Genomic DNA, 57,671 nt, shown 5'->3' on the forward strand with positions numbered 1-57,671 from the left:
ATCACCGAAGGCTTCAGCCATTTCGTTGCCTCCATAGCTGCTCCGGTTGCTTCCGGCTGGAGCGGTTGCCGGGCGGGACTTACACCCGCTGGAAAGCGCCACCTTTTCACGGCGCACACCCAACTCAGCCACTGGACGAGGCGTCACATCAATGGCGGCTTCCAATATACAACGGTGATCTGCACGTTCCCAACGGCCGGCATGTCCGAGGCCTTATCCGCCTTTCGGTGCATCGACCTCCACGGCCCAACCCGGTCTCCGGCCCCCGGGGTAAATTGTCACGGCTGCCTGTTATGGCTCGAGCCATTCACTCCAGCGTTGTCGCCGCTCCCATGGCGCGAGCAGGGTTCCGCCTGTCGTTGCCTCCTCCCCTGCGAGACAACGCTGCCTCTTGCACTCAGTCTTCTAGTTGAACATTTCCGGCCGCAAGTCACTCACCTCGATGATCACATCAGCCGGCAGTTTCGCCCGGCGTGCGGCAGTGCGGATGGCTTCAGCATTGGGCGCCTCGTACAGGCAGTAAGTCTTCTTCTTATCCGCGCTGAGAAATGAAAAGAGCCATTCGACGCCCTCCTCGTCGTTGATCCGCTTCACAGCGTCCGCACTTTCTCTGGTGACCTCTAGCTGTTCTGCAAAGCTTCGTTCAATCATAAAACGTGGCATGAGATTCTCCTGAGAGTGATGGCCGCATCGCCGCAGTTCGAACTGTGCGATAGGCGTGCACTAGTTTCCGAGCGCTGTGTTCGCACACACGCCAGCGATGCGCTCGACGAGAGCAAACATCTTCAGTTCCTTCGCAGCGGCGGCCGCATCGGCGAGCAAGGCCTTTGCCTGTGCCCTATCTCCTACACCATTGCGCGCTGCCAGCATTCGCGCGAATTCGTACCGGCCATGCGCGAGCCAGGGCCACGCTCGCAAGCGCTCGTCCATGCGTAGCCCGTATTCGAAATGCTCTTCGGCGGCAGACCAATCGCCCAGTGCATGGGCGAGCATGCCGAGATACCGTGCCGCGGATCCGCAGCACAGCGTAAAGACAGGAACGGTGACGACCTGATCCCGGAACGGCAGGAGAAAGGTATAAACCTGTTCGGCGCGCTCGACCTCTCGGAGCCGCGCAGCAACTTCCGCCAGATACGTCAAGGTCACGAGCCGCTTGCTGTCGAGAGGGATGCTGGAATCCGATTCTGTGAGCCGGTCGAGATTGTCGCGGGCCTGCGCTTCCAGGCCGAGATCGCTGCAGATCAACATGAGCCCGGGCCGCCACGCTGCGTTTTCGGAATGCTCGTCGACGAACCGCTCGAAGAGCGGCGCTACCTCGGCGAGCCGTCCTTGTTCGCGGCGTATCGTGAACATCTGCATGCCGTACACGCCCGTTGCGAGTGTCGCGCCGACGGTCTGCGCCATCTGGAACGACTCTCGCGCCTTGTTTTCCGCCACGGCGAAGTCCCCGACGAGTACGGCGCGCATCGCCTGCGCACCCTTGACGCACCACTTGTCGACGAAGTGCTGTCCACTGGTGGCAATTTCCCGATACCTTTCCAGGGCACTCTCGAAGCGTTCTACGTCGCCGATCTCCAGGTAGCCGGCAAGACATCGAGCGCATGCGTGACCTATGGTGTCCGCATCACCGAGATCTTCCGCGATCTGGCGCAGCTCCTGCAACACGCATTGGCGCTCCGCAAACTTGTCCGCAGGCAAAGGACGGGCCCCGACATGCATCATCTCGCACACCAATGCGTCGAATAAGCTCGGCAGGTCGTTCAGGCGTCTGGCGAGGGTGACAGCCTCCAATGCCAATTCGCCAGTTTGCTCACGCGCACCGGTCATGTGAACGGTGCGGACCAGTCGACTCAACAGGCGACAACGCTCGATCGACTCCTCGGTTCCGATCAAGGCGAGCGCCTCTTTGAGCAAGGAAAGCGATGCTTTGCCGGAGCCTTCGAGGAACGTTTCCGCGGTGTCGAATCCCAAGGCCGCCTGCACAAGAAACGACGGAAGCTTCTGTTCGCGGGCAATCTGCGCCGCCTGGTGGAAGGTCGCTTTCGCTTCGAGACGGCCCAATCGGAGCTCCGCTCCGCCTCTTGTCAGCAGCAAAGGCAGCAGGTGCGCGGCCCTATCCTGATCACCGTAGGAGCATCGATCGAGCAATTCAAGCCCGCGCTGTGCATGTTGGATAGCCTCCTCGTAGGCCGCGCCCGAAAGTGCCCGTTCTCCGGCACGCTGCCAGTAGCTGACTGCGCGAACCGGCAGGTCTGCCGCAGTGAAGTTCTGAGCGATCAGTTCAGGTTGCCGCTCGGCTATTTCCGGATAATGGTCCTCCAGCGCAACCGCGATCAGCGCATGGTATTGGCGACGGCGCGCAAGCAACAGGGATTGGTACGCGATCTCCTGGACCAACGCGTGCCGAAACAGATACGTGTCTCCCTCCGCTGGCGTACCGGAAGCGGGCACGATGATTTCCGCCGCGACAAGGCAGTCAAGCGTGTCCCGCAGTTCATTCTCTGGCTTCGATGCAATCAGGCCAAGCAGCTTCCTGCCGAACTCCCGCCCCACTGTGGCCGCCATCTGGGCGGTTTCCTTGACGGTCGGCTCCAGCCGGTCGAGCCGCGATAGCAGGGAGCCCTGCAGCGTGTCCGGAATCGCAATGGTCTGCGGCGTTCTTTTCAACTCATAGCTGATGCCAGCATCCTGCAACCAGTCGCCCTGCAGGACGGTCTTCGTCAGCTCCTCGACGAAAAGCGGCACGCCGTCCGTTTTTGAGACGATCTGATCGAGTACGGGACCCGGAAGCCGCTTTCCATCCGTCAGCCGTTCGATCATCGCGATGCAATCGCGGCGCGAGAGCCGATCGAGATTGATTTGTACGAGATGAGGGTAAGCCCATCCTGGTTCGAACTCGGGCCGCGCCGTGAGCAGTACAAGCAGCGGGGCGGCCACCAGGCGCTCGAGCACTAGCCGGACGAGCTCCTGTGAAGACGGATCGATCCAGTGCGCGTCCTCGACAACGACGAGCACCGGTTGGACTCGGGTCGACTTTTCGACGATAGCGACGAGCACGTCCAGCGTCCGTCGTTTGAAGGAAGGAGATGAGACGTCGGTCGCCTGATGGCGCGCGGCCGCCGGAATTCCCAGCAAGGTTGTGAGTACGAGAACCGTTTCGTCGACATCGACGCCTAGTCTTGCGATTCCAGCCTCCAGCAGTTCAAGATCCGAAGCGCGGGGCAGGTCGAGTCCGAGCTCAAAGACGCGCCGTAGCCAGCGCAACACCGGCCAAAAAGGGCTGTTGCGATAGTACGGGGAACCGTGGAGCGAAATGACCGCATGGGTGTCTCCACTGATGCTGTCGCCGAATGCTCGCAGCAAGCGGGATTTTCCGATTCCCGGCTCGCCGATCAGCATCACGCAGCGCATCTCGCCATCGACGCTCTGCTTCCAGCGCTGCCGGATCATGTCGAGTTCCGCGGCCCGTCCGATGAGCGGCGTCATGCCGTGGCCCGCCGTGACTTCGAAGCGGTCGATCGCATCCAGTTGCGCGAGCACGCGCTGGACCTGAACCGGACCGGAAACCCCTTTCAGTTCTTGCCTACCGAGGTTTTCGAGCAGGAACGATCCTTCGATCAGGCGTTGCGTGGCCGGGCCCACGACTACCGCGTCGGGCGGTGCGAGTGCCTGCAGCCTTGCCGCGATGATTGGCGCCTCTCCGACAATCGCCTGGCGATCCAGTGAAGATCCAGCGCCAATCGCGCCGGCGACGACCAGTCCCGTCTCGATCCCGATACGTACCTGTAGTCGTACGCCGTGCTCAACCTCGATGCGATTGTTGGCCTCGCGAAGCGCCGAAACGACGGCGAGCGCGGAAAGTACCGCGCGCACGGCATCGTCTTCGTGTGCATTCGGGTAGCCGAAATAAACGAGCAGTCCGTCACCGAGGTAAAGCGCGATGTGACCTTCATGAGCTTCGATCGCCCTTGCGCAGACTTGATGGTAGAGCCCCAGCAGGCGTCGCATGTCCTCGGGATCGAATCGTTCCGCGAGCCCCGTCGAATCAACAAGGTCGACAAACATCACAGTGAGCTGCCGCCTCTCGGCCTCGACGGCTACGGACGCAGATGACGAGGGTCGTTCTCTTCGTTCCCCCGCGCGTTCGAGCGATCGCGCGTGAGCTTCGGCCAGTGCCGCAAGTCCTTTCGCGAGCCGCTTGCGGTCACCGAGCGTCAGGCCGAGCTCCTTCAGCTCATGATCGGAAAGATCGCCGAGGACATCCCAGTCGATCCCTTCCGCGGCGAACTTCGCAGCGTGCTCACCGAGGCCGATCTGCACCAGCCATGTCGTCAGATCGTCGGTCATCGCTGGATCTCTGGCATGCCATTTAGCCTATGATCGGCGCGGGAACCCAACTTGTCCATGCGCCTTCGCACGCGTTCCAACGATTGCTTGATAAAGCGCCGTACATGGCAGGCGCGTGCGTCGGTATCGCTTAAGTAAGAGCACCGAACATTGCACTGTGTGGTGCGCGTCTCACACAAATCACGCGCATTCACACTCGCATGCGCTGGTGAGCGCGAAGCCTCACCACAGCCAGCACATTGCCATCAGGCATTCGACTTGATGAAACACAGAGGGCGCCCGCGGGCGCCCTCGTTGGTCCATCTTCCTTCTCGTCAGCAATTCCCCTTTTTCGCCTGTCCCGGCGGACAGAAGCCGTTGCCCGGACCACCTTGTGGCCCGCCTTGCGGCACGACAACCACGCCCGGCGAATCAGGCACATACAGCGCACAGCCACTCAACAGGGCGGCACCTTTCATCAGAAGACAGAAAATTTTTTTCACGGGGTTCTCCGAGGAAGGGCTTGCGCCCTTCCTTCATCGCGTGATGATCGTTAGAAACTGAAGTTGACGTTGGCCTGATCGCTTGCCGACACGTTGACTGCGGACGACTGGGTCGCCCCGCTCACGCTATCGGCCTCTGCGGTGTACTGTCCGGCGGCACTTGCGGCCGGGGCCAGCGCGACCGGCAGGCTTCCCGTGTAGGTGCCGGTCAGTGGCGCAGCCGCAGGCAGGTTCAGCGCGTAGTTGCCGGTATCCAGATTGGCGTTCGCGCTGGTGATTTCATAGTTAAGGCCGCTAATCGATTGTAGCGCCCGGACGATGGCCTGCGCGCTGACCGGCAGAACTGTCCCGCTTGCGACGTGCATGACGGATGCCGGCAGCACGATCGGTGCCGACGACGTGGCCACGACCGTCGATGTATTCACAACGACCGGCACGGAGCGCACGACACCCGTTGCAACGTTATTCTGCACGATGACGACATCATAGTTGCCATTGGTTGAACTCTGCTCGAGCGGCGTTAGCACGAACTGTCCGTTGCTGTCGGCGACGGTGCCCTTGATAATGTGGCCGTTCTGCTCAGCATAGACAGCGGCCCCCGCTTCGGCCGGGGCAACGTAGCCGGAGATCGTGCCGCTCACGACCGTCGGTGTCGCGGTCACAACCGGCTTCAGACTGTACGAGCCGTTACCTTTCTGGACGATCGATTTGCACGCATTGAAGTCGAGTACGAGATCGACCAGCGTGTTGGGTTGAACCGTGAACGGCCGGATGATCTTGTAACCGCTTTGCGTGGCGCTTGGCGCGTCGAGCGACTGCTCGCTGCCGCCGGTCGGAACAATCGAATTTGCCAGCGTGTTGCCTTGATTCTGCGCGAGCACCAGTCGAACCTGCTGATACTGGCCGGCGGGCAATGCGGTTTGTCCAAGGTCGGCCAGCACGCCGTTGGTCAGCGACAGCAGGTCGATTTTCTGCGGGCTCGCCAATGCCACGTCAGTCCAACCGCCGTCAGTGTCACCGGCCTGCGCATTCGCGTTGACGCGAACCTTGCTGACCGTCACATATACATGATCGAAACCGCATGACGGGGAGTCTGTCATCTGGACATGAAGCGTGCCCGTGGCGGTGCTGCCGCCATCGCCACCTCCGCCTCCACATCCGGCAAACGCGAATGGGAACGCCAGCACGCACGTCAGTGTTTTGAGTGTCGCCTTCATCGGGAATCCTCCTCCATTGTTGTGCGCTGAAGGATACGGAAATGCCCTGTAAGTAGATCGAGCAAATTGCAACGATCAGTAACCAAAATATTTAACATTTTCTCGCATGCTGGGAGAAACTTTGGTCGCCAGTTTGCATGTGATGCAGTGTGCATTTCTGGGACAAAGGGCGCACGGCTTTAGCGAGGCGACTGATAACCGGCCTAATTGTTAATCTGCGGCATTTGCACTATGGTGGTAGTTGCTCTTCGTTACATAACAAGAACGAACATTGGGGGAAAGCATGGTCACGTTATTCGACCTCGAAATCGCTCATCTTGTACGGGTGATGGGCGCATCAATGATCGGGGACCTCGCGGGACCGATTCTGCCGGGCGCCTATTGGCGCGAGCGGATTTATCAGTTGCTCGATTCGCAGCACCTGACCAATGCGCAATTGCGCTCGCTGGACAGCCTGCTGCTGCAACTGGATGAACTCGAAGCCCAGGTCTCGAATAATTTTGCCCCTCGGGCGGCAGTCAGCACGGGCTAACGGCTCTGATCCGAATGGAGAGGTGCAGCGATTCCCGGTTGTTCGTTTCAGTGCTTCCCTAAACCCGTATGCTGCGAATCTGACAGGAGATAAGTCATGAAGAAATCCGGCGTACTTCTCGCGTCGCTGACGGTCACGGGTATGCTGGCATCGTCACTCGCTATCGCGCAACCGCCGCACGACAACCCGGGTAAAGGCAATCACGGTCAAGGATCAAAGGAGCACGGTCCGAAACAGGTTCCGCCGGGACACGACCCCGAGGGACCAGGCAACTCGGCGAACGCGCCCGGCCACTGGCGCAAAGGTGATCGCCTGCCTCCCGAATACCGCGATCGACAGTATGTGATCGATGACTGGCGCGCCTACCGGCTTGCTCCGCCTCCGCGCGGCTATTCCTGGGTCGGCGTCGGCGGCGACTATTTGATGGTGCAGATCTCTTCTGGGCTGATCCTGCGAGTTGGGCCGTAATCCAGAATATTTGACAGTTGCATCTGTGCCGGTCATGGCGCACTGCGAGCACGGCGATGAACGTCAGAAGGTGGCCCGCGCTCTGCCGAACGGAGATGTCGCTACTCGACCAACTCAGTCACTCACACCCGTGCGTCGAAGGTCAGCTTCTCAGCCGGCTCCCGTCATTCATGCGTAAGCGCTCAAGCTACCTCATAGCATTGCCGTCGCTTCGATCTCAATCTTGAAGCCGAAGTGGAGCGGACCGGTCGGCACGATCGCGCGTGCCGGCCGCGCATCGCCTGCCCAGCCCGCGTAGATCTCGTTGAAACTTCGCCAATGCTCGATATCGGCGAGATAGACGCGAACCTGCACTAGTTGCGCGATGCTGCTGCCCGCACCTTCCAGCGCCACCTCGAGATTCGCCAGCACCTGCCCGGCTTGCACCTCGAACGACGCGTCCGTCAGCTTTCGGCCCTGCGCGTCGATCGGCAACTGGCCTGACACGAACACCAGCCCGTTTGCGATCGCCACGTGACTATAGTGGCCTCCCGGCGTCGCGAGGCTCGCCGGGTTGTCCATGCGCGGCAACCGCGCGCTCGATTCGTCACCAGCCATGAAAGCGGCTCCATACGGTAGTTTCGCCATCTGCGGATAGCGCGTGATACTCCGGGAACTGCGCACCCGTCGCACAGGCATGATTGGGCAGGATGCGCAGCTTCGTTCCGATCGGAAAGCGCGCCGCCAAGCTCTTTCCCTGCTGCGTCCCATGCGCCGGCGACAGGATGCCGTGCTCCTGGTTCGCGCTGCTCAATACCCAGTCGGTCAAAGGCGTGCCATCGAGCGTACATGGCAGGCCATATCCGAAATCTCGCGTCTGTTTCGACGTTCCGCGATCGCGGCTCATCGCCATCCAGCCCGCATCCAGAATCAACCAGTCTTTCTCCGGCTGATGACCGATGACTGTCGTGAGCACGCTCAAAGCGATGTCATCGGTCGAGCATATGCCGATGTTATGCATCACGAGATCGAAAAAGACATAGACGCCTGCGCGCACCTCGGACACGCCATCGAGTTTCTCGGCGGACAACGCCGTGGGCGTCGAACCGACGCTCACGGCGTCACAAGGAAAACCCGCTTCACGCAGGCGTTGTGCGGCGCGAACGCAACCCGAGCGCTCTTGCTCGGCGAGCGCGGATAGCGCGTCAGGCGTATGAAGGTCGTAGCTGGACCCCGCATGCGTCATCACGCCGCCGAGCTTGACGCCACCGTCGTGCAGAATGCGCCCGACTTCCAGCAACGCATCCTGCTCCGGTGCGATCCCTGAACGATGCCCGTCCGTGTCGACCTCGATCCAGACTTCGAGCGTTTCCCTCTGCGCGGCGCAAAATTTCGCGACTTCTGCTGCTGCGGATGCGTTATCGACCACCAGCTTCAGGTCGCAGCCCTGTTGTCTCAACGCCATCGCTCTTGGCAGCTTCGACGGCGCGACACTGACCGCATAAAGAATATCGGTCACGCCAGCCGCAAAGAACGCTTCCGCTTCTTTCAGCGTCGATACCGTGATGCCGTTCGCGCCCGCCGCCAATTGCGCGCGCACCACCTCCAGGCATTTGGTCGTTTTCACGTGCGGGCGGAACCTCACGCCGAGTGCGTTCATGCGTGACTGCATGCGCGCAACATTCCTGTTCATCCGTGGGACATCGACCAAGGCTGCAGGGGTATCGAGTTCGTCGAGTTTCATGATTTCAGGCCGACAGGTTGTTGTGCGCCGATGCGCTAAAACGGCTGCACCAAGGGACAAGAGCGTCGAGTGTGGGCACTTCGATTTCAGGAGGCGGCGCGCCACGCCCTGCCCGCCTGCTCCGAGCCGGCGGCACGATTCCAGAGCGTCCATGAATCGAGAAGCGCGGTCAAGAGATCGAAGAGGACCGCCTTCGGGTAGGCGGCCGGTGCGAATGAATTGCTCATGAGCGAGGCAACTCCCGTGATTGCCGTTCGTTCATGGCACCAAGTATAGAGTTCGATCGCGCGCTGTCGATTCGGTCAAGCAAAATCAATCATTCAAAAAAACTGAATATCTGTCGAGGCACGGCTTAGCTTCGCCACGGCGGCTGCGGCCTGAACCGCGCCTGTAGATATCGCATGAATTGGCGCGTGCGGGCGGGCAATCCGGCGCGATTGCTGGTAAGAGCGATGACATCGGCGTCGGGCGCCTTCCATGCGGGGAGCAGCCGCACGAGATTGCCCTTCGCGACATCGTCCGCGACGTCCCATTCCGAGCGGAGAATGACGCCCCGGCCCTCGCACGCCCATCGGCGAATCACTTCGCCATCGTTGCAACTCAACTTCGACGACACCCTGACGCTGCGCGCCGTACGGCCCTTGTGGAACTGCCAAAGCGATACATCTTCGTTGTTCTCGCGCAGCACGATACACGGCAGATGTGCCAGATCGTCGGGTGTTTCCGGGTTCGGAAAGCGCTTCAGAAACGCCGGGGACGCACAGACGAGGCGTGCATTCGGTGCGATCGCATAGCCGATCAAATTCGACGCAGGCAGCTCGCCGATATGAACCACGATGTCGTAGCGCTCGGCCGTTTCGGTCAAGGGTTGATCGGTGAGCGTCAGCTCGATGTCGACGTTGGGATTGTCTTGCTGGAAGCCGGAAACGACGGAAGCCAGGTAGCGCCGCCCGAACCCTAGTGGCGCGCGGATCCTCACGGTGCCGACGAGCCCTGCTCGGCGCGCACGCAAATCCTCGAACAGCGTGTCCAACTCTTGCACGAGCTCTGCGCCGCGTTGGCATAGCTGCGTCCCTTCCTCCGTGAATCGCAACCGGCGAGCGGTGCGGTCGACGAGGCGCGTATCGAGTTTCCTTTCGATCTGTTGCAGTCGCTGCGTGACCGTAGACGGCGAAATCCCAAGCTTTCTCGCTGTCGCAACGAGGCTGCCCGCGTCTCGTATCGTCAGCAGGAAACGAATGTCGCTTGAATCGTTCATGTCGGTATCGTCGGTGGCTGAAGCGAAGCACTCTATTATCGCCACATAACGAGCCGCGATCTAACTGCGTAATGCCCCGAATGGCGGGTTGCCGATCTTCACCGCGCGCGCCTCGCCAACCTTTTGGTCGATTCTCCTGTTTTCTGCCACGACCTTTCGTTCGTCGCGGCCATGAATCTTTCACGAAATTCACGTGGTGTGATACCGAATTTCACACGAAAGGCACGCGAGAAATGAGAGGAATTGTTGAATCCGTTACTAAAAGCAATTTCGCCGATTGTAAGGTGCACCTTCGCGTAATTTTCCAGTTCTGCCTTACATGCCAACAAACGGCACGACCACAGCCACGCGCTGAATGTTTGCGACTCTCCTTCGAATAGACGGTGAATATGCGCAGGCGAAATACCCAATGCCTGCGACACCGTACTCATCGACAGTGCAGGATCGCGAAAATGATCGGTGACATATTGCCTGATTCTGGTCAGGTGGAATAAGGCAAGATTTGATATCTGCGTTTCGGCGGTAGGCGAAAATGCTGCCACCGTTGCCGCAAACAATTGCGTAAGCGCATCACCTGCGTAAGCAACAGCCGATGGCGGGAGAGCGTCGAATTCGGTCTGAAAATAATTGTCTGCCATTCGTGCAAACAATTGCACCGCTGGATTCTGACTGTTGAGGACGGTTGCGGTCAACGCGTCGATGCCCGGAATTTTCAGCCGCAAGGCATCGGCGGGGAAAATCAGTACAGTCTGTGAGAAGTCTTCCTTGAATGAAAGATCGTATCTCCTGGCGCTGGTATAGAGGGCCATGTCCCCCGGTTTGAGCGTAGCCAGACGACCGTCTTGCTGGAGGCCACTGTTTCCGTTGCGCTGAATATTCACCAGAAAATATTCACTATCCGCCTTCGCCATCAGTTGCGGCGTGCGCGCAACTTGTTGCCCCCCGGCGGCGATCCGGGACAGATTAATCTTGTCGATTTTGCGCAGGCTGATTGCCGCGTGGAACTGTTCCGGCTCGGCAACTGAATTGCAATCGACCTGCACCAAATGCTGGCAAACCAGATCCGCCCAGAATGCTACTTTATCGCGGGCGCGGACGGCATCCGTCGACACGTGCACCAAAGCCGTGCTCGCTTGCAAAGCAGCCGTCATAGTCTTTTCCGCAAAGAGACAACCAGCAAAATGTCCCGAGAGCCCGGGAACAACTTATTCGACGATGTTTCGCTAGTCTAGCATCGGAAATAATTTGTAATTAATCGGTCATTGGTTGCGTGGCGTAGCTGCCCCGCGACGCGGTTGACCGTTTCCAGGCATCTAGACCGCTTCAAACTATAACTCGGGGGAAGTCCACAATGAAATTCACAACGATTGCTTTGAGCACATGCGTACTTGCTTTGTCGGCATGTGGCGGGGGCGGTAATTCCACATCGACAGCCGGGGGGGCGGCTGGGCAGACCATCAGTGGCGTTGCCGCCACCGGTTTGCCGTTGCCTGCCGCAACGGTCAATGCGACTTGCGCATCCGGTTCCGGAACGGCAACGACGGCTGCGGACGGCAGCTATTCGGTCACGATCAAGGGCGCAAGCCTGCCCTGCGTGTTGACCGCCACCAGCAGCGACAGCAAGGTCATCCTGCATTCAGTGGTTCCTGGCGCCGGGTCGAGCAGCAGCAAAGCAACTGCACATATCACGCCGCTCACCGAACTGTTGGTCGCCCAGTTGAGCGGGCAGGATCCAGCCCAGTTTGCGTCGGCCTTCGGTCCAACCACGGCAGTGAGCGCTGCTGCGCTCACCAGCGCTCAATCAGCCCTGATTTCTGTGCTCAAGAGCGCGGGCGTCGATCCTTCGAGCATCGGCGACTTTATCGGCGGCACGATCAGCGCCGGCAGCCATCAGGGCTATGACGCCATTCTGGACACGCTGCAATCCACGATCACCAGCGCCGGCACGAGCTTGAGCGAATTGAGCACCGCGGTTGCCAACAGCACCAGCAGCACCACCGCTGCTGCCTCGACCCTCAGCACCATTCTGGCGCCTGCCAACCCCGACTGCACGGCGCTGAAGAGCGGCGATCACCGCCTGATCAAGCTATCCGACGGGTCCACGAAACAGGTGACCGTAGATTCGGTGAAACTGACCGTCGCCATGAACGGCAGCAGCTATCAGCTCACCAGGAACGCGACCTGCGATTTCTCGTTAAACGACCCCGGCTCGACGCGCGTGCTGGTGGCCAAATCCGGCCTTGCGTCCTGGACCAACGGCAGCGGCGCGACGGGAACCTCCTCGCTCTCGATGCCGGCGCAGACCATCGACCCGAGCGTCATCAACGGGGGCTACAACTTTGCGTTCTTCAGTGGCTCACAGCAAAACCTGTTTGGCACCCACAACTATTTAAAGGGCGTCACCACGGCGGCGACCAACTGCCCGAATGGCTACGGCAGCTGCGCAGTCGATAACGTTACGCCCTATGGGCATCTGGTCGCCACGCCCGACGGCGGTGCGGATTGGATTGATGACGGCAGTCAGGCGGGTACCGCGCAGTTTCACGCGGTGGGATTCAGAAACGCGCAAGGCAACATCCTCTGGTTTGCGACGGTGCTGGCCTCAGGCGGCGGCGCAGGCGTCTTCGTTCCGCAAACGACGTTGTCCCTGCCTGCAGTCGGCACGACAAGCGCCTTCTGGCAAAGCACTGTCAGCAGCACCGGCCTGAGCGCGGTCACGGAAGACAGCCATACCATCACCGCGCAGAGTGGCACGGCCGTCACGCGCACCTTTGCTGATAGCCATACGGACGTGGTGAGCTACAACGATCCGTTCGGTGGGATGCGTCACCGCGCCGCGAATACCTGCACGACTACAGCCGGTGCGGCAACGACCTGCAAGTCAGTGCTGCAACTGCCACTGGGCGGCATGACGCTGGCGTGGTTTGGTTCCGCAAGCACGTATGGCGTTTCGATTTCGGTGAACAAGTCGGGCAGCAACTAGACACCCTGTACCCGATGTCTGGGATGTTTAGCACTGGCCTGTAATGGGCCAGTGCAAACTCATGTCGATGCTATGTAGATGATCGCGACAACCAAGCTGATCGGCGCTTGACAACTCACTGCTCATAGAAGTCGACCCTTATGCACTTCGGCTCCGACAGCAGTGGCGAACGCGGTGCTGCAATCTACACTCTGGTCGGCACCGCCCTATGCCGCATCCGGCATAGGGCAGATCATGCCGAATCCCGTGCTATGCCGAACGGCTGGTGCTGATGGCGATTTGGGCACCGCAAAAGCGACCTCGCTGCCGATCATACATCGTGCGCGTTCGGCATAGTCGGACTCTTCACAACGCGGTTAGGAACTCAAGTAGTTTATCGCCTGCACGGTATCGACCCAATGGTTTGCCGTTCGAGGACTTGACTTTAGCCAGCGCGGCTTCCTTGAGGGCTAAATGAGCGTGCAAATAGACCTGAGTGGTTTCGACCGATTCGTGTCCTAACCACAACGCAATGACGGAGCAGTCGACGCCGGCATGAAGTAGTTCCATTGCAGCGCTGTGCCTGAGGACGTGTGGCGTGATTCGCTTACGTGTCAAGGACGAGCAGCAGGCACTCGCGGTGGATACATACTTGCCCAGAAGATGTTGCACAGAGTCAGAGCTGAGCCGACCGCCGCTTATATTAGGGAACAACGCGTGCGCGCCGTTGCGCGGGGGCTCTTGCAGCCAGGCTTTGAGCGTGGCGATGGTATGCGTTGTCAATGGCGTGCATCGTTCTTTGCGCCCCTTGCCGAGGCAGCGAACGTGTGCGCCGCGACCCACTTGCACCGAATCACGATCGAGCCCTGTCAATTCGGAGAGTCTCAACCCCGTCTGAATCGCGAGCAATAGCAGAGCATAGTCCCGACGTCCAAGCCACGTTGTTCTATCAGGAGTAGCAAGAAGCGCTTCGATCTCAGTGCGTGTCAGAAACTGAACGAGTCGCTTATCGTATCGCTTGGTCGGTATCGCGAGTACACGCTGGATGTGCGCGGCGTATGCAGGCTCCTCGAATGCGGTGAAGCGGAAAAAGGACCGGATCGCGGTTAGACGGAGGTTGCGTGTCCGTACGCTGACTGATCGCTGCGTCTCCAGATCCTCGAGAAACGCGGCAATCAGCGGCGCGTCAAGATCGCACAGGTCGAGGCTGGATGGGGGCTTCCGCAGGCAGGCTTGTGCGAACTTGAACAACAGACGAAACGTGTCTCGATACGATGCGATAGTGTGTGGGCTGACGTGGCGTTGCCGCATCAATCGCTCTGTGAAGAAGCGTTCGATCAACGCAGGCAGGATGTGGGTTGGTCTCATGATGGGGCTCCCCAGCGCACGTCGAGCCTTCGCGCGGCGAGCCCCATCAATTCAGGACACGCCGACAGATACCAGTACGTGTCGCGCACACAGGTGTGCCCCAGATACGTGGACAGCACGGGTAACCATGATTCGACGCTTTGGCCCGATCGATACCAGGCGAGCAGCGTCTGAACTGCGAAGCGATGCCGGAAGTCATGCAGACGAGGACCGGAATGGGCATCGGGGCTTCGAAGCCCGGTTCGCCGTGAAAGCTTCAAAAATACCGGATGAACGTATTGGTGCAACAGTTTGCCACCTTGCTCAGCGATGAAAAAGTATGAACTGTGCGGTGGCCAGATGTGCGCGTCTCGTCGCTGCGCATAGTGCGCCAATACGGCTCTGGTTGTGTGGTGGACCGGGACAAGGCGTGACTTACCGAACTTGGTGTCGCGGATCGTGATAACGCCGTCTTCCAGATCAACGTCTTCTCGTCGCAGGTTAAGTACTTCACCGATCCTCAGTCCAGTCACGGCCAGCAGTCCGAACAGACAGTGATACGTCCACCGACGCAAGCCATCTGCTGGAGGAAGTTCTAACGCAGCCGTCAACAACTTCTGTATCTCTACGTCGGTGTAGAGATAGGGCCTCGGGCGTGATGGACCAACAAAAATGCCCAACGGTGGCACTTCCGTCCTGATTTCCGCAATGCGCCGATAGCGTGCAAATCCGCGCACATCTGTTAAACGTAACGCCCATGACGCGCGCCCGTCTATAGGCAGCATTGCCCACTCAAGAGCGAGCTTGTGCGTGATAATGGTAGCGGCGCGGCCATCCATAAAACGGACAAAGCTCGTTAGCCGCCTCTCCTGGTTCTCAAACTTGAACCCAAAACCACGACGCATGAGCACGTACTGCCGAAGCGCTTGCGAGAGAGTGTTCATTGCACACCTCCCGGCCACGGCAGGCCAAGCGTGCGCAGCGAGGCGATATCGACCTTCGCATAGATTCGGGTCGTGTCATGATCCTGATGACGGAGAACTTGACCGATCTGTGTCAATGACGCACCGGCTCGGAGCAACTGAGTCGCGAGGCTATGCCGGAAGAGATGTGCGCCCTTGTGCGAAACATTATCGATTCCCGCGCGTGTGAGTGCCATCGTGGCGATCATGGAAACCGCCGCCGACGATGCAAACCCTACGTGCGGAGCCAGGTGCCGGAGAAACACGCGTCGACTCCCGGATTGCGGCCGCCCGTGCTTTAGGTAGTCCACCATTGCGGCGCCAACCTCCGCCGGCAACGGTAGCTCAGCGCGTCGCCTTCCCTTGCCGTGAACGGCAAGTTGGCCAATACGCCAGTCAATATCATCGAGCGTCAGCAACGTAATCTCATTTGCTCGCAGTCCAAGGCGAGCAAGCAGCAACAAGATCGCGTAGTCTCTGCGTCCGACGGAAGTATGCCGGTCACAGCCGTTGAGCACGGTTTGAACCTGGTCGGGCAGCAGATAGGTGGGAAGCGATGTGAACTGCCACGCTCTCACACCTGGTACGCAGCTCGCAAGATCGGCGGCAATGTAACCTCGGTATTGCAGAAAGCGCATGAACGCGCGAATGGCCGAGCACATATGTTTCGCGGATTGCGGACTATGGTCTCTTGCATGACGTTCGACGAAGGTCATGACGTCCGAACCAGTCAGGCTGGTGACTTGCGGATACCCAGACAGGCAATGCTCCCGCAAAAACTGCCGAGCGAAAGGGACATGGCGAACGGCAGACACGTGCGCCAATCCGCGCTCCTGGATCAGATATCGGTCAAAATCCCGCACAATCTGTTCGAGCTCGTCCAGTGCGAGAGGTGGCTTGGCAGGAATTGCATCGATCTCTCGAAGCAGACCGAGCAGTCTGATCAATGCAGGACGATCACTGAGAAATGGACATCGATATCGGCGACGGAACTCCTGATACTCGTCTATCGATTGCTCGTTGATGTCGTTAAGCTCAAGCCGTTTGCGTGCGAGCCAATGACTGAAGTCGCAAGCCACGCGAAGATTGCGCCATGCTCCTTGCCGACAATGTCCCTCTCGCAGCAGCCGCGCTGCGAACAGATCGATATGAACTCCCAACGGCCCTTCGTGAAGCCGTTTCAGCATCTTGGGACTGTCGTAATACGCTTCGATGGTCATGTCTACTCCTTCCCGCCAAAATGACAGGAGAGAGCCTCAGACTATGCCGAATGCGCAAACCGCATCGCATGACCAGGAGTGAATGATACGAAACGCTTCGGCATAGCACGGGATTCGGCATGAACCGCCAAACTGAATGGCCTTGATCCCGAGGCCTACCTGCGCCACGTCATCGCTCGCATCGCCGACTATCCCGTCAATCCGTGTCGACGAACTGCTGCCATGGATTGTTGCTGATCGACTGTGCATCCCTGACTCATAAGGGTTGCGTCAAAGGCCTCATATACCTCCCAAAATAAGTCGGGCCATTTACCGTCTTCCTTGGCGAGAAAATCTGCGTAAAGCAATCCGGCCATCTTGTTCACGACGGCGTCGCAAAACCGAAAAGTAAAGTGGCTGCGGTAAAAACCCACAGCGAGCTGCATCGCAATATCGTCAAATCCCGCACATAGGGAGACGCCGGCAGCTTCGCTCCAACATTCGATATCGCCTCGCGATATCTCAAACTCCATGTCGCTACGGTCGAAACTCGACTGCAGATCGTTCACGAGGTTGTTCATTGGGCAAACAAATCGCTTGGTTGCGTCGTTATCGATGGCGTATGGCCATCCCAGTCCTCGAGGTATGTTTCCCCTGCACGTCAACGTAACGCGTGACACGCTCGTTAAGACGGCCAGTAGCGGACGGTTACCGGTGTTTGGCTATGCTGAGGACAATTATCGATTTTCTCGGCGACAGTTTCAGCGGTGGCTTTTCAATCGCATCCGACTGATGCAATCTGCAGTTGAATAAGCGTGCGCGCATCGGTCATTCTGTCCGCGAAATCGGTCCTCGATGCTATTCTGAGCGGGCGAAATTTCTCTATTCTGCATATCAAAGTTTCACAACGTGAATTGCAAATGCGCCCCCTTAAGCGCGTGCCTCGCCCAAATGTAAGAAGACGTTACTCGTCGAGCGGCGACGAAATCGAAGGCGCTACATCGCTTCGCACTCCGGATTTGCGGAACCGCGCCCATGTCTGACAATTTTGCCAAACCCGATTTCTCGCTCGCCGCGGTCATTGCATTTCGTAACAAGTGGCGTTGATCGTGGCGGCTACATGCTCTAAATTTTGGGCGTCGACCAGCGACATCCGGCAACTGGGCGATGTTTCATTCTGCAAATCACGACATGCCGGATACCTGGATGGTCAGCCATCCGACACTGCAAGTCTGCACGCCGTGCGGACTTGACCAAGCGGTCGAACTCGCAATGGGTATCAATTCGACCATAAGCAGCCCGATGAGACCCGACGCGCCGTAGTGGGCTCGCCGAGTTATTCGTGTCATGCCGGCCCGGAGCCAGCTTGACAGTGGCATCTATGGTCGAATACCGACATTCGAGTGGTACTCCTTAAGCATTGCAGTTGGGAAGTGATGGTCAATATGCTGCAAACATCCAATCCGAGCGGTCCGCGCGCGGCGGCGCCGCCGCGGCTGTCCCGCTTCTTCGGAGGTCAGATGTTACGACCGCTTATTCCCCTTTGCAGGCATGCTGTTGCGGAAGCACATCCTGATTTGCGACGGCACAACCTAATTATGCGCGACGCGCGAACAAGGAAAGGTAATGGAATTCGTAAGAATGGGAATCGTCTATATTCATCTCATAGCCTGCTGTGTCGCAATTGGTCTCGTGCTGACCAGTGACATTGCCATGGTCAGGCGGCTTTTGAATACTGACCCGCCCGCCGATCTTCACCAGGTCCACCTGCCCGGTCTGCAGCGCACCGTCACGGTGGCGCTGACAGCGCTATGGGTCACCGGCATTGTGATCGTTTCGCTCGATGTGCGGACTCAGGGTCTGGCGTATCTCCAGAATCCCAAACTGCACGCCAAGGTAGCCATCGTCACCTTGTTGACCTTCAACGGCATCGCTTTGCACTACACGGTCCTCCCGGCATTGCAGAAAGCGGGATCCCTGCTGAAGCTGTCCTTCGAACGGCGTTTGGTTGCCATTTTTGCGGGAGTAGTTTCCGGAGTCTCGTGGTTCTATGCAGCGCTACTAGGCGTTGGACGTCCATTGAGCTGGAAGTATTCGTTGTTCGAGATCCTGGCAGCTTACCCAGCGCTGATTGCGGGCGGAATCGTCACAATGTTGCTTATAACGGCACTAGCGAAATCCAGGAAGCGCGGCGAACGGCGGAATGCCGACGAGGCGGCGGCCTATTGATCGCGGACACCGGGGGGATGCTCGCTGCTTGGCGCTCGTTCGCGGTCCTGAGTCGGGTCCGGGCGCAAGACGAAACGCACGATCAGGGCGTCCAACGATAAACGGTGATGCTGGAGCCCTTGACGTTGTTCTTTGTGACCACGTACTCGCCCGTCGATCGAAGGTATGCCCTGATGCCGTACATCGAATCGAGGGCGCTGCTGGCGTCCACGGTACTGTTGCTGGTGTTGACCAGCGTGGCGTCGAGGTTGCCTGTGGCGAGGTTGAAGGCGTCGATGTTCGGCCTGGCTGTCCCGCTGCCGCTGAACCAGTAGCCGACGAAGAGATAGCTGCCGGCCGCGGCAATCGACTTGGCGCCGGCGTTGGTGAGGTTGATCACCGGATTGGGTGTGGTGGTGTTGCCCGCGCTCCAGCCGTGATACACCTCGATCCGCGTGCCTATCGACGTCCAGTCCGTACTCCCGACGATGCCCCGTCCGAGAATCATGGTGTCGCTGTCCGCGAGGTAGACGATGCGCGTGAGCGGCTGGATGCTCGCGGGAATGCGGATGGGGATACCGGGTCCCCATGTTGGCTTGCCGCCGGCGTCGAAGCCGGTCAGCGGGTAGTGGTAGATGTAACCGGTCCTGGCCAGACCGGCCCACACGCCCCCCTTGCTGTCGATGCAGAATCCGTTCCTGACCGGTGCGGTCGCATTGAACGCAGGACCGGGAAGCGTGGCGTCCGGTATCGCGATGTAGCCATTCGCAGCATTGAAGTGGAAGAAGTAGAACGTATCGGGATCCTGGCTGGACACCACGAGGATCCGGTTGCCGCCGACGGTGGCAAGTTGACCGAAGTGCTCATCCCGTGCGCGATCGTTGATGTTGATGCGCGGGTCCGACGGGTAGGCGAACGGATCGACGGTGTTCGCGACAAAGGTGCCTCCCGCGCTGCCGGTGTAGATGTTGGTGCCGCCATAGAACAAGGCACCATCCGTGGCCGGGTCCGGGGCGGCGACACCCTCGAAGTTGAGGGACTGAAGCGTCCACCGCAGGTTGCCCGCACTGTTATACGCATGAATGTCGGTGCCGCCGTCGCGGCCGAGGTCCCAGCTGCCGCCCCACGGGTTGTTGAGCACGTACAGGTTGCCGGCGGTGTCCTTGCCGATGCCGGCGACGCGGGTGAAGCGCTTCGCGCCGACCTGGCCTTTGATTCCCGTCGTGGTGTCGAGATACCCGCCCTGAACGCCGAATGTACCGGCCAGCGTCGGTGTGGCCGAGAGCTTGTAGCGCTTGATGTTCATGTCGGGGCCCTCGTCTCCGACCACGAGCTGCCCCGACGACGCATCGAAATAGAGCGCCGACGGCTGCGACCCGCTGGGCATCCGGATGGTGTTCAGCAGGCCGCCGGTTGCACTGAACCCGACGATCGAGCCCTCGCTCCTCTGTGCGACCCAGACGTTGCCTGCGCCATCCAGTGCGAGCGCGCCCGGGCCCGAGACGTTGATGTCCCGCTTCCAGACGCCGTCGGTGGTGAAGATCCGGATGCGATTGCCATAGAAGTCGCTCGCATAGAGGAGCGAGCCCGCCGTGGCGAGTCCGGTGACGACGTCGATCCGGGGCTGGTTGGTCAACGCACTGACCTGAATCAAAAGATCGCGGGTCCTGGTGGTGCGGTTGTATCGCCCCACTGCGCCGCTTCCGTACGACTTGCTGGCTTGCAGCGCCGCGAAAATCGAAGTGGCATTCCCTGTGATGGCGCTGCCCTGAAACTCGCCGTGAATGCCGATGGAGCCAGCGCTGCGGCCGTTCTGGTAGATAGCGACGCCGCCCTCATACTCGTCCCACATGGAGGCCGTGTAGATGACGCCTTCGGGCGCGACCCACATGGCACGTGCGGTGTTACCCACGTGGTTGGCGAGGGTGCCATAGGTGTTCGCCAGCCAGTCGGTAGTGTTTTGCGCCTGACAGGCCGGCGCAATCGTGGCGATCGCTGCGGCGAGGAGCGCAGCATGAATTCGTTTTTTTTCCACCATGACCGATGCTCTCCTGAATGTGGCGACCATTCACATGAATGGTCGGCAAGCCAGATTTGCTGCAATCCCCGATCGGTGAAATCTTCTTCTAGACCATCTAGCGCAGCCTCTATTACGTCCAGCGTACCGTCGACAAGTTGCACGAGAATGACTGCTTCGACTCGATACGAATAGCGTGCAACTCGCGCCTCCTCTTTTATTCGATCAGATGGTGGATGTACTCGAGAGCTTCGTTATGACCATAGGCAACTCAGAGCGCCTTTACAAGCCGACCGCGACTTTGCATGCGAACGTGAATTGCGGTCTTGAGCAATGCTCGACCTTCTCCTCTTGGGCGCACGGGGAGATTGCTACTCAACCTGCATAACCTGCTTTCGCCGGTGACACAATCATTGCGCTCCCCGAACCCCTCGTCTCGTAAGGCCGAGCACCTTCATGAGCCAAACTCTTCACGACTACCTTCAGCCAACCTTGCAAGACAACGCGGCCGCCACCAGACGGCTTTGTTCACGTCGATGCACTCTGATGGACGAATGCGCACCCGATGCGGTAGAGGCTCGGCATACCTCGCGCAAGCGGCAGCCCGGCGGCAGCACCTGTTCGAGCTCCTCGCGCACGAAGCGCCACGCGCCCTGGTTCCTGTCCTCCTCCTGTGCCCACACCACCTCGGCCAGGTTCTCGAACGCACCAAGCCTAGCCGCCAGCGCGTCATGCGGAAACGGATACAGTTGTTCGATGCGAACCAGTGCCGTCGATGCATCTCGCGATTCGTCGCGTGTGCGCTGCAGTTCGTAAAAGAACTTGCCGCTGCACAGAACGACCCGGCTAACGGCACGCCGATCTGCGATGCCCTGATCCGACAGGACTGGCTCGAACGAACCGTCGACGAACGCCTCCAGCGGCGAATGCGAGGCTGGGTTGCCATAAAGCTGCGACTTCGGCGACATGACGACGAGCGGCTTGGGTCGGACCGACATCGCCTGCTCGCGCAACAGATGGAACCATTGCGCCGACGTCGACGGAACGACGACGCGCAGGTTGTCGTCGGCGCACAGTTGCAGGAAGCGCCCCAGATAACCGTTCGAATGTTCCGGGCCAACACCTTCGTGACCATGCGGCAACAGGACAGTCAACGCGGACCGATAGCCCCACTTGCATTCGCCGGAGGCAATGTACTGGTCGATGATGACTTGTGCGCCGTTCACGAAATCGCCGAACTGCGCCTCCCAGATCGTCAGCCGCTTCTTCGTCTGCACGCTGTACCCATATTCGAAGCCTAGTGCGGCTTCTTCGGTAAGAGGTGAATTGACGATATCGAACACGCCCTGATGCGCGGCGATATGTCTGAGCGGGATATGAACACCGCCGACGGCAGGCTGAACCTCCTGTGCGTGCCAGACCGCATGCCGGTGCATGAACGTGCCGCGACCCACGTCCATGCCCGAAAGACGAATGCTGTGCCCCTCTTCCAGCACGGACGCGTAAGCGATGTTTTCGGCAAAACACCAGTCCGCGGCATGACCCGGGCTGCTGGCCGTCGCCTGCCACCTCGCGATGAGGTTGCCGACGAATTCATGCAGACGGAAGCCGTCCGGCACGCAGGTCGCCGCTGCCGTCAACGAGCGGATGCGCTCCGGCGATATCGGATGGAACGGCGTCGTTGCAGCGTTCTCACGCGTACCTGGCGCGCGAACGGAAGAATGCGCATCGACCGGTTGCGCCTGCAAGGTACGCAGCGCGTGCGCACGCAAATCCGCGAGTGGCTCCGTGGCACCGATTGCGGCGTGATAGCGCTCCGTTACCGTGGGGTGGACCGCGACGGCTGTCTGCACCCGCGGCTGCGTGATGGCCGGAATGTCATGCTCCGAGTGTCCGAGGCGCCGGTAGCCGATCAGGTCGATGACAACGTCCGCTTCGTGTTTCATCCGGTAGTCGAACGCGATCCGGGCAGCGCGAATGACATCGTCCGGGTGGTCGGCATTGACGTGAATGACGGGCGCGTCGATCACGCGCGTGATGTCCGTGCAATACGTGTTCTCGCCCACATCCATCAGATTGGGCGTCGTAAAGCCGATCTGATTGTTGACGATGACATGAATGGTGCCGCCCAGCGTGTAGCCGCTCTTGCGAGTCAGGTTCAGCGTCTCCATGACGATGCCCTGGCCGGCGAATGCGGCGTCGCCGTGAACGACGATCGGTACGCAAGCCGCATCCGGGTGGTCATCCTGCCATGCGCGTGCCATGCCGCTGACGACGGGGTACACACTCTGCAGATGCGACGGGTTATGTGCCAGCAACAGCGCGACTTCGCCATGCTGGGTCTGCTTGCGCGTCGTGCCGCCCAGGTGGTAGGGCAGATCGGTCTGCACGGCGGCAATGTCGGATTCGTGGTCGAGGCAAGCCAACATCTTCGTGACAGGGAAGTCCATCACATTGACAAGCACGTTGAGACGTCCGCGATGAGGCATGCCCAGAAAGATCTGCTGCACACCGTCGATGGCCGCGCTGTCGATCAACGCGTCCAGCAGCGGCACGAGGCTGTCGCAGCCTTCCAGAGAAAAGCGCTTGGCGTGTTCGTGGCGAGACACCACAAGGCGCTCCCACATTTCCGCTGCCAGCAGGCGGCCCAGTACCGCGTCGCGCTGTTGCGGGGTCGGCGCGGGACAGACGAGTTCGGACTCCATGCGGTTGAAGAGCCATCGCTGGCGCGACCCGTTGCGCACACCGCTGCAGTCGAGTCCGAGCGCGCCGCAGTAGACGCGTTTGAGTTGCTGCTCCAGCTCCGCCACGGTGGACGCGAAGGGAAATCCCGCCTGCTCGGCCGGGCGCATCTGGGCTCCATCGAGCCCATAGAACTGCGGCGAGAGTTCGGGCATCGCGACGCGCGGCGCGAGCGCGAGCGGATCGAGACGCGCGATCCGGTAGCCGCCGTGGCGATGCGCCTCGACGAAGCGGGTGATCTGCAATGCGGAGACCGGCGGCGTCTCGACAGGCGTCTGCTGCGTGGGGAGGCCGGAAGAATGCTGCGGGACGGCGACGTGCTCGGAATAATCGTTGGACATGATGTTCAGGCGTATCGACAGAAACCGTTAATCGGATCTCGCTGTCCACTCCCCGATAGCCCCTCGGCCGGCAGCGCCAGGCTGATGCAGCAGGACGGGCGCCGTCGAGCAGGCGGCGAGCTGACCTGGACCGCGAGTGGCGCACACCTGCGCTCGCGCTCCATTGCTTCTTTCATCGAGCCGCATTGCCCAACCGGCTCGTGTCTCCGTCCTTTATGCCTATGTGCTTCTGCGTGATTCAGCGTGATTCAGCGTGATTCAGCGACCGCCGCTTTCAACTGCCGAGCAGCAGCGGCGGCCGCGTAACGTCGATCCTGTGACGCGGGTCGCTCGCGCGTACCGCGGGGGATTGCGAACGCAGATCGCGAGACACCGCCTCGTCGAGGGTGAACTCAGCGACCATGTCGGTGAGCTGGGCAGCCTGGTCGCGCAAGGCCTGCGCTGCAGCGGCGCTTTCTTCGACCAGTGCCGCGTTTTCCTGGGTAACCTGGTCCATCTGTGTGACTGCGCGGCTGATCTGCTCGATGCCGTCGCTCTGTTCCCGACTGGACGAACTCATCTCCCCGACGATTGCCGTGACCTGCGAAATGCTGCTCACGACTTCGCGAATGATCTGCCCGGCTTCTTCGACGATCTTGCTGCCGTTGTCGACGTGGCCGACCGAGTCGTCGATGAGCGCCTTGATTTCTTTCGCAGCGACTGCACTGCGCTGGGCGAGGCTGCGTACTTCCGCCGCGACCACGGCGAAGCCTCGGCCGTGCTCGCCGGCGCGCGCGGCCTCCACAGCGGCATTCAGCGCGAGGATGTTGGTCTGGAACGCAATGCCTTCGATGACGCCGATGATGTCGACGATCTTGCGCGACGAGTCGTTGATCGCGCTCATCGTGTCCACCACACGGTTGACGGCCTGCCCGCCCTTTGCCGCAATGACGGACGCGTTCGATGCAACCCGGTTTGCCTCGAGCGCGTTGTCCGCGTTCTGTCTGACTGTGGACGTGAGCTGCTCCATGGCGGCCGCCGTTTGCTCGAGGGCGCTTGCCTGCTGCTCCGTCCGGCTGGACAGATCCATGTTTCCGCTTGCGACTTCGCGTGACGCATGGGTGATCGTTTCGGTCCCCTTGCGAACCCGGACTACGATGCCGTGCAGGTTGTCGATCATGTGCCTCAGTGCGTCCAGCAGCCTGCCGACCTCGTCTTTCGAGTCGATCTCGAGACGATGAGTCAGGTTGCCTTGAGCCACCGCTTCGGCGAGGCTCACTGCGCGGTTGATCGGCCGTGTGATGCCTCGCGTGATGAAGAAGCCTGTTGCCACTGCAACCAAGATTGCGCCGATGGACAGCAGAACCATCTGGATCTTGGCGTTGTTCCCTTCGTCGGCCGCTCGCACGACGTCCTTTTGCATCTGGGCCGCCTGGTAGTCGACCATCTTGTCGACCAGCACGTAATACTCGTCCTGCTGACGCGCAAGGCCGCCGAGATAGAGCTCGCGAGCTTCCTGCTGCCGGTTCTCCTTCACGAGCTCGAAGAACTTGCGGACACTGCTGCCGTAAGCGGTGCGCGCCTCGAATTGCGCCTTGAAGAGCGCCTTGCTCTCGTCGCTCTTCAGTAGACTTTCGAGCCTGGCGTACGCGTCGGCATTGGTTTTTCTGATGACGGCATAGTCGTCCATGTATTTCTTCGCCTGCTCGTCGGAGCTGGCCAGCAACAGGTTGCTCAGAATCCCATTGGCCTTGTAGCCGTTGTTCTTGATCTGGTTGCTCAAGGCGATCAGCGAGTAGCGCTCACTGACGATGCTGTCCATCTTGGCGTTGCTGGAATCGAGGTGCTCGATGCCGACGACCGCCGTTCCTATCAACAGCGCGACGACGAGGCCGAACGCTGAACTGAGACGAGCCCCGATTTTCAGGTTTGCAATCCACATTTGTTCGTAACTCCTATATCCACAGTGTTTCAAACGCTAATGCGACGCTCCGACGGGATTTCAGCGATCGGGCCGATACACGTGCGCAGGCGAAAGCGAATCGCGGCACGTTGCAATGCGCGCACTGCGAGGTGGCCGACGCTTCGGCAACGGATGCGCTGTCTGAGCAACACAAAGGGGCTCGAGGCGGCAAGCTTCGCGCCGCCTGAACCGGGTTGCCATTCGCTTCCCCGTTCCGGCTGGGAGGGTCTCAAACGCGTTAACGGCAATTCGTCTGATGAATTAAGGGTTCGCCCTCGCACTGAATATCGGTGCGCAGATCGAACTCGAGGAGCGGTAAGGGTTGCGCGGCGGCTCGCCTGTCGGCGGCTGTCAGCTTCCGATGCGGGACGATCCGCAGCCGGGGCCAGGCGCCCGGGGTGGGACGACAGAACGATTGTGATTTGCCTCAGACGCCGGGTCTGGCGGGTTCATCACGAGGGGCTCGGTGACTTCGTTTTGTCACACGCGGTAACGATTTTCCCCTGCACGGCCCCCGGACATGCACGCCCCGCCGCGGTCTAAATCTTTAGCGGAGTCGTTCCGCCGCATTAGACGAGGTGTTACCGTGCAGCACGTGAATTTAGCCCCTTTGACAGGGGTGTTTGCAGCCGCGGTGCTGGGCGGCTGTGCCGCGACGCCTTACGATACATCGATGAATTCCTGTGATCAGGAATACGTGATGACCCATCCCGCGAGCGCCGAATATTACTGCGGTCCCGGCTCTGGGTATCCCCTGTACGAGGAAGGCTTTGTCGGCTTTGTCGATATCGACCACTTTCACCATCATCACCACCATGACCGTGATCATGACCATGACCATGACTTCGATTTTCATCGCGGCCATGACCATGATCGTGACTTTCATCACGGCGGCGCCATGGCTGGCGGCGGACACGGCGCCGGGCACGGCGAAGTGCGTGCCGAAGGCCACGGCGGCGGGCATGGCGAAGCACACGCCGAAGGCCGCGGCGGCGGGCACGACTCAAGTGGATTCGGCAGTGACTTTCTGCCGTCGGGCGCGAGCGGATCGCACGGTGGCGGTACGCGCAAGTAACCGGAATCACGCACCGGACCTATGCGCAGGTTGATGACCGGCTTGATCGCGTCGTGCCACAAGAGGTACGACTGCATCGGGAGGACGTGTGCGCGCCCAAGTTCAAACGCGCGTGACGCGGCTTGCGGCCTACAAAACAGATGCGGCCGTCCTCAAGGAGAAAAAGTTTTCAGGAATTGTCGTACGAGCGTGGAGCAATCGCCTGCGTTGCTCGACGCTCCGCGTCCGCAAAAATCTCGCGCAGCCGTTGTCGCTCGTTCTCGGTCAGATGTGCAACCGCAGACGGCATCGCGAGCACCAGTTGCAGCGTGAGGTCGCCGCGCGAGCCGTTGCGGTCCGTGAGCCCATGCCCGTGCAGACGAATCGTGTTGCCCGGCTGCGCGTTCGGCGGAATCGTCATCTGCAGCGCGCGGCCCAGAATCTGCGCTTCGAAGTGGCCGCCGAGGGTCGCCGTGACGAAATCAACCTGAATCTCGCAAGCGAGATTCAGCCCGTCACGGCGAAAGGCCGAGCCGCACACAATGACGACCGAGAAGATCGCGTCGCCCGGCGGACCGCCATTCGGTCCGGGATGGCCGCCGCCTTTGACGACAAGACGCTGACCGTCCCACGCACCTGGGGGAATCCTGACTGTCTCGAACTTCCGGTAGGTCCTGACGCCAGTGCCGAGACACGTTGCACACCGGTCACTCGCCGGCGCGCGCCCGGTTCCCGCACAGGCAGCGCAGCGCATGCCCGAGACCGACTGGCCGCTGCCGCCGCAGCGCGCGCACTGCGAGACGCCGTCCTGGCACTGGCGGCACGGCCCGTTCACTGCGTAGCTCGCTTCGACCTCGCCGCCATGGATCGCGGCTTCGAGCGGTGCGAAGAGTTCGACCAGACAGTTCGCGCCGCGCATCGGCGGCGGGCTGCGGTGTTCGCGTGACGGCGCTTCCTTGCCACGGCCTTCAGTCGATTCCGCCACCGGACTCCGCACCAGCGGTGTGCGCTTGCCGGTCAGAATCTCGAATGCCTCCTGAACGCGCTTGAACACTGGCTCGACTGTCGATTCGCGCCCCTTGTTGCGGTCCGGGTGGTACTTCGCTCTCAGCCGTCGGTATGCGCGTTTGACGTCTGCGGGCGACGCAGTGTCTGGCAGTTCGAGTCGCCTGTAGTATTCGTCGAGGCTCACGCCTTTTCCCTGTTTCTTTCTGGAAGCGCAAGTCTATCAAGACGGGAGCGAAAGTCTGTTGTCGATGACGGGAGATTCAGGCGGTGCTCAACCGTTCCAGCTCGGTGTCGACCAGTAGCTTCTTCAGTTCCGGCACGCAGGACCCGCAGTTGCCACCGGCCTTCAGGCACGCGGTGATCTCCGCCGCAGTCTTTAGCCCTTGCTCACGGATCGCCGTGCATATCGTGTTGCGTCCGACACCGAAACACGAGCAGACCGTGGGCCCCGTATCGACGCCCTTGCCGATCGGCTGTCCAAACAGCAGGCCGGCACGATCCTCCTCGTCGAGCCAGTCCTTCCCGAACAGGCTCGCGAGCCACGTACGCGACGGCAACGGCGACTCGGGGCGCGCCGATACGAAGATGCAACTCTCGATACGCTCGTCGACCAGATGCACAGCGCGATAGATGCCCGCCGTCCTGTCCTCGTACTCGAGCCAGTCGGCGTGCGGATCGTCAATACCTAACAGCGCTTGCGCCCAGCCGCTGTGATCGTCGAGCGGCTTGCGCCCTGCGAGTTCGTAGCGCACGAACTGCGTGCCGTGGACGCGCGTCCAGTAGGTCACGTCGTCCAGCACCGGAGCGTGACGGCTCAACGAGAAACCGTGCCAGGCGACGTCAAACCGGTCGACGCGAACCGGCGTATGTTTGAACTCGGGCTCCCCGGAGACCGGATCGACCTCGGGATTCACTACCGCGCCGACACGCGCGTCGGACGCCACCTGATCGTTCCAGTGGATCGGCACGAACACGCTGCCTCGCGACATGCCACCGCCGTGCTGCACACGTGCGACCATCGTGCCCCAACGGCTCGACACGCGCGCGAGCTCACCTTCACGCACACCGCACGACAGCGCGTCCTGCGGATGCAAATCGACGAATGCTTCCGTCACGTGGCCGGCGAGCTTCTCCGACTTGCCCGTGCGGGTCATCGTGTGCCATTGGTCGCGCACCCGGCCGGTATTTAGCGTCAGCGGATACTCGACGTCCGGCGCATGGACCGGTGCGCGCGGCGGTGTCGCGACGAACCGCGCCTTGCCGTCCGGGTGCCCATAGCGGCGATCACCGAAGAGTCGCGCGGTACCGCGCTGCGCCGCGCCATTCGCCGCCAGTACCGGCCACTGGATCGGCTGCAGAGCATCGTAGCGCTCGCGGCCGAGCGCGACGAGCCCACCCAGATTGAACACGCGCGGCACATCGCCTTCGATGTGTGCGTTGCCAGTTTTCGCGTCGCTGCCGGTGCTCCCGTCACCGTTGCCCGGCTCGTTACGATAAGCGCTCAGCCGCGCATGCTCGTCGAAGATCTCATGCGGAGCCGAAAAATCGAAGCCGGCATACCCCATGCGCTGAGCGACGTCGCAGATGATCCGCCAGTCGGCACGCGCTTCGCCCGGTGCCGACAGGAACGCTCGCTGGCGCGAGATCCGGCGCTCGGAGTTGGTGACGGTGCCGTCTTTCTCGCCCCAGCCGAGCGCCGGCAGCAGGACGTGGGCAAACGCATTGGTGTCGGTGCACTCGACGATGTCGGAGCTGACGACGAGCTCGCAGCGCGCGAGCGCGCGCTTCGCCTGATCGCCATCGGGCAGGCTCACAACCGGGTTCGTGCCCATGATCCAGACAGCCTTGATCCGGCCTGTCCCGATCGCATCGAATAGCTCGACTGCCTTGAGTCCCGGCCGTTCCGCGATGGCGGGCGAACCCCAGAAAGTCTGCACGAGGTCGCGATGGCGCGGATTGTCGAGTTCCAGATGTGCCGCCAGCATGTTCGCGAGGCCGCCCACTTCACGCCCGCCCATCGCGTTCGGCTGTCCGGTAAACGAGAACGGGCCCATCCCCGGCTTGCCGATGCGCCCTGTCAGCAGATGGCAATTGATGATGCTGTTGACCTTGTCAGTGCCGGAGGTCGACTGATTCACACCCTGAGAATAGACCGTCACCACCCGCTCGGTCCGCGCGAAGAGCCGATAGAACTCGAGCAGATCGTGTGGGTCGACCTTGCAGGCCTTCGCGCACTGCGCGAGGTCGAAGCCGTTCGCCGCGTCGGTTGAGGCGGCATCGAGCGCTTGCTCGTAGCCGGTCGTATGCGCATCGACGAAACCTGCGTCGGTCGTGTCGTGTTCCGCGAGAAAACTGAACAGGCCGTTGAACAGCCGGACGTCGGTGCCCGCCTTCAGCGGCAGGTGCAGGTCGGCCATCTCGCAGGTCGCGGTGTAGCGCGGGTCGATCACCACGACCTTCATATCGGGTCGCGTTTCCTTGATCCTGACAATCCGCTGGAACAGGATCGGATGGCACCACGCGGTGTTCGATCCGACCAGCACCACCAGGTCCGCCAGTTCGAGGTCTTCGTAGCACACCGGCACCAGGTCTTCGCCGAACGCACGCTTGTGCCCCGCGACCGATGACGACATGCACAGGCGCGAATTGGTGTCGATGTTCGCGCTGCCGACATAGCCTTTCATCAGCTTGTTGGCGACGTAGTAATCCTCCGTCAGCAGTTGTCCCGAGACGTAGAGCGCGACTGCATCTGGGCCATGCTGATCGATGATCCGGCGAAAGCCACCGGCGACCGTGTCGAGCGCATCGCTCCACGACACGTCGCGCAACTCACCGCTGCCCGGCTCGCGCAGCTTCGGATGCAGCAGGCGTCCATCGAGCCCGACCGTTTCGCCGAGCGCCGAGCCCTTCACGCACAGGCGGCCTGCGTTTGCCGGATGGCGTTCGTCGCCGGCAATGTCGGGCTGGCCGTCCGGGCGTGGCGTCGCGAGCACACCGCAGCCGACGCCGCAATAGGGGCAGGTGGTTCGGACCGCGTCACGCCTACCGTCAGGCGTGTTGGAAATGACAATGGGAAAACTCACGTTCGATTCCGGTTCAGGCGAGCTGCGCCTCGCACAGGGCTTTGCCGAACAGCAATTGGCTGCGCAGCGGAGAAATGTCGGTCCGGTTCTGGATCAGCTCGAAGTACCACGCTCCGTCCTTGACGTCGCCGTACAGGACCGCGCCGATCACCCGGCTATCCTCGATCACGAGGCGCTTGTAGACGCCTCGTCGCGGATCGCGAAGCACGAGGTCTTCACTGTCCGGGCCGCCGGCGAAATCACCGGCAGAATAAAGGTCGACGCCTGTGACTTTCAGCTTGGTCGCCGTCGCGCGCTGCACGTACCGACGGTGGCCCGCACCGGCCAGGTGCGCGCCGCAGACACGCGCCTGGTCCCAGATCGGCGCGACGAGACCGAAGGTCGCCGTCCGGTGCTGCACGCACTCGCCGACCGCGTAGACACGCGGATCGTAGGTCTGCAACGTGTCGTCGACGACGATCGCTCGCTCACAGTGCAAGCCCGCCTGTTTCGCGAGTTCGATATTCGGGCGCACCCCGGCCGTCATGACAACCAGGTCGGCGGGAATCTCCGTGCCGTCGTTAAAACGCACTGCGGTGACACGCTCCGGCCCGACTATCTCGGCGGTGCGTGCCTTCAGCATGAAGCGCAAGCCCCTGCGCTCCAGCGTCTGCAACAGCAGGGCCGATGCGCTCCTGTCGAGCTGGCGGTCCATCAGGCTGTCGGTGTCGTGCACGACCGTGACCGACATGCCTTGGCGCATGAGTCCGTTCGCCGCCTCCAGCCCGAGGAGACCGCCGCCGATGATCACCGCATGACGGTGACTGCGCGCTGCGGCGAGCATCGTTTCGACGTCCTGGATGTCGCGAAACGCGATCACCCCCGGCAGTTGGTGACCCGGCACCGGAATCAGGAATGGCTTGGAGCCGGTCGCGATCAGCAGCCGGTCGTAGCCCACCTCGATGCCGCTTTGCGAGCGCACGATGCGGCGCCTGCGGTCAATCGCGGCCACCGGGTCGCCCGCATGCAGCCGGATACCGTTGTCTGCATACCAGTCACGCGTGTTGAGGATGATATCGTCGACACTCTTCTCGCCCGCGAGCACCGGCGACAGCAGGATGCGGTTGTAGTTACCGTACGGCTCGGCACCGAATACGGTGATGTCGTAGAGGTCCGGCGCGAGCTTGAGCAGTTCCTCGACAGTGCGCATCCCGGCCATGCCGTTGCCGACGACAACGAGACGTGGTCGGGAAGGCGCGGTGAACGATGCGCCTCCTGAGGTCTGCACGGCATATTCGTGTCTCATGCCGCGACCCACACCTGGCCGCTCTCGACCCGCACCGGGTAGGCGTTGACGGAATTCTCGGGCGCCTCGAGGCACTCGCCGGTGCGCAGGTCGAAGTGATGCTTGTAGATCGGCGAGGCCACCACGATGCGCTCACCGAGACTGCCGATCAGCCCGCGAGAGAGCACCGCCGCCTGCGAGCCCGGATCGAAGTTGTCGATCGCGAACACGCTGCCGTTACCGTCCGCGACGTGAAATACCGCTACCTGCTCGCCATTGACGAGTGCACAGACGCCAGTATTCGGAACAATGTCGTCGAGCGCACACACGGGCATCCAGGATTGCGGAAGTCGATTGCTGTTCATGCGGGGCTCCTCAAGATAGGTGCTGTGGATGGTCAGGCGGTCTCGACGACCACAGGAATCGGGAATTGCTTCGCTTGCCGCTCGGCGGGCGTCGCAGGCCGGATCTGGCCGCGCTCCTCGACGAACGCGACGGTGCTGTCGGCCTGTTCGCTGTTGACGAAATGACGGAAGCGCTTGCGCGTTTCGGGATCGGTGACGGCCTTTTTCCACTCGTCTTCGTAGCTGTCGACCACGTGCTGCATCTCCGCCTCGAGCTCCGACGCAACCCCAAGACGATCGTTGACCACCACGTCGATCAGGTACGCGAGGCCGCCTTCGAGGTTGTCGCGCCACACGCTGGTGCGTTGCAGCCTATCGGCGGTGCGCACGTAGAACATCAGGAAGCGGTCGATGTAGCGCACCAGCGTGTCGTGATCGAGGTCCGACGCGAGCAGTTCGGCGTGGCGCGGTTTCATGCCGCCGTTGCCGCACACGTAGAGATTCCAGCCCTTCTCGGTGGCGATGATGCCGACGTCCTTGCCCTGCGCTTCCGCGCATTCGCGGGTGCAGCCCGACACGCCGAACTTGATCTTGTGCGGCGTACGCAGGCCCTTGTAGCGGTTCTCGATCTCGACCGCGAGGCCCACCGAATCGCCGACGCCGTAGCGGCACCACGTCGAGCCGACACACGACTTCACGGTGCGCAGCGATTTGCCGTACGCATGGCCCGATTCGAAACCGGCGGCGATCAGTTCTTCCCAGATCAGCGGCAGTTGCTCGACGCGCGCGCCGAACATATCGACCCGCTGACCGCCGGTGATCTTCGTGTAGAGACCGTATTTCTTCGCGACCTGGCCGACCGCGATCAGCCCATCGGGCGTCACCTCGCCGCCCGGCATGCGCGGCACGACCGAATACGTGCCGTCGCGCTGGATGTTGGCGAGGTAGTAATCGTTGGTGTCCTGCAGCGACGCGTGCTCTTTCTTCAGCACGAATTCGTTCCAGCACGACGCGAGGATGCTCGCCACCGCCGGCTTGCAGATATCGCAGCCGAGCCCGCGGCCATGCTTCGCGAGCAATGCGCCGAAGCTGCGCACGCCCTCGACACGCACGATGTGATACAGCTCCTGGCGCGAATACGGGAAGTGCTCGCACACGTGGTTATTGACCGCGAGCCCCTGCTTCTTCATCTCCGCCTTCATCACCTGGGTGACGAGCGGCACGCAGCCGCCGCACGAGGTGCCAGCGCATGTTGCGCTCTTCACAGCGCCGATACTGGTCGCGCCCGCACACACCGCCGCGCAGATTTCGCCTTTGGAGACATTGTTGCACGAGCAGATCTGCGCGGCCTCGGGCAGCGCGTCGACCCCAAGTCCGGGCTTGGCCTTGCCGTCGCTTTGCGGCAGGATCAGGAATTCCGGTGCTTCCGGCAATTCGATGCGGTTCAGCATCATCTGCAGCAGCGTTCCGTATTCGCTCGCGTCGCCGACCATCACGGCGCCGAGCAGTTGCTTGCCGCACTCGGACACCACCAGCTTCTTGTAGACCTGCTTGCGTTCGTCGCTGAACTGGTACGTGCGGCTGCCCGGCGTCTTGCCGTGCGCATCGCCGATGCTCGCGACATCCACACCCATCAGCTTGAGCTTGGTGCTCATGTCCGCGCCGCCGAAACCGGCTTGATCGCCCAGCAGTTGCTTCGCTGTGACGCGTGCCATGTCATACCCTGGCGCCACGAGGCCATACACCATGCCGTTCCACGCCGCGCATTCGCCGATCGCATAGATGTCGGGATCGCTCGTGCGGCAGGTGTCGTCGATCGCAATGCCGCCACGCGGACCCAGTTCCAGCCCGCAGGCACGCGCAATCTCATCGCGCGGACGGATACCGGCGGAGAACACAATCATGTCGGTGTCGAGATGCGTGCCGTCAGCGAACTGCATCCGATGGGTGCCCGCTTCGCCATCGACGATGGCGAGCGTGTGCGTGGCCGTATGGACCTGCACGCCCAGCTCCTCGATCTTGCTGCGCAGAACCCGTCCGCCGCCGTCGTCGACCTGGACCGCCATCAGGCGAGGTGCGAACTCGACGACATGCGCGGCCAGGCCCATATCATGCAGCGCCTTCGCACATTCAAGCCCCAGCAAGCCGCCGCCGACCACCACCCCCGACTTCGCCCGCGCGCCGCATTCCTGCATCGCTTCGAGATCTTCGATGGTGCGATAGACGAAGCAGTCCTCACGATCGCTGCCCGCCATGGGCGGAACAAAAGGCGACGAACCGGTGGCGAGCACCAGTTTGTCGTAGGAAAGCGTCTCGCCGTTCGAGATGCTCACCGTGCGGGCCTCCCGGTCGATCGAAACCGCCTTCGCGTTGAGCTTGAGCAGCACGTTCTCGCGCTCGAAGAAGCCTGGCTTGACGAGCGACAGGTCCTCAGCGGACTTGCCGGAAAAGAATTCGGACAGATGCACGCGGTCATAGGCCGGACGAGGCTCCTCGCACAGCACGGTGATGTGCAGCGCGGACTTGGCGTCGTCCACAAGGCATTCCAGAAGCTTGTGACCCACCATTCCGTGGCCAACGACGACAACGTTCATGACTGGAGTCTCACCCATTTCCAACGCGGTTCGCGGCATGATTTTCGTCCGGCAAATAAAAAGGCGTCCCGCGGATCCAGTCGTCAAGTGACTGAATTCAGGGGACGCCGTTGTCCAAAAACATCAGGATCTAAAGAGTGTCTTTGCTGCGTGCTGCCCGGATCATCGTTGATCCGCTGCAGTGAGTTACGCAAAGGCCATGCCATACGGGACAAATCACCGCCGTTAGGCCCTGCACAAGAGAAAGGCGTATTTGCCAGACGTGTCCGCCGGGAGCGGGCTGATGCATTCCGATGCGGCAGAGCACAACGGTGGTGCGGCGCAGCACCTTCTGCGTGCAGTGCATGGCAGAGGTCATCGCCTGCAACGTTCCGTCAATTCGCCATGCCGTTGGTGCCGGCGCCAGCCAGCGCATGCTCGCGTAGCGCCGCTTCGCGTGCCTTGTGTTCACCGCTGAAGCGCACCGCCAGCGCGCACAACGCGGAGAGCGTGACCAGCATGCCGAGCATCGCCAGCGTCTGCTGGACGCTGCCGACGCCTTTCATCAGGAAGCCGGCGGCCACCGCTCCGACATTGCCACCGGCGCCAATCACACCCGCAACGCCGCCCAGCGCCTTGCGGTCGATGAACGGCACCAGCGCGTAGGTCGCGCCGCAAGCCATGTGCGTGAACAGACCGAAAACCAGCATGGCGATCACGGCCAATGCGATGCTGTCCGCGTGCGCGAAGCCCACGAGGCCCAGACCTTCGCCAACGATCAGCGCGAACAGCAAGGTCGCGCGGACGTCCAGGCCTCGACGCGCGGCCGCCTTGTCCGACAGCCAGCCACCCAGCGCGCGGGCAAACAACGCGAGCAGGCCGAAGCTGCCGGCGGCGATGCCCGCCGCCGGCAGCGACAGGTGGAAATGATCGACGTAATAGATCGCGGCGACGTTGTGAATGAAGACCTCGACGCCGAAACACGCTGCGTAGGTGATGAACAGCATCCACACGCGATAGTTCGCGCAGGCCGCTCGAAAACTCGCCCAACCGCCCTTCTTGCCGCCGTCGATCGCGATTCCGCTCGCCCGCAGTTCCGCAAAGTTTCCTTGCGGGCAATCCTGTGTGAAGCGCCAGTAAAACACCGCCATGATCGGCATCGCGAGGCCCGGCACCACCAGCGCGAGGCGCCACGCCGAGGCGTGCTCTGCGCCGAGCACCATGATCGCCGCCAGCAATAGCGGCACGAGCGCCTGCGCAGCGCCTGCCCCGGTATTGCCCCACCCGGCCGTCGCCGCGTTGGCGGTGCCGACCACGTTCGGCGCGAACATCATCGAGGTGTGATACTGGCTAATGACGAAGCAGGCGCCGATCGCGCCGATGCACAGGCGGCACAGCAGGAAGCTCTCGTAGCCCGTGGATAGCGCGGCGCCGAGCACGGGAAATACGCCGGCGAGCATCAGGCCGCAATAGACCTTGCGCGGGCCGTAGCGGTCGCATAGCGGACCAATTATCAGCCGCACGAGGATCGTGACGGCGACCGCGGCGATATTGATATTGGCGACCTGGTCGACGGAAAGCCCGAATTCGCTTTTGATCAGCGGCATCAATGGTGCACAGGCGAACCACGCAAAGAAGCAGACGAAGAACGCCATCCACGTCAGATGGAAAGCGCGCATCGGTGGCGTGCGCAGGCTGAAGAGGTCGATGCGAGTTGCTTTGTCTGTCATCGTCGTTCCAGAAAAAAAAGCGTCCCGCGAACCCAATCAGATGACTGGATTCGGGGGACGCCGTTGTCCAAAAGCCCGTTGTAAGGGTGCTGCTATTGATTCGAATGAAGATAGATCGACTTTGATCCTATGCGGGCTCTATATGCATATGCCGTGCCACATGCGGAAATTCAGTGTTCGGCGTTCCAGGAAGCTGTAAAAAGGGATGGCACGCGACGCATCCTGTCGGCGGCACGACATATTTCGATGTGACAAAGCACAGCGATGGTGCAGCACAGCACTGTTCCCGTGCGATGGGAAAGGTTGTGGCGCGCGGTCTCGGTCTCGCTAGGGCAGATCGAAAAACAAGAGACGACGTGCGGCCGCCACCCTTTCTCCATCCCGGTGTATCGGCTTCGTGTTGAGTTGCTTACGTCGGTCGTGGCGCGCCTCAAAAAAATTTTGCATTTATCTGCATTGTCAGATATATTCTCAGTCAGACAATGGAGGCTGCCGATGAGCGACTGCATCAAGGAAGACTTCAAGCAGACCCAGAGCCTTGGCTTTGCGCTCAGTAAAGCGCGCAATCGGGTGATCACGGAAATGGATGCAGCGCTTGAAGAAGCCGGCATCACCAGCCAGCAACTGGGCATTCTGCTTGGGCTTGCCGACGACAGTGCGAAGTCGCCGGTCGCGCTGGCGAGGCTGCTCAGTGTCGATCCCGCGCTCATGACACGCATGCTCGACAAGCTGGAAAAGCGGGGTTTGCTGCAACGCTCCCGAAGCTGCGAAGACCGGCGCGTGGTCGACCTCGCGCTGACCGACGGCGGGCGGGAGACCGCCTTCCGTGGCGCGCATATCGTCGCTGCCGTGTTGAACAGGCGGCTCGCGAGCTTTACGAAGTTGGAGTTCGAGGCCTTGCGCCGTCTCCTCGGCAAATTGCTCGGAGAATGACCGGCTTTTTTTTACCCATATATCTGACATATCAGATAAATGCCGCTGACCCTGACCGACAGGCGGCGGATTTCAGACCCACTTACAGGAAGGACGCAACATGAACCCGTCGACGCCTGCAGGCTCCCCAGCGCCACTGAGCGGGGCCAGATTCGCACTTGGCACGCTTGCCGTGGCGCTGGCCACCTTCATGAACGTGCTGGACTCGTCGATCGCCAACGTCGCGATTCCGACGATCTCGGGCAACCTCGGCGTATCCGTCGACGAAGGGACGTGGGTCATCACACTGTTCGCCGCCGCCAACGCCGTATCGATTCCGCTGACTGGCTGGCTGACCCAGCGCGTCGGACAGGTGAAGCTTTTCGTCTGGGCGATCCTGCTGTTCGTGCTGTCGTCGTGGCTCTGCGGTATGGCCCCCAACCTGCCGGTGCTGCTGGCCGCCCGGATATTGCAAGGCGCCGTGGCGGGCCCGCTCGTGCCGCTTTCGCAGGCGCTGCTGCTTGGCTCGTTCCCGAAGCAGAAGAGTTCGAGCGCGCTGGCGCTGTGGGCGATGACCGCGACGGTCGGGCCGATCGCCGGTCCGGCGCTGGGCGGCTGGATCACCGACAGCTACAGTTGGTCGTGGATCTTCTACATCAACATTCCGGTGGGTCTGTTCGCCGCCGGCGTGACGTGGGTGGTCTACCGGGACCGCGAAACGCCGGCGTTCAAGCTACCACTCGACAAGGTGGGCCTCTTCTCGCTGATCGCATGGGTCGCGTCGCTGCAGATCATGCTCGACAAGGGCAAGGACCTCGATTGGTTCAATTCCCCGGTGATCTTGGCGCTCGGCGTGGTCGCGGCGATCAGCTTCGCGTTCTTCCTGATCTGGGAGCTCACCGAAGCGAAGCCTATCGTTGACCTGCGGCTCTTTACCCAGCGCAATTTCCTCGGCGGCACGATCGCGATTTCGGTCGCGTATGCGGTGTTCTTCGGGAATCTGGTGATCCTGCCGCAGTGGATTCAGGGCTTTCTCGGCTACCGCTCGGTCGATGCGGGGCTCGTGACGGCGCCGCTCGGCATCTTCTCGGTGATCCTCGCGCCGGTGCTGGGCAAGATCATGCCGCGCTCGGATTCACGGATACTGGCGACGCTCGCCTTCCTCGGCTTTGCCGGCGTGTTCTTCATGCGCTCGCATTACACGACAGGCGTCGACCCCTTCACGCTGGTGCTGCCGACGCTGCTTCAGGGCATTCCCACCGCCCTCTTCTTCACGCCGCTCACCGCGATCATCCTGTCGGGGCTGCCCCCCGAAAAGATTCCGGCCGCGGCCGGGCTGTCGAACTTCGCGCGGATCTTCGCCGGCGCGGCCGGGACGTCGCTGATGAGCACCGGCTGGAACGACCGGACGATCCTGCATCACGCGCGGCTCGTCGAGCAGGCGAACGTGAACAACCCGACTTTCGTCGACGCCGTCGCGAGCCTGCAGACGGCGCTCAACGCCAGTCCGTCCAAGGCTCTGGCGTTCTTCGAGACGTCGCTGAACACGCAGGCCACGATGCTGGGGCTGAACGACATCTTCTGGCTATCGGCGGTGATCTTTATCGTGATCATTCCGCTGATCTGGCTGACCAAGCCGGGGAAAGGCGCAGGGGCCGGTGCCGCGGGTGCCGGCGGTCATTGACCGGCGCGAATGCAGCGAGCGCGATCGAGCGGGCCAGAGATTCCTCTTGACAGTATCTGACATGTCAATTATTGTAAATATCGACACATCGAGGACCCGTCATGGACCACTACACAACCAAAAATTTCTCGCTCACGCAAAGCGTCGGTTTCTCGCTGACCAAGGCACGCAACCTGATCGCCGCGGAAATGGATGCGGCGCTCAAGGACCTCGACATCACCAGCCAGCAGATGGGGATCCTGCTTTCAATGCAGCGCGGCACGGCGTCCACGCCGTTCGAACTGTCGAAGCTGCTCGGGATCGACACGGGCCTGATGACGCGCATGCTGGACAAGCTGGAAACCAGGGGTTTGCTGGAACGCTCGCGCAGCGGCGACGATCGTCGCGTGGTCAATCTGACGCTGACGGAAAAGGGCGAAGAAATTGCGGCCCAGATTCCGAAAATCGCGCCACAAGTGTTGAACGCCCGGTTGAAGAATTTCACCAAAGCAGAGTTCGAGGAATTGCGCCGCCTGCTTTACAAGTTCATTGGCGATTGAGCCGCGTGGGGCAAAGTGCCCCCTTTTTTTACCCATTAATCTGACAGGTCAGAAAATGAAAACGCAGATTTCTACATCAGCCGTCGGCACCCGGGCGTTGAAACTGGGTCTGTCGGCAATCTTCGCAGCCGTACTTTCCGCCTGCGCCAACTACGCCGGCATTCACAGCGACAAGCAGATGGCCGAACCACAGCACTTCGAGACCACACAGAGCCTGCCGGCCGAAAGCGGTCACTGGCCGGCCGCCGACTGGGCCGAGCAGTTCGGCGACGCTCAGCTGAAGGCGCTGCTCGCCGAAGCCCTCACGGGCAGCCCGACACTCGAGCAGGCCCGTGCCCGGGTCGCCCAGGCGCAAGCGTTCAGCGAAACCGCGAAGGCGAGCACGCTGCCGCGCGTCGACGCGAGCTACTCGCTCACGCGCCAGCAGTACAGCGGCACCGCACTCGTGCCACCGCCCTTCGCCAGCTCATGGCAGACCGAGAACAAGGGGCTGTTGAACGCCTCCTACGATCTCGACCTGTGGGGCAAGAACCGTGAAGCACTGAAGGCGGCCGTGTCGCAGGTGCAAGCGAGCCAGGCAGACGCGCAAGCCGTCAAGCTCACGCTGAACACCGCCATCGCCCGCACTTACAACCAGTTTGCCCGCCTGTATGCGCTGCGCGACATCGCCCAGCAGGAGGTCGCGCGCCGCGAACAGATCGAGCGCATCACCGCGGGCCGTATTGCGGCCGGTCTCGATACCGAAGTGGAGCGCAAGACCGCGCAGGCGAATCTCGCCACGAGCCGTGCCAGTCTCACGGCGCTCGACGGCCGCATTCTGACCACCCGTTACCAGCTCGCCGCGTTGCTCGGCGCGGGCCCGGACCGCGGTTTGTCGATCGCGCGTCCGGCGCTCGGCGTGGGCGATGAAGTGCGTTTGCCGGACAACCTGCCGGCTGATCTCGTAAGCCGCCGGCCGGACATCGTGGCCGCCCGCTGGCGCGTGGATTCGCTCACGCACGAGGTGAAGGAAGCCAAGGCCGAGTTCTACCCGGACATCAACCTGAGCGCGGCCATCGGCCTCGACGCCTTCGGCTTCGGCCGCTTCCTCAGCGCCGCGAGCCGCACGGGTTCGGCAGGCGCCGCGATCCATCTGCCGATCTTCGATGGCGGCGCATTGCGCGCACAACTGAAGGGCCGTTACGCCGAATTCGACTATGCCGTGGCCGGCTACAACCAGACGCTGATCACCGCGCTGACCGACGTTGCCACGCAACTCGCGCAGATCCGTTCGAGCGACGCGCAACTCGTCGACGCACAGGCTGCGCAGCAGGCCGCGCAGAGCGCCGACCAGCTGGCGATCGCGCAATACGAGGCGGGCCTGACCAACCAGCTGACCGTACTCAATGCCGACATGAACGCACTGAATGCCGAGCAGGCCGTCGCCGATCTGAAGATGAACCGCCGCGACCAGCAGATCGCGCTCGCTTCGGCACTCGGCGGCGGCTATGTCGATACCTCGAAAGATGAAACCCGTCGCGCGGACGCTTCCGCGCAAGCCAACCCCGTCGTCGCCGCGCGTTGATACGGCACGTTCGTCACCCGTCAGGAGATCTGAAATGAGCGATACCAACACGTCCGACCGCACGACGGCGGACACTGAAGCCGTCATCGACAACACCCGAGACGCGTCCGCCGCCACTGCAACCGCCGCGGACCCAGCGCCGCAAGCCACCCCGCCGGCCAGGCGCAAGCTGCTGCTCGCGCTCCTCGGCGTCGCCGTCGTGGCGGCGGGTGCAGCCTACAGCGCGTACTACATCACGTACGCCCGTTATCACCAGTCGACCGACGACGCGTATGTCAGCGGCAATCTGGTGCAACTGACGCCGCAGGTGACGGGGACCGTGGTGGCCGTCAATGCGGACGACACGCAGATCGTCCGGCAAGGCGACCCGGTCGTCACGCTCGACGGCGCCGATGCGAAAGTTGCGCTGACGAACGCCGAAGCGACGCTCGGCCAGACCGTGCGGCAGGTCAGCAGCCTTTATGTGAACAACGATTTCTATGCGGCCACGGTGGCGCAGCGCGCGGCGGATCTTGCTCGCACCAACGACGATCTGCGCCGGCGTGAGGCCGTGGCAGGCACGGGTGCGGTTTCCGCAGAAGACATTGCTCACGCGCGCGATGCGGTGAACGCCGCCCAGGCCGCGCTCGATGCCGCCCGCCAGCAGGCCGAAGCCAATCGCGCACTGACCGACCGCACGACGATCGAACAGCATCCGAATGTGCAGGCCGCGGCCTCGAAGGTTCGTGACGCCTATCTGAACTACGCGCGCAACACGTTGCCGGCACCCGTCACCGGTTATGTCGCGCGCCGCTCGGTGCAGGTCGGTCAGCGCGTCGCGCCGGGCGCGCCGCTGATGGCGATCGTGCCGCTCGACGGTGTGTGGGTCGATGCGAACTTCAAGGAAGGGCAGCTCCGGCATATGCGCATCGGTCAGCCGGTCGAACTGACGGCCGACGTATATGGCGGGAGCGTCAAATACCACGGCCGGGTGGTGGGCTTCTCCGCGGGCACGGGCAGCGCTTTCGCGGTACTGCCGGCGCAGAACGCCACGGGCAACTGGATCAAGATCGTCCAGCGCCTGCCGGTGCGTATCCAGCTCGATCAGCATGAACTCGAGGCGCATCCGTTGCGTATCGGCCTGTCGATGCAGGCCGATGCCGACACGCGCGACGATTCCGGCACGCAACTCGGCGCGGCCACCACGACGGCGTATCGCACGGATGTCTTTGCGCAATATGGCGCGCAGGCCGACGCCGAGATCGCAAAGATCATTGCCGGGAACGAGGTGGGCTCGCCCGTGAGCGATGCGAAACCGTCAACCAGGAACGTTGCGACGCGCGTTCAGGCGCGCAACGCGGGCTGACGGGAGATCGGATCGGTATCTCTCGCGACCAGTATGACGAATCCCACGCTTCGCACCCTGCGCCGGCTAGTTCACGAGACTCCGCCGCAGGGTGTCGTCAAGAACGTCGCCGACGCCCCGATCCAGGCGCAAGCATTCGCGCCCCGGATGATCGGTGTTTACCCGCCAAACGCACTCTCGCACTTGCCATACTCCCCGGTGCGACACAAAATGTAAGCGCTAACACGAAGCCGCTTACGTATAACTAAACAGAAAACTGCACGCCAGTGCCTTGGCATCGATTAAAAATGTAAGCGCTAACATCAATCCCGCCGCACCTCAACGCAAAACATGAAACGGAGACAACGATCATGAGCGCAACCCCGAGCCACGAGCAGGCACCGCCGAGAATCCGCCGCGCCCAGATCGTGGCGCTCTCGCTGCTGATGGTGAGCGGCATCGTCAACTATATGGACCGCGGGACGCTCGCCGTCGCCAATCCGCTGATCCGCCATGACCTCGGCCTGTCGCTGGGTCAAATGGGGTTGCTGCTCTCCGCGTTCTCCTGGAGCTATGCGCTATTCCAGTTGCCGGTGGGCGGGCTCGTCGACCGGATCGGTCCGCGCAAGCTGCTCGGCATCGGCCTGATCGTCTGGTCGCTCGCGCAGGCCGCCGGCGGCTTCGTCTCGACCTTCGGCTGGTTCATCGCTGCGCGGATCATGCTCGGCATCGGCGAGGCCCCGCAGTTTCCGTCGGCGGCACGCGTGGTCAGCAACTGGTTTCCGCTGCGCGCACGCGGCAAGCCGACCGGCATCTTCAACTCGGCGTCCCCGCTCGGCACGGCACTCGCGCCGCTCTGCCTGTCGATCCTCGTCGTGCAGTTTCACTGGCGCTGGGCATTCATCGTGACGGGCATCGCCGGCCTGATCGTGGCGGCCGTCTGGCTCGCGGCCTATCGCGATCCCGCCAAGGCCACGATGAGCGCCGCCGAGCGCCACTATCTCGAAGGCGACGAAGCGGATCGCAAGCCGGCGCCTTCGGTGAGCTTCGCCGACTGGCGTGCGCTCTTTTCGCATGGAACGACGTGGGGCATGCTGATCGGCTTCTTCGGCTCGGTCTACCTGAACTGGGTGTACCTCACCTGGCTGCCGGGCTACCTGACGATGGAGCGTCACATGAGCCTGATGCATACGGGCGTCGCGGCATCGGTGCCGTTCTTCTGCGGCTTTCTCGGCTCGCTCACGGCCGGCTGGTTCTCCGACCTCATCACGAGCCGAAGTGCGAGCCCGGTCGCAAGCCGCCGCAATGCGGTGGTGCTCGCGATGCTCGGCATGGTCGCCTTCACGATTCCGGCTGCACTCGTCGAGAGCAACACGATCGCGATCCTGTGCATCTCGGTGGTGATTTTCCTGGCCAACGCGGCATCCGCCAGCTCCTGGGCTCTCGCCACCGCCGCCGCTCCGCCGAATCGCGTCGGCTCGCTCGGCGCGATCCAGAATTTCGGCGGCTTTTTAGGCGGTGCGCTCGCGCCGATCCTGACCGGCTACATCGCGCAGACCTGGTCGTTCGTGCCCGCACTGCTGACGGCTGCGGGCATCGCGTTCGTCGGCGCGATGAGCTATCTGCTGCTCGTGCGCAAGCCGATCGAGGACCAGCCCGCGCGCGCCGATACCGCGCGAGCGCCGGCGTGACCTCGGTGCGCGTGCCAACCCATACGAACCTTTTCCGGAAGATGAACATGACGACCTCTACGCACACCGCCACTTCAATCGAAGGCATCGTCCCCGTGATGCTGACCCCGTTCGACGCCTCCGGCGCGATCGACTACGCCGGGCTCGAACGCCTGATCGAGTGGTATATCGCGCACGGCTCCGACGCGCTGTTCGCCGTCGCGCAATCGAGCGAGATGCAGTTCCTGAGCCTCGCCGAACGCGGCGCGCTGGGTCGCTTCGTGGTCGAGAAAGTGGCGGGCCGCATTCCCGTCGTGGTGTCGGGCCACATCAGCGACGACCCCGACGCCCAGGCCGAAGAGCTCAACGTCGCCGCGGGCACAGGAGCCCAGGGCATCGTGCTCGTGACCAACCGGCTCGACCCGAAACGCGAGGGCACGGAGGTTTTCGCCGCGAATCTCAAGCGGCTCCTCGCGCGCCTTCCGTCGGACATGCCGCTCGGTCTGTACGAATGCCCGGCGCCGTACCGGCGGCTTCTCTCCGACGACGAACTGAAGCTATGCATCGATACCGGCCGCTTCATCATGCTGAAGGACGTGAGCTGCGATCTCGATACCGTCAAGCGCCGCGTCGCGCTCGCGCAGGGTTCGCCGCTGAAGATCCTGAACGCCAACGCGGCAATCGCGTGGGACGCGATGAAGGCCGGCTCGGCAGGCTTTAACGGCGTGTTCACGAACTTCCACCCTGACCTGTACAAGTGGCTGCGCAACGATGCCGCCCAGGACCCGGCGCTTGCCGAAGAACTGGCGACGTTTCTCGTGCTCGCCGCGGTATCCGAGGCGCTCGGCTATCCGGCGCTCGCCAAGATCTACCACCAGCGCATCGGCACCTTCGGCTCGATTCGCTGCCGCGTGATCGACTATGATGTGCGCGAACGCTTCTGGGCGCTCGACGCCGTGCTCGACAAGATCGTCGCCGGCACCGAGCATTTCCGCGCGCGCATCGCCTCGCCCGGCGCGGGCTGCTAGATTCGCGGGCGTCTCCCGACAGGGCTTCGCGATGACCGGAACGTCTGTGCCGACGGCCGTGCTCGCTCACGCTTCGCACGCGCCCGCGGCGGTAAGATGGCGGGCGTTGCTTCATTGACCCGCCACTCATTGGCCACTCACACGCCACTTAGCCTCTGCTTGCCGACCCGATGCCCGATTCCTTCGACCCGCCTCCCGCCGCCCGGACCCCGACAAGCCGTGCCCGCCGCAACACGGGGCGCACCGTGCTGTCCGACGTCGCGAGGCTCGCGGGGGTATCGACGGCGACTGTGTCGCGTGTGTACAACGAGCCGGGCAAGGTCTCGGAAAACGTACGCGAGCGCGTCGAGCATGCCGCGCTCACGCTCAACTGGTTTCCGAATGCGGCGGGACGCGCCCTCGCCTCCACGCGCAGCCACATTGCCGGCATCATCATTCCGACGCTCGACGACCAGGTGTTCGCCTCGCAGGTGAGCGGTATGCAGGCGGCGTTCGCCGCACGCGGCATCACCCTCGTGCTCGGCTGTTCGAACTACGATCCCGCGCAGGCGCTCGTGCAGGTGCGCGCGATGCTCGCGCGCGGCGTCGAGGCGATGGCCATCGTGGGCGAGGCGCACCCGGCCGAACTGTTCGATGCATTGCGGCTCTATCGCGTGCCCTATGCGGTCACGTATGCGTATCGCGAGGGCAGTCCGCACGACTGCATCGGCTTCGACAATCACGCGGCCTACACGGAGATCACCGAGCATCTGCTCGGCCTCGGGCACCGCTCGTTTGCGGTGTGCATCCAGCCGACGCGCGACAACGACCGCGTGCAGGCGCGCCTCGCGGGCATCCGCGCGACGCTCGAACGCCACGGTCTCGCCGTACGGCCGGAGCACATGTTCGAAGGCGAATCGACGATCGGCTTCGGGCGGCGCAGCCTGCGCTCGATCTGGCAGTTGCCGGGCGAGCGCCCCAGCGCGATCATCTGCGGCAACGATCACATCGCGCTCGGCGTGCTGCGCGAGGCGGAGGAACTGGGTATCGCGATTCCCGGCGAATTGTCCGTGACGGGCTTCGACGATCTCGCGATCGCGAAGGAGATGCACCCGGCGCTGACGACGATGCGCGTCGACACGGCCGAGATCGGCCGGCTTGCGGCACAGCACCTGCTCGACGCGCTCGACGGCAAACGGCCGCAACACGGACATGAGGTGCGTGCACTATTGCAGGTGCGGCAGTCGACAGGACCGTGCCCGGGATAGCTTCTCCGCGCTCGCGGCTGCCGGTGGCGGAATTTGCAGAAACAGGTAGCGAATGAACGCGCTCCGCCGGCCTCGCCGCAACCTGGAAAGGCATGGATTGTTCTTGAAAAACAGCGATTTAATAAACTTGCCGCCTCGGTCCGCGCCCAGGGATATCCCCTACAAATTGCGCCAAACCGCCCGCCAACTAACAAATATGTCCTGATTCGACTGAAGGATGGCGTTTTCGCGCGCTATCCGGCGCATTCGGTCGACAAAGAGCGGTGTTACGCTGATCAGGCAGCCTGGACGTTCATCCGCGGCCTTTCAGCGGCAGGTTCGGCTGCCATGAGACATGCCTGCGAAATATCCGCGAAGCGCGGCGGCGCAACTGCCCGCGATCGCCGAAACATCGCTGTGGGAGCGTCTGCGATGAAACCAAGAATATCTACCGGTTTGACGCTGCTGTTGCTGCTGTTAGTCAGCAGTGCTGCTCAAGCGTGGATGCCGGTGGTCTATCCGATTCGAAGTCAGAGTCCGTATCAGCGCAGCATCGACACGTCGATGTGCTTTGCCACCGCCAACCGTCAGTCGAAAGTCAACATCGCCCACGAATCGCAATTGCCGCCGCGCAAACCCGCGGCGTCGAAATCCACGTCGACGGGGACTCCGTCGCGGCCTCCGTTACCCCCCAGCAGCTTTTCTGCGATGCCGATGAGCGCGAGCATGCCTACTGCCGCGTCGGCGCCGGCGGCAAACGCGCCTGCAGCGAGCGCTGCAACGGCGACGGCGGCGACGGCGGCATCGGGCACCACTGCGGCGACCACGACGACCACCACCGCGGCTTCGGCTGCGACAGCGGCATCGTCAAGCAGCGCGAAGAGCGGCGCCTCGGAGACGGCGGCGGCCAGTGCACCACAGACGGCCCAAGGGTCCGATGTGAAGCTGCCGCCGCTGCCGGCGCCCGAACCGCCGATGACACGGTACTGGGCGGCCTATGGGGCATGCATGCAAGCGCGGGGTTACGTCGTCATGCAGTAATCCCTGTTGCAGCCTCGTTGCTGTGCCCTGTTCTTTCTGACCGCGGCGCCGGAAGTCGACGCCCGTTTGCGACATGGCAATGCTTAGCGACATCACCTCCGATCAGCACGATTTCCCCCGCTGCGGGCTCTGCGGAGCGCTGCTAGCCGGACGCTTCACGGCCTGCCCTTCATGTCATGCGCGCTCAATCAATGCACTCGACGTGCTTCCGTCACAGGCTTCGTCCAGCACGTCGTCGTCCACCGGAATTGCGCTGGGCCCAACCCGGCCGATGCCTGTCACGCGACTGCCGCTGCCGAAGCCGTGGAGTCCGTCCTCGAGGGCCGTGCGCGATTCGTTCTACCTCACCTGCGAGTACGAACCGACGGCCACCGTAGCCAGCCATCGAAGACTGCGCCGGCAGGCAGCCCTCGGCATCCTCTCTCTGCTGCTGGCATCCGTCGCGTATCTGGGCTTCATCAGACAGAGCAGCGACTCGGATAACAGCGCCCCGGCGGTATCCGGCAGAGTGATGGTTCAGAAAGCGAAGCCGCCTGTTGCCATGGCACAGCGGCCCGCCGCCGTGGCGCCGCCGGCTCCACGTCATGTGGCAACAGCGGTGGCAACTGCGGCGGCAGCTGCAGCGGCAGTTGCAGCACCCGTTGCAACGGCAGCAGCGGCGCCGCCCGATGTGAAGCGCGCCGTCAGCAAACCGGACAAACCGCGCGTCGACGTTTCGAAGCATCTCCGCGCCGCGCGCGCCGATCTGCAAAAGAGCAATTTGGCGGCGACCAAAGCAAGGCTCTCGGCGGCCATCGCCGCCCAACCGGGCAACCCCCACGCGTTGCGCATGCGCTCCACGCTGAGCGAGCGCGAACAGCAGCGCGACTCGTTGCTCAGCGTCGCGCGAGGCTGCGAATACATCGAACAATGGTCATGCGTCTCGCACAACGCGGGCAACGCGCTACTCGTCGATTCGAGCAGCGCAGAAGCGAAGCGCCTCGTCGAGCGCGCCATGCGGGAGTCGGAAGTCGCGAGCGTCGTGACGGCCGAGCCTGCGCCCGCCCCGTCGCATGAGGAGAACAACCCGGCAACCCATCATTGAACCGGCATTGAACCGCGTCTGAACGAGCGATCCAGCCAGGACTGCCGGCGGGCCCGGCCGCCTTGAGCGAACTACTGGACCGTTGGCCATTACCGCGCCACTACCTGGCCACTACCGGGCACGAATGCGCCGCTGCCAAGCCACTGCCAGGCCACTACCGGAGCACTGCCAGGGCACTACTGGGCACTACTGGGCACTACTGGGCACTACTGGGCACTACTGGGCACTACTGGGCCACTGCCAAGCCACTGCCAAGCCACTGCAAAGCCACTACCCGGCCACTACTGAGCCACTACCAAGCCACTACCGGGCCGGCACAGCAAGACACACTTGATGCGCAATCGCCCGGTAACGGGCGGCGGTATCCCTGAGCGTCAGGCCGGCGAGCGAGCGTTGCGCGCGCGCCTGCCCCAGCGCAAGGACAATGGCGTCGGCATAGCTTTGCACGTTGTCGGTATCGACAAGCTGGACACACGGATAGCCGTTCGCGAATGCAAACGACGGAATCGTGCTGGCAACGATCGGAATGCCCGAAGCCAGCGCTTCAAGAAACGCCACGCTGTGCGCCTCGGAGCGCGACGGCATGGCGAACACGCTCGACTCCGACAGCACGCTCGCCACATCGGTGCGCGGCCCGGCAACCACGACACGGTCCGCCAGACCCAACTGGCCCACCAGCTCGATGACCGCACGCTGATAGCCGGGATCTTCAACCACGCCGTACAACATCAGGCGCGCGTCTTTCACCTGCTTGAGCACCTCGCTGAAGGCGCGCACCGTCAGAAGCTGATTCTTCACCGACGCATACCTGCCGATCTGCACGATCTGCGGCGCGCGGCCGCTGCGTTCCACACCGTCGGTGAAGACGAACCGTGCGAGGTCCACGCCGTTGGGAACGACCGTCATCGACGGATGCGGTCCGATGGCCTGCGCGTAGTCCGTCACGCCCTGCTGCGACACACCGATCACGGCCCGGGCACGTCCTGAGAGGATGTGTTCGACGCGCCGGAACAGCGGGCGCTCGAAGTCGTTGGTCGCCGAATGCATGACATAGACGACCGGCACGCGAAGCGGCAACGCGCGAGCGTAGAACGACGGAATCGTGGCGTGCGCGAAAATCACGTCCGGACGGAAGCTGCGCACCGTGAAAAACAGATTCCACAGCTTGCGGGCCGCGCGATGCCGCCGCAGCGGAAACCCGCACAGCACGCCGTGTTTCTGGAGTTCGTCCCGCAGCGGCATGAATTCCGCATGCGACGGCAACAGCGACGCGACGCACACCGCCATGCCGTCGGCGCGCTGATCGATGGCGAGATCCTTCGCGAGAACTTCGGCGCCGGACAGCCGCGGCGCCAGAACGAGATGAAGGACGCGCATCATGAGGCCCTTGCAGTCAGCGTTCGACACAGCATCCATGTCGCCGCGCAACCCAGACCGAGCGTCATCGACCACGCGATCCCCGTGACACCCCACCAGTGCGTCGCAAGAGGCGCGCTCACCAGCAGCACCACGACCTGAATCGCCGATGCGTGCACGGTCGCCTTCGCGTCGCCCACCGCGCGCAGATACGCGACCAGCACCGCGATCAACGCGCCGATCGCCATGTTGATCGCGAGGATTCTGAACAGCGGCACCGCGGGCAGCCACGCCGGACCGAGAATCAGCGAGAACAGCGGCTCGGCAATCAGCCTCAGCACTTCCACGAATCCCGCCAGACCCAGCGCGATCACCAGAAGATAGAGCTTGATCAGCCGCGACGCGCCGTGCGGATTCCTGCGATGATGCGCCGCGAACGTCGGGAACAGGTATTGCGACATGGCGATCGCGGCGTCCGCCAGCAGCATCTGCGCGAGGCGCGACGACATCTGATAGCTGCCCAGTTGCGTCGGCCCGAGCAGCTTGCCGACGACCACCTTGTCGAACTGATTCAGCAGCAGATTGATGACGCTGCTCGCCCAGATCCAGCGGCTGAAGCCGACGTAGTGACCGATGCCCGACCACACGGCGCGCACCGGTGGGCGCGGCTTCATCGTGAGCCACGTGAGCGTGCTTTTCAGCGTTTCGCCGGCCACCAGGCCGAGCAGCACCGAGGCCGCTCCGGCACCGAAATACGCAAGGGCGAGCCCGGCCGAACAATCGACGAACGCCGCCGCCACTTCGACACCGGCAATCTGCTGGAAGCGCCGCTCGCGCTGCACGACGAAGTAAGCGGGGGAAGCCAGGCCGCGCAACAGCGGCAGCGTCGCGGCGAGCTGCAGCAACACCAGCGAGCCGTCGAGGTGAAACTGGCTGCCCAGCACCGGCGCCAGCGCGACCAGCAGCAGCGAAATGAGCACACCGCGCGCCGTCAGCGTCGTCCATACCGCGCCGAGTTGCGAACGGGTCGGCGGAAGTTCGCCTTGAATGACCGCCTGCGCGAGGCCGGTGTCCGACAGCGCCTCGGCGATCGCGACTGCAAGCAGCGCCACGCTCACGCTGCCGATCGCCGCCGGTCCGAGCATCCGGCCAATCGCAAGAAACTTGATCGCGACCAGTCCACGCACGACGAACTGCTGCAGCAGCACCCAAGTCGCCGCACTCGCGCCGAAACTGGTCGCCATCGAAAGCGCCGGAAGCCTGGTCGCCCGCAAGCTGTTTCTCCGTGGAATCGGAACGGCGCTGAATCCGGCCAAGCAACGATTCAACGGAATCGCTGCGATGTGCCGCCGGCGCATAATCAGTGAGGTGCACCAGCCAGGCTGGCGACGTTTTCATCGAACTCCATTCAGGACCTTACCGCGAGAGAATCGGCGACAACCGCCATCAGCTAGGCCGCTTCAGCCGAAGCTATTGCGCTCTGGTACGTTGACCCACAAATCGGATCAGATTGACGGGTCCCCTCGCGCCGGCGATGCTAACGTTGATCCGCCAACGATCCGCGAGAGGATGCGCGCGAGCCGCCGTCCTGGCGCTTTTCCACAACGCACATGCCGTACATGCCGCACATGTCAACTGACGCGCTGGAACAAGACTACGTCCTGATTGTCGAGCCCAATCTCACCGGGCATCGCTGGCGTTATGTCGAGTGGACCATGCAGGCCTGTGCGGAAGCCGGCTATCCGTGCATTCTCGCCACCGAGTGTGCCAACGAGGATCATCGGCTCGCCCGGCAGATCATCGCCGCCGACCGGCGCGACACGGAAATCGCGTTTGTCGATCCGGAGGAGCGTCCCCGCGGCCTGTTGCGCGACCCCAACGAATACTGGCGCTTTCACCGCTATTTCAAGCGCGTGTACAAGATCGTCAGCCGCGCGCAACCGATCAGGCTCGTGGTCGTTCCGTACGTCGACTATTTCTTTTATGCGCTGCCGTTTCTCGGCTCGCCATTCGGCAAGACGCCGTGGATCGGTATCACGATGCGCGCGACCTTTCATCATCACAAGGTTGGCATCAAGGCGCCCGACCGTCCGTTGGTCAATGCGATCAAGGCGCAGCTCTTCAAACGCGCGGTGAGATCGGCGGGATTGCGCACGCTGCTCACCATCGATCCCACGCTGCCGGAGTGGTCGGCGCGCAGCGCATCGAAGTCGAGCGCGGCGATCGCCTACGTGGCGGACCCCTTTCCGGATGAGCATGCGGAAAACCCCGTGCTCGCCCGCGAACGGCTCGGACTGGACTCCGAACAGCGCTACCTGCTGGTGTACGGCGCCATCACCGAGCGCAAAGGCATCTACGAACTGGTCGAGGCGCTGACGCGTCTGGACAATGCCCCCACGCTGATCGTCGCCGGCGAGCAGGACGCGGGCACGCGCCATTTCATGCGCAACCATGTCCGCGGCCTGAAACCCGCACCGGTGATTCTCGACGCGTTCATCTCAAACGATCTCGAGCGCGATCTGTTCTCCGCCTGCGACGCCGTCTGGCTGGGTTACAAGGGACACTACGGAATGAGCGGCGTGCTCGTGCAGGCGTACCGCTTCGGCAAGCCGGTCATCGCGACCGAAGACGGGCTGATCGGCTGGTTCAGCCGGCGCTGTGAGCTGGGGCCGATATTGAGCGACCTGAGTACGGCGTCGATCGGCAAGGCCATCACCGAAGTCGCCACCTCGTGGCCGCATGCGCCGGAGGCCGTCCCGTCCGCTCGCGAAGATCTGCTGTCGCGGCATACGCTCGGGCAATTCAAGCAGACCTTGCTTCAGCAGATGGCCTGAAGCAGCGGCACATTTCAGCGCACCTCGGCACACGCCCGCAACCAGCGGCAATCAACGACAACCCACGACAACCCACGGCGACCCTCGGCAACCCGCGCGCAATCAGCCGGCCGGTTCGCTGCCCGCGCCCGGTTCGGCACGACGCCGCGCGGCGAGAACCGCGATGCGCGGATCGGCGGGCTCGGCGGTCGTGGTGGAACTGGGGGCGCCCTCGGCGGCCGGCCGCGCGGGTTGCCGATGCCGCGATGGCGGGCCTTCGGCGGCGAGCGCCTCTTCACGCACCGCACTGCTGCGCTTTTCCGGAAAGAGCGCGTTGCGCATGAGCAGGAACGGAAATTCGATCGCGCGCGTCGTCACGTAACCGATCAGGATGGCGAACGCGAACTGCGCGCTCAGTGCGAGAATCCACGTCAGGCTCGGCGCGAGGCCAAGCGCGGTCGCTTTGCGAATCAGCATGTCGCCGGGTGCGAGCGCAAGCGAATGCCATAGGTAGATGCCGTAAGAATAAAGGCCGACCCATGCGATCGCGCGATAGACCAGCGAAGAGCGAAGCGATCCTGAATGTTCGAGCACCAGCACGAGCAACGCGGCGAAGCCGAGCGCCTGAATCGTGTAGCCGATGCTTTCGTCCAGCACCAGATTTTTCGTGGCAAACGCCAGCCACATGCACAGCACGACGACCATGGCGATCAGCAATCCTGTGCGCTTCGCCAGCCGCTGATAGACGGCCGGTCTCATCCAGTAGACCGCGGACAGAATCACGCCGACCAGCAAACTGTCGATCCGGTACTGCGTGTAGGCGAAGGCGCCTTCCAGGTTTCCGTGCGCCACCGCGAAGCAGCGTGCCGTGAGCACCACCGCGCAGATCGCGGTCAGGATGCTGACGATGGTCCACACGCCCAGACGCCAGCGGGCGAACAGCAACAGGAGCGCCGGCAATACGAGGTAAAAGTGCTCCTCGACCGCGAGGCTCCAGGTCTGCGTAATCGAGGTGCCCAGATAGTTCTGCAGATGGACCAGGTTCTGGAACAGAAACGTATTCCACGGGTGGCGGCCTGCCAGCAGATGGAAAGCGAGCAGCACGTAATACGCGGGCCAGATGCGAAAGATTCGCCGGACGATAAAACGCCGTGCGTTGACGTGACCTTTTTCGGCGTACTGCCTGAGCAGGAGACCGCCCACCAGAAAGCCGCTCAGCGTGAAAAACAGATTCACGCCTTCACGTCCGAAATTTTTCAGCGGGTACTCAATAATCTGAAGTAGAAAGTTATTCGTATGGACAGCATGAAAGTGAAACCCCATCACCGCGATAATGGCAATGCCGCGCAGGAAATCGAGCTCGATTGCCCTGCCGGCTGTGACGGGTTTCGCGCTGCCGAATAATTTCATTTTCTTCTCCGCTGACACCCTGCGCGGGCCAATGTCCCCGAATGTCCCTTTTTGCATCTTCGGTGGCGTCACGCGTGCGTGCGCGCCAACATCAAGGCATTGCCCGACAACCTGAGGGCGGCAGGGTATCTCACGCAACAGTCGGCCTTTCCTCTGTCGCCAGAACCCAGGCAATCGGCGACGAAACCGGTAGGCGAAATTGGCAAGCCGGGATATTCCCGCACAATGAACTTACGCGAAACCGCCTGGTATAAACCAACGGCGCCGGGGAGGATCAGCAATGCGCCATCAGTATGCGACGTTGTGGGTTTGGATTTTTCTGTTACCGCTTGCGCTGGACTACAAAGCGACCGACGCCAACACAGGCCACTTCGCCCAGTTCGTGTTCGTCCTTCCTGTGCTGGTCGCCGGATTGAGCCTGGCGCTGATTGCGCCACGCTTTCACGACCGCTCGCGCCTGCGCACACTAGTTACCTTTAGCCTTCTCCTGTGCGTGCTCGGCAGCGTCGTCGCCCAGTTGGTGCAGGACAACGACACCGGCAACTATCTGCGTGTCCTGCTGCCGTTCCTGCTGTTCCTGCTGGGCTACGTGGTGGCCTGCCGTCCATGGAGCGAATATCGAATCTCGCAGTTCGAGAGAGCCCTGTTCGTCGCCAACACAATTAGCCTCGTGTTCACCTTGGTGTACGGCATGGCGACGAGCGGCGGTCTCGAGGAGGTCCGGTACCGGATCATCTCCGTCACGCTGCTCGGACTCCAGGGCGTGCTGCTGCACGAATTCGTCGTCGCGAAGCGCTTTTCTTTTTTTACGGTTGCGGTGTTCGCCTTCAGCGTGATCGTCGAGTTGCTGAGCGTCACACGCAGCTTGCTGGTGGGTACGGTGTTGCTGTTCCTGATCGCGATGGGACTGTGCGCGCCGACGGTTCAGCAGATCTGGCGCGCGCTCGCGCGCAGCCTGGTCGCCGGCGTGGTGATCGCCAGTGTGGCAGGCGTGGCGGCATTGAGCTTCCCCACCGTCACCCAGCACTGGACGCAGCGTATTTTCGCGTCGGAGGAAACCACCACCGGCAAGGACCCGACCACCATCACCCGGCTCGCCGAAATGCGCGATCAGTACGACCAGGTCACCGCCGACCCCGCGACGATGTTATTCGGCGCGGGCTTCGGACACTACTATCGCTACTCGCCCGTCTACCTGCCGGATCTCGCCGGCCAGATCAGCGAGAACGACTTCTATGCGATCAGGGAATGGGCGGCCGGTCATAACTTCTGGGTGTATCAGTTGTTCGCGGGCGGCCTGCTGTTCGGCATCGGCATGCCGCTTGCCATGTTGGCCGCGCTCGCGATCTGTTTTCTCTCCTATCGTCACTGGCGAGCGGTCGTGCCGGACGCGCCGATGCTCCCTGTACTCGGCCGGGCCATCATGCTGTTTGCCGCGCTGCCGGCTACGTCGATAGGCGGCAATCCGCTCGGACCGCGTTTCTCGGGACTGGTGTTCGGCATCGCGCTCGGCTTGATGATCGCGACGCATGCGCGGCTGCAACGCGCGCTCCCGGCGAGGCCGAAGCGGGTTCGCCGGCCGCAGCAGATGCGCCCGGTGGTCGTGCCCGAGTTGCCGGGCAGGATCCAGCCCGGCATGGGCCGCGCGGACCTCGCGGCAACCTTGGGCATCTCACGTTCGGCAAGCGCCGCGGCCGGGTCCGGCGGCTTCGGCCCGCTCGCGTCGTCCGGCACGCCGTCGACGACGCGCAGCGTCAATCGATCGAATCTCGCCCGATGAAAATCCTCCACCTGCTCGCAAGCGTCGACCCACGCGCCGGCGGCCCCGTAGAAGGCGTACGCCGCAGCGGCGTAGCGATGCAAGAAGCCGGACACCAGATCGAAGTGGCCACTTGCGACGCGCCGGGCGCCGCGTACCTCGCGGCCTTTCCGTTTCCGGTGCACGCCTTTGGCCCAGTCACCAACCGCTACAGCTACAGCGCGCACCTCGCGCGCTGGCTGCGCGCCAACGCACGCCGCTTCGACGCGGTGATCGTCCACGGCTTGTGGCAATACCACGGCCTTGCCGCGTGGAGGACGCTCAGAAGAAGCGAGGTGCCGTACTACGTGTACGTTCACGGCATGCTCGATCCGTGGTTCAAACAGTCGTATCCGCTCAAGCACCTCAAGAAATGGCTGTATTGGCCATGGGCCGAATACCGTGTGCTGCGCGACGCGCGCGCCGTCATCTTCACGACGGAAGAAGAGCGCACTCGCGCGCGGCAATCGTTCTGGCTATACCGGGCCAATGAACGGATCGTGCCGTTCGGCACGACGGTTCCTTCGCTCGACGCCGGCTCCGTACGCGAAGCGTTCCTGCAAGCCGTGCCGGGTTTGCGCGGCAAACGCATCGTGCTGTTTCTCGGCCGCGTGCACGCCAAGAAAGGCTGCGATCTGCTGATCGAGGCCTTCGCGCGCATCGCCGGCCACGATCCGGCATTGCATCTCGTCATCGCGGGACCCGACGAGACCGGCTGGGTTGCGCAGTTGCGCGCGCAGGCAGCCGCGGCCGGCGTCGCGCATCGGCTCAGCCTGCCGGGCATGCTGCAAGGCGATCTCAAGTGGGGCGCGTTTCACGCAAGCGACGTCTTCGTCCTGCCGTCGCACCAGGAGAACTTCGGCGTGGCGGTTGCAGAAGCGCTCGGCTGCGGGCTGCCCGCGCTGATCTCCGATAAGGTCAACGTCTGGCGCGAGATCGAAGCGGACGGCGCGGGCCTCGTCGCTGCCGACACGATCGACGGCACCGAACAGAACCTCGTGCGCTGGTATGAACTCGACGACGACGCCCGGCAGAACATGCGCGCGCAAGCACGCCGCACTTTCCATGCGCGCTTCCGGATCGAAACCATGGTCGGCGCGTTGACGGCTCTGCTTGACAGCAGAGGCAGCGCCGAGCTGCGCGAACCTACGCTCGCCGCTCTGCGAGAAGCGACCCAGCAAAGCCAGTGAGAGGATGCGCGCGGCATCCCGTCAGCGGCCGGGTCGCTGTTCCTTCCGGGTCACTGTTCCTTCATCAACGGCGTCAACGAAGAGGCTGCGATCGGCAAGGTGTCGATTTTGACCTGGGTCGGCATCGTCATCATGCCGCTGTTGGCCACCACGTCCGGCGTATCGAGTTGCCGGACCAGATGCCCGGCGAGGCGCAGCGAAAGCGCGGCAATCGTGATGGTCGGAAAGT

Annotated in this window: 42 protein-coding genes and 2 pseudogenes (1 of these 44 running past the window's edge); 19 read left to right on the top strand and 25 right to left on the bottom strand. The window is 62.4% G+C overall.

Annotated elements, in window-relative coordinates:
- Positions 1 to 405: 405 nt before the first annotated feature.
- From DLM46_RS32540 to DLM46_RS32555, 4 genes are all read right to left on the bottom strand, one after another.
- Positions 406 to 663, bottom strand: coding sequence for a DUF4242 domain-containing protein (locus DLM46_RS32540; protein ID WP_115107801.1), 258 nt, complete (start codon positions 661 to 663; stop codon positions 406 to 408).
- 60 nt (positions 664 to 723) lie between these two features.
- Positions 724 to 4,347, bottom strand: coding sequence for an AAA family ATPase (locus DLM46_RS32545; RefSeq protein ID WP_115107803.1), 3,624 nt, complete (start codon positions 4,345 to 4,347; stop codon positions 724 to 726).
- A 314-nt stretch (positions 4,348 to 4,661) separates the two neighbouring features.
- Positions 4,662 to 4,829, bottom strand: coding sequence for a hypothetical protein (locus DLM46_RS32550; protein WP_165848104.1), 168 nt, complete (start codon positions 4,827 to 4,829; stop codon positions 4,662 to 4,664).
- A 50-nt stretch (positions 4,830 to 4,879) separates the two neighbouring features.
- The gene (locus tag DLM46_RS32555; protein ID WP_115107808.1) at positions 4,880 to 6,046 is read right to left on the bottom strand and encodes a DUF4382 domain-containing protein; all 1,167 of its coding nucleotides are present in this window, start codon (positions 6,044 to 6,046) and stop codon (positions 4,880 to 4,882) included.
- A 283-nt stretch (positions 6,047 to 6,329) separates the two neighbouring features.
- Here DLM46_RS32555 and DLM46_RS32560 point away from each other — a divergent pair, with 283 nt between their 5' ends.
- Complete coding sequence (locus DLM46_RS32560; RefSeq protein ID WP_115107810.1) at positions 6,330 to 6,578, top strand: hypothetical protein; 249 nt, start codon at positions 6,330 to 6,332, stop codon at positions 6,576 to 6,578.
- A gap of 96 nt (positions 6,579 to 6,674) precedes the next feature.
- On the top strand, positions 6,675 to 7,046 hold the full coding sequence (locus tag DLM46_RS32565; protein WP_115107812.1) for an RcnB family protein: 372 nt from the start codon (positions 6,675 to 6,677) through the stop codon (positions 7,044 to 7,046).
- A 192-nt stretch (positions 7,047 to 7,238) separates the two neighbouring features.
- Here the strand turns inward: DLM46_RS32565 and DLM46_RS32570 are convergent, their stop codons facing one another.
- The 5 genes and pseudogenes from DLM46_RS32570 to DLM46_RS32590 all read right to left on the bottom strand — a co-directional run bounded on the left by DLM46_RS32570 (position 7,239) and on the right by DLM46_RS32590 (position 11,178).
- Positions 7,239 to 7,643, bottom strand: coding sequence for a RidA family protein (locus DLM46_RS32570; protein WP_115107814.1), 405 nt, complete (start codon positions 7,641 to 7,643; stop codon positions 7,239 to 7,241).
- The gene (locus DLM46_RS32575) at positions 7,633 to 8,769 is read right to left on the bottom strand and encodes a DSD1 family PLP-dependent enzyme (protein ID WP_115107816.1); all 1,137 of its coding nucleotides are present in this window, start codon (positions 8,767 to 8,769) and stop codon (positions 7,633 to 7,635) included. Before DLM46_RS32575 ends, DLM46_RS32570 begins: the two co-directional genes overlap by 11 nt.
- 95 nt (positions 8,770 to 8,864) lie before the next feature.
- Positions 8,865 to 8,996: pseudogene (locus DLM46_RS32580) on the bottom strand (haloacid dehalogenase); the annotation flags it as partial.
- 125 nt (positions 8,997 to 9,121) lie between these two features.
- Positions 9,122 to 10,027 carry a LysR family transcriptional regulator gene (locus DLM46_RS32585; protein ID WP_115107819.1) on the bottom strand — a complete coding sequence of 302 codons (906 nt, stop codon included), beginning with the start codon at positions 10,025 to 10,027 and terminating at the stop codon, positions 9,122 to 9,124.
- Positions 10,028 to 10,125: 98 nt separating this feature from the next.
- Entirely contained in the window at positions 10,126 to 11,178 is a 1,053-nt protein-coding gene (locus DLM46_RS32590) for an AraC-like ligand-binding domain-containing protein (RefSeq protein ID WP_115107821.1), read from the bottom strand.
- A 200-nt stretch (positions 11,179 to 11,378) separates the two neighbouring features.
- On the opposite strand from DLM46_RS32590, the gene DLM46_RS32595 reads away from it, so the two are divergent.
- Positions 11,379 to 13,010: a hypothetical protein gene (locus DLM46_RS32595; RefSeq protein ID WP_115107823.1), complete on the top strand. Its 1,632-nt coding sequence runs from the start codon at positions 11,379 to 11,381 to the stop codon at positions 13,008 to 13,010.
- Positions 13,011 to 13,355: 345 nt separating this feature from the next.
- Here the strand turns inward: DLM46_RS32595 and DLM46_RS32600 are convergent, their stop codons facing one another.
- Genes DLM46_RS32600 through DLM46_RS32610 form a run of 3 tightly spaced genes read right to left on the bottom strand, consistent with a single transcriptional unit; the run spans position 13,356 to position 16,518 of the window.
- Complete coding sequence (locus DLM46_RS32600) at positions 13,356 to 14,357, bottom strand: tyrosine-type recombinase/integrase (protein WP_115107825.1); 1,002 nt, start codon at positions 14,355 to 14,357, stop codon at positions 13,356 to 13,358.
- Positions 14,354 to 15,280 (bottom strand): tyrosine-type recombinase/integrase, encoded by a 927-nt coding sequence (locus tag DLM46_RS32605; RefSeq protein ID WP_115107913.1) that lies wholly within the window; start codon positions 15,278 to 15,280, stop codon positions 14,354 to 14,356. Before DLM46_RS32605 ends, DLM46_RS32600 begins: the two co-directional genes overlap by 4 nt.
- A complete protein-coding gene (locus DLM46_RS32610) occupies positions 15,277 to 16,518 on the bottom strand; it encodes a site-specific integrase (RefSeq protein WP_115107827.1) in 1,242 nt (413 codons plus the stop codon). The genes DLM46_RS32605 and DLM46_RS32610 overlap by 4 nt, the downstream gene beginning before the upstream one ends.
- A 123-nt stretch (positions 16,519 to 16,641) precedes the next feature.
- On the opposite strand from DLM46_RS32610, the pseudogene DLM46_RS32615 reads away from it, so the two are divergent.
- Together DLM46_RS32615 and DLM46_RS32620 are read left to right on the top strand one after the other, a co-directional pair.
- A pseudogene (locus tag DLM46_RS32615) lies at positions 16,642 to 16,780 on the top strand (transposase domain-containing protein); the annotation flags it as partial.
- A 1,343-nt stretch (positions 16,781 to 18,123) separates the two neighbouring features.
- Positions 18,124 to 18,726 carry a hypothetical protein gene (locus DLM46_RS32620; RefSeq protein ID WP_115107830.1) on the top strand — a complete coding sequence of 201 codons (603 nt, stop codon included), beginning with the start codon at positions 18,124 to 18,126 and terminating at the stop codon, positions 18,724 to 18,726.
- An 82-nt stretch (positions 18,727 to 18,808) separates the two neighbouring features.
- Here DLM46_RS32620 and DLM46_RS32625 read toward each other — a convergent pair whose 3' ends face one another.
- The 3 genes from DLM46_RS32625 to DLM46_RS32635 all read right to left on the bottom strand — a co-directional run bounded on the left by DLM46_RS32625 (position 18,809) and on the right by DLM46_RS32635 (position 25,726).
- On the bottom strand, positions 18,809 to 20,743 hold the full coding sequence (locus DLM46_RS32625) for an NHL repeat-containing protein (RefSeq protein ID WP_115107832.1): 1,935 nt from the start codon (positions 20,741 to 20,743) through the stop codon (positions 18,809 to 18,811).
- 461 nt (positions 20,744 to 21,204) lie between these two features.
- Positions 21,205 to 23,805, bottom strand: coding sequence for a 2-oxoglutarate dehydrogenase E1 component (locus tag DLM46_RS32630; protein WP_115107834.1), 2,601 nt, complete (start codon positions 23,803 to 23,805; stop codon positions 21,205 to 21,207).
- A 274-nt stretch (positions 23,806 to 24,079) separates the two neighbouring features.
- Positions 24,080 to 25,726, bottom strand: a complete 1,647-nt coding sequence (locus tag DLM46_RS32635; protein WP_115107836.1) for a methyl-accepting chemotaxis protein — start codon at positions 25,724 to 25,726, stop codon at positions 24,080 to 24,082.
- Between the two features lie 607 nt (positions 25,727 to 26,333).
- Here DLM46_RS32635 and DLM46_RS39935 point away from each other — a divergent pair.
- Positions 26,334 to 26,822: a hypothetical protein gene (locus DLM46_RS39935; protein ID WP_208866367.1), complete on the top strand. Its 489-nt coding sequence runs from the start codon at positions 26,334 to 26,336 to the stop codon at positions 26,820 to 26,822.
- Positions 26,823 to 26,991: 169 nt separating this feature from the next.
- On the opposite strand, the gene DLM46_RS32645 is transcribed toward DLM46_RS39935, so the two are convergent.
- The 6 genes from DLM46_RS32645 to DLM46_RS32670 form a co-directional block, all read right to left on the bottom strand.
- Positions 26,992 to 27,993, bottom strand: a complete 1,002-nt coding sequence (locus tag DLM46_RS32645; protein WP_115107838.1) for a DnaJ C-terminal domain-containing protein — start codon at positions 27,991 to 27,993, stop codon at positions 26,992 to 26,994.
- Between the two features lie 76 nt (positions 27,994 to 28,069).
- Positions 28,070 to 30,892, bottom strand: coding sequence for a nitrate reductase (locus tag DLM46_RS32650; RefSeq protein ID WP_115107841.1), 2,823 nt, complete (start codon positions 30,890 to 30,892; stop codon positions 28,070 to 28,072).
- 13 nt (positions 30,893 to 30,905) lie between these two features.
- On the bottom strand, positions 30,906 to 32,177 hold the full coding sequence (locus DLM46_RS32655) for an NAD(P)/FAD-dependent oxidoreductase (RefSeq protein WP_115107915.1): 1,272 nt from the start codon (positions 32,175 to 32,177) through the stop codon (positions 30,906 to 30,908).
- Positions 32,174 to 32,521: a nitrite reductase small subunit NirD gene (nirD, locus tag DLM46_RS32660; RefSeq protein ID WP_115107843.1), complete on the bottom strand. Its 348-nt coding sequence runs from the start codon at positions 32,519 to 32,521 to the stop codon at positions 32,174 to 32,176. Before nirD ends, DLM46_RS32655 begins: the two co-directional genes overlap by 4 nt.
- A 32-nt stretch (positions 32,522 to 32,553) precedes the next feature.
- Complete coding sequence (gene nirB / locus DLM46_RS32665) at positions 32,554 to 35,094, bottom strand: nitrite reductase large subunit NirB (RefSeq protein WP_115107845.1); 2,541 nt, start codon at positions 35,092 to 35,094, stop codon at positions 32,554 to 32,556.
- 374 nt (positions 35,095 to 35,468) lie between these two features.
- On the bottom strand, positions 35,469 to 36,803 hold the full coding sequence (locus DLM46_RS32670) for an MFS transporter (RefSeq protein WP_115107848.1): 1,335 nt from the start codon (positions 36,801 to 36,803) through the stop codon (positions 35,469 to 35,471).
- A 264-nt stretch (positions 36,804 to 37,067) separates the two neighbouring features.
- Between DLM46_RS32670 and DLM46_RS32675 the strand changes: the two genes are divergently transcribed.
- The 10 genes from DLM46_RS32675 (at position 37,068) to DLM46_RS32720 (ending at position 48,875) form a co-directional block, all read left to right on the top strand.
- Positions 37,068 to 37,736: a MarR family winged helix-turn-helix transcriptional regulator gene (locus DLM46_RS32675; RefSeq protein WP_341868614.1), complete on the top strand. Its 669-nt coding sequence runs from the start codon at positions 37,068 to 37,070 to the stop codon at positions 37,734 to 37,736.
- 100 nt (positions 37,737 to 37,836) lie between these two features.
- A complete protein-coding gene (locus DLM46_RS32680) occupies positions 37,837 to 39,399 on the top strand; it encodes a DHA2 family efflux MFS transporter permease subunit (protein WP_115107854.1) in 1,563 nt (520 codons plus the stop codon).
- A gap of 101 nt (positions 39,400 to 39,500) precedes the next feature.
- The gene (locus DLM46_RS32685) at positions 39,501 to 39,938 is read left to right on the top strand and encodes a MarR family winged helix-turn-helix transcriptional regulator (protein WP_115107857.1); all 438 of its coding nucleotides are present in this window, start codon (positions 39,501 to 39,503) and stop codon (positions 39,936 to 39,938) included.
- 55 nt (positions 39,939 to 39,993) lie between these two features.
- Positions 39,994 to 41,502 (top strand): efflux transporter outer membrane subunit, encoded by a 1,509-nt coding sequence (locus tag DLM46_RS32690; protein ID WP_115107859.1) that lies wholly within the window; start codon positions 39,994 to 39,996, stop codon positions 41,500 to 41,502.
- Between the two features lie 34 nt (positions 41,503 to 41,536).
- Positions 41,537 to 42,847, top strand: a complete 1,311-nt coding sequence (locus DLM46_RS32695) for an HlyD/EmrA/EmrK family protein (protein WP_115107862.1) — start codon at positions 41,537 to 41,539, stop codon at positions 42,845 to 42,847.
- Positions 42,848 to 43,197: 350 nt separating this feature from the next.
- Complete coding sequence (locus DLM46_RS32700; protein ID WP_115107864.1) at positions 43,198 to 44,517, top strand: MFS transporter; 1,320 nt, start codon at positions 43,198 to 43,200, stop codon at positions 44,515 to 44,517.
- 47 nt (positions 44,518 to 44,564) lie between these two features.
- A complete protein-coding gene (locus tag DLM46_RS32705; RefSeq protein ID WP_115107917.1) occupies positions 44,565 to 45,524 on the top strand; it encodes a dihydrodipicolinate synthase family protein in 960 nt (319 codons plus the stop codon).
- A gap of 170 nt (positions 45,525 to 45,694) precedes the next feature.
- Complete coding sequence (locus DLM46_RS32710; RefSeq protein ID WP_208866368.1) at positions 45,695 to 46,771, top strand: LacI family DNA-binding transcriptional regulator; 1,077 nt, start codon at positions 45,695 to 45,697, stop codon at positions 46,769 to 46,771.
- 411 nt (positions 46,772 to 47,182) lie between these two features.
- On the top strand, positions 47,183 to 47,791 hold the full coding sequence (locus DLM46_RS32715) for a hypothetical protein (RefSeq protein ID WP_115107869.1): 609 nt from the start codon (positions 47,183 to 47,185) through the stop codon (positions 47,789 to 47,791).
- 325 nt (positions 47,792 to 48,116) lie between these two features.
- Positions 48,117 to 48,875, top strand: a complete 759-nt coding sequence (locus DLM46_RS32720) for a hypothetical protein (protein ID WP_244306453.1) — start codon at positions 48,117 to 48,119, stop codon at positions 48,873 to 48,875.
- A gap of 303 nt (positions 48,876 to 49,178) precedes the next feature.
- On the opposite strand, the gene DLM46_RS32725 is transcribed toward DLM46_RS32720, so the two are convergent.
- Entirely contained in the window at positions 49,179 to 50,252 is a 1,074-nt protein-coding gene (locus tag DLM46_RS32725; protein ID WP_115107922.1) for a glycosyltransferase family 4 protein, read from the bottom strand.
- Positions 50,252 to 51,505 (bottom strand): oligosaccharide flippase family protein, encoded by a 1,254-nt coding sequence (locus DLM46_RS32730; RefSeq protein ID WP_115107925.1) that lies wholly within the window; start codon positions 51,503 to 51,505, stop codon positions 50,252 to 50,254. The genes DLM46_RS32725 and DLM46_RS32730 overlap by 1 nt, the downstream gene beginning before the upstream one ends.
- 354 nt (positions 51,506 to 51,859) lie before the next feature.
- Here DLM46_RS32730 and DLM46_RS32735 point away from each other — a divergent pair, with 354 nt between their 5' ends.
- Positions 51,860 to 53,065, top strand: coding sequence for a glycosyltransferase (locus DLM46_RS32735; protein ID WP_115107927.1), 1,206 nt, complete (start codon positions 51,860 to 51,862; stop codon positions 53,063 to 53,065).
- A gap of 102 nt (positions 53,066 to 53,167) precedes the next feature.
- Here DLM46_RS32735 and DLM46_RS32740 read toward each other — a convergent pair whose 3' ends face one another.
- Positions 53,168 to 54,454, bottom strand: coding sequence for an acyltransferase family protein (locus tag DLM46_RS32740; protein ID WP_115107872.1), 1,287 nt, complete (start codon positions 54,452 to 54,454; stop codon positions 53,168 to 53,170).
- Between the two features lie 280 nt (positions 54,455 to 54,734).
- Here DLM46_RS32740 and DLM46_RS32745 point away from each other — a divergent pair, with 280 nt between their 5' ends.
- Both DLM46_RS32745 and DLM46_RS32750 read left to right on the top strand, forming a co-directional pair.
- Positions 54,735 to 56,234: a hypothetical protein gene (locus tag DLM46_RS32745; protein WP_115107874.1), complete on the top strand. Its 1,500-nt coding sequence runs from the start codon at positions 54,735 to 54,737 to the stop codon at positions 56,232 to 56,234.
- Entirely contained in the window at positions 56,231 to 57,442 is a 1,212-nt protein-coding gene (locus tag DLM46_RS32750) for a glycosyltransferase (protein ID WP_115107877.1), read from the top strand. The genes DLM46_RS32745 and DLM46_RS32750 overlap by 4 nt, the downstream gene beginning before the upstream one ends.
- A gap of 50 nt (positions 57,443 to 57,492) precedes the next feature.
- Here the strand turns inward: DLM46_RS32750 and DLM46_RS32755 are convergent, their stop codons facing one another.
- Positions 57,493 to 57,671, bottom strand: partial view of an FAD-dependent oxidoreductase gene (locus tag DLM46_RS32755; RefSeq protein ID WP_115107879.1) — the end only. The gene runs 1,537 nt beyond the window's last position; the window shows 179 of its 1,716 coding nt (coding positions 1,538-1,716); its start codon lies beyond the right edge, outside the window; its stop codon occupies positions 57,493 to 57,495.

The sequence above is a fragment of the Paraburkholderia lacunae genome (genome assembly GCF_003353175.1).
Lineage (GTDB): Bacteria > Pseudomonadota > Gammaproteobacteria > Burkholderiales > Burkholderiaceae > Paraburkholderia > Paraburkholderia lacunae.

Bases quoted from the DNA above. Each gene is read 5' to 3' on its own strand.
- DLM46_RS32575 (WP_115107816.1), bottom strand. From the start codon at position 8,769: ATGAAACTCGACGAACTCGATACCCCTGCAGCCTTGGTCGATGTCCCA.
- DLM46_RS32750 (WP_115107877.1), top strand. From the start codon at position 56,231: ATGAAAATCCTCCACCTGCTCGCAAGCGTCGACCCACGCGCCGGCGGC.
- DLM46_RS32585 (WP_115107819.1), bottom strand. From the start codon at position 10,027: ATGAACGATTCAAGCGACATTCGTTTCCTGCTGACGATACGAGACGCG.
- DLM46_RS32635 (WP_115107836.1), bottom strand. From the start codon at position 25,726: ATGTGGATTGCAAACCTGAAAATCGGGGCTCGTCTCAGTTCAGCGTTC.
- DLM46_RS32695 (WP_115107862.1), top strand. From the start codon at position 41,537: ATGAGCGATACCAACACGTCCGACCGCACGACGGCGGACACTGAAGCC.
- DLM46_RS32670 (WP_115107848.1), bottom strand. From the start codon at position 36,803: ATGACAGACAAAGCAACTCGCATCGACCTCTTCAGCCTGCGCACGCCA.
- DLM46_RS32740 (WP_115107872.1), bottom strand. From the start codon at position 54,454: ATGAAATTATTCGGCAGCGCGAAACCCGTCACAGCCGGCAGGGCAATC.
- DLM46_RS32690 (WP_115107859.1), top strand. From the start codon at position 39,994: ATGAAAACGCAGATTTCTACATCAGCCGTCGGCACCCGGGCGTTGAAA.
- DLM46_RS32655 (WP_115107915.1), bottom strand. From the start codon at position 32,177: ATGAGACACGAATATGCCGTGCAGACCTCAGGAGGCGCATCGTTCACC.
- DLM46_RS32735 (WP_115107927.1), top strand. From the start codon at position 51,860: ATGTCAACTGACGCGCTGGAACAAGACTACGTCCTGATTGTCGAGCCC.
- DLM46_RS32715 (WP_115107869.1), top strand. From the start codon at position 47,183: ATGAAACCAAGAATATCTACCGGTTTGACGCTGCTGTTGCTGCTGTTA.
- DLM46_RS32700 (WP_115107864.1), top strand. From the start codon at position 43,198: ATGAGCGCAACCCCGAGCCACGAGCAGGCACCGCCGAGAATCCGCCGC.
- nirB (WP_115107845.1), bottom strand. From the start codon at position 35,094: ATGAACGTTGTCGTCGTTGGCCACGGAATGGTGGGTCACAAGCTTCTG.
- DLM46_RS32565 (WP_115107812.1), top strand. From the start codon at position 6,675: ATGAAGAAATCCGGCGTACTTCTCGCGTCGCTGACGGTCACGGGTATG.
- DLM46_RS32625 (WP_115107832.1), bottom strand. From the start codon at position 20,743: ATGGTGGAAAAAAAACGAATTCATGCTGCGCTCCTCGCCGCAGCGATC.
- DLM46_RS32545 (WP_115107803.1), bottom strand. From the start codon at position 4,347: ATGACCGACGATCTGACGACATGGCTGGTGCAGATCGGCCTCGGTGAG.
- DLM46_RS32610 (WP_115107827.1), bottom strand. From the start codon at position 16,518: ATGACCATCGAAGCGTATTACGACAGTCCCAAGATGCTGAAACGGCTT.
- DLM46_RS32540 (WP_115107801.1), bottom strand. From the start codon at position 663: ATGCCACGTTTTATGATTGAACGAAGCTTTGCAGAACAGCTAGAGGTC.
- DLM46_RS32555 (WP_115107808.1), bottom strand. From the start codon at position 6,046: ATGAAGGCGACACTCAAAACACTGACGTGCGTGCTGGCGTTCCCATTC.
- DLM46_RS32595 (WP_115107823.1), top strand. From the start codon at position 11,379: ATGAAATTCACAACGATTGCTTTGAGCACATGCGTACTTGCTTTGTCG.
- DLM46_RS32710 (WP_208866368.1), top strand. From the start codon at position 45,695: ATGCCCGATTCCTTCGACCCGCCTCCCGCCGCCCGGACCCCGACAAGC.
- DLM46_RS32680 (WP_115107854.1), top strand. From the start codon at position 37,837: ATGAACCCGTCGACGCCTGCAGGCTCCCCAGCGCCACTGAGCGGGGCC.
- DLM46_RS32560 (WP_115107810.1), top strand. From the start codon at position 6,330: ATGGTCACGTTATTCGACCTCGAAATCGCTCATCTTGTACGGGTGATG.
- DLM46_RS32620 (WP_115107830.1), top strand. From the start codon at position 18,124: ATGGAATTCGTAAGAATGGGAATCGTCTATATTCATCTCATAGCCTGC.
- DLM46_RS32570 (WP_115107814.1), bottom strand. From the start codon at position 7,643: ATGGCTGGTGACGAATCGAGCGCGCGGTTGCCGCGCATGGACAACCCG.
- DLM46_RS32590 (WP_115107821.1), bottom strand. From the start codon at position 11,178: ATGACGGCTGCTTTGCAAGCGAGCACGGCTTTGGTGCACGTGTCGACG.
- DLM46_RS32725 (WP_115107922.1), bottom strand. From the start codon at position 50,252: ATGCGCGTCCTTCATCTCGTTCTGGCGCCGCGGCTGTCCGGCGCCGAA.
- DLM46_RS32745 (WP_115107874.1), top strand. From the start codon at position 54,735: ATGCGCCATCAGTATGCGACGTTGTGGGTTTGGATTTTTCTGTTACCG.
- nirD (WP_115107843.1), bottom strand. From the start codon at position 32,521: ATGAACAGCAATCGACTTCCGCAATCCTGGATGCCCGTGTGTGCGCTC.
- DLM46_RS32605 (WP_115107913.1), bottom strand. From the start codon at position 15,280: ATGAACACTCTCTCGCAAGCGCTTCGGCAGTACGTGCTCATGCGTCGT.
- DLM46_RS32600 (WP_115107825.1), bottom strand. From the start codon at position 14,357: ATGAGACCAACCCACATCCTGCCTGCGTTGATCGAACGCTTCTTCACA.
- DLM46_RS32630 (WP_115107834.1), bottom strand. From the start codon at position 23,805: ATGTCCAACGATTATTCCGAGCACGTCGCCGTCCCGCAGCATTCTTCC.
- DLM46_RS32675 (WP_341868614.1), top strand. From the start codon at position 37,068: ATGGTGCAGCACAGCACTGTTCCCGTGCGATGGGAAAGGTTGTGGCGC.
- DLM46_RS32685 (WP_115107857.1), top strand. From the start codon at position 39,501: ATGGACCACTACACAACCAAAAATTTCTCGCTCACGCAAAGCGTCGGT.
- DLM46_RS32705 (WP_115107917.1), top strand. From the start codon at position 44,565: ATGACGACCTCTACGCACACCGCCACTTCAATCGAAGGCATCGTCCCC.